A 57,671-nucleotide genomic window follows, 5' to 3' on the forward strand; every position below is an offset into this window, starting at 1 on the left:
GTAAGGCTTTAGCATATTATCATCAAGCCACACTGCTCCACTTTCAGTTTTGCCCATTTTTTTTCCTTGTGCATTTAATAAAAGAGGCATGGTAAGGCCAAATAGCTCAGGTAAATTCAACTTTTTTCCAAGTTCAATTCCGTTTACTATATTTCCCCACTGGTCTGACCCTCCAATCTGCAGACGACAATCATATTTTTTGTTTAATTCAATAAAGTCGTAAGCTTGCAATAGCATGTAATTAAATTCCAGAAAGCTTAAGGTTTGCTCTCTATCCAGCCTGGTTTTCACACTATCAAAACTTAGCATACGATTTACAGAAAAATAAGCTCCTATATCACGCAAAAAATCTATGTATTTTATGTTATCCAACCAATCTGCGTTATTTACTATCATTGCACCAGTCTTGCTGTCATTAAAAGACACCATTTTCTCTAATATTCTCCTTATACTGGATGTATTTTGATTGATGTTCTCTACAGGCAAGATGCTTCTTGCTTTATCTTTGAAGGATGGGTCACCAATTTTTGTTGTGCCACCTCCAAGTAAGACTATCGGCTTATAACCAAATTTTTGTAGGTGACAGAGCATCATAATCTGAATTAGGTGACCAGCATGAAGACTTGGTGCTGTGCAATCAAACCCAATGTATGCAACTATATAATTGCTCTGCAATAATAATTGATCTAGTCCTTCAATGTTTGTGCATTGGTATAGGTACCCTCTTTCTTGGATGAAATTTAAAAATTCAGATGCGTGTTTCATTTTATAAACCCCAGTCTATCCTGTCATTAATGCTGAAGGTAACCCTAATAGAGAAGCCAGTGCCCAGACACTGGAACTTAATTATAAACAAGCACACTATACAACGTTTTCGATGAAATTGCATGAAAAACTGGATTCCAGTGTCAGCTACTTTCATGACACCACTACCTGTGCAGGAGTTGCCTTCAAAATTACAACGTTTGTGCAATTGTGTACCAGCTATCTGGATAATCAATTCCATAACTCTTCTATTTTATAATACTCCCTTACTTCCGGCCTGAATATGTGAACCATTATGCCTTGAAAATTCAAAACCACCCAATTGCCTTCATCCATACCTTCTACATCTATTTTATCATGTGGCTTGAGGCTTTTTATTACGTGCTCAGCTAAAGCTTTAACGTGACGGCTTGAATCACCAGATGCAATAATCATATATTTTGCAATAACGGTTTTATTCTGCACATCAAAAGTTACTATATCATGACCTTTATTTTGATCTATTATCTCTTCAATTGTACTTCTTATCGATTTCATATCGCTAAGCATTGTTTACAGGTTATATGATTCATTTATAATTATATACTCAAAATTTCTAAATATGAACTATTTTCAACCGTTAAAAAGGTGTTACCTGCATCTATTTTATCATCATGTTTTTAGCATGTACAATGTATATACTTTTATGTATAATTGAGAATAGCTTTTTACTAGTATTCATTATGGGCAAGACTCTCATCTACTTAATCGGCTTTCCAGGTAGTGGTAAGTTTACTACTGCAAAGGAACTGTGTAAAATCATTGATGCGGTGATAGTAAGCAATAATCTATTCAGTAATATTATATTTGATATTGTTAAATTACAAAACGCTGAAGTTCCAGATGACCTATGGGAAAAAATTTTTGCAGTTAGGGAAAATGTATTAGCAATACTGGAAAAACACTACGTAAAATCAAAACATTATATATTTACAAATGAATTGATAGAGGGTGATCCCTATGACCAAAGATTATATAACTCAGTGGTAAATTTAAGTAAAAAAATGGACATGGAAATTTTTTCTGTAGTATTACATTGTAATAATGAAAAACTAGTAAGACGTGTCCAATCAGAAGAGAGATATCAGGAAAATAAAATTACTGATCCGGATTTTGCTATAAAGAAAATTGAAGGGAAAAGGCTATTTATACCTGAGGGTTCGCTTGAAATTGATAACTCGAACTTGAGTGCAAAGGAAGTTGCAAAGAAAATTGTTGAAGAGATGAAGAAAGAAAAAAATGGAAAATTAATTAAAACTTCTGTAACAAATCATTTAAAAACAGAGCGTACTCGTGGTTGAGCAGAAAGATAAGTACCGTCCTTGTGTTGGCATAATGCTATTTAACAGACAAGGACATGCCTTTATTGGAAAACGCTTTGATAGCGATTCTTACTGGCAGATGCCACAAGGAGGTGTTGATGATGGTGAGGAACTGGAACAAGCAGCGTTACGTGAGTTGCTAGAGGAGGTTGGTACTAATAAAGTAAAGGTTATAACTAAAAGCAAGGATTGGATATACTACAACTTGCCTGAAGAAGTTATACCAATATGCTGGAATGGAAAATATTCTGGTCAAAAGCAAAGGTGGTTCTTAATGAAGTTTTGCGGAGAGGATGAGGACATTGATATTAATTATACTGGTCATCCAGAGTTCAAAGAGTGGCGTTGGCAAGGTATAGATAGTTTAGTAGCCAGTGCTATATCATTTAAAAAAGAAGTTTATAAAACAGTGATAGAAGAGTTTTCTTCTATAATAAAAGCCTCAACAATAAGCTCATGATAGTAGATTCTCATTGCCACTTGATTTATTTTTCTGACGATGAAATACCAAAAGTAATTTCAAGGGCAGAGCAAAATGGTGTAAAGGTTTTGCATAACATATGCGTAAGCATTGACGATGTTCCTAAGTTATTAAAAATTTCTTCATCCTATGATCAGGTCTACTCCTCTGTTGGTATACATCCGCTTGATGCTGCTATAGAAAATGGTGAGTGTATACATGTTGATGAATTAGTTGAATTTACCAAGAACCAAAAGGTAATTAGTATCGGTGAAACCGGGTTAGATTTTTATAAATCTGACAACAAAGACAATCAGAAAAAAAGTTTTGCATTACATATAGAAGCGTCAAGAATAACTGGACTACCTTTAGTTATTCACACAAGAAGCGCTGATAATGAGATGATCGATATGTTAAGGTCAGAAATGAAAGCCGGTGCTTTTAGTGGAGTAATGCACTGCTTTGCTTCCTCTAAAGAACTTGCTTATCAATCTATAGATTTGGGGTTATGTATTTCATTTTCTGGAATTATTACTTTTAAAAATGCGAGCTTACTCAGAGAAATTGCACAAAATGTACCACGCGAGCGTGTTTTAGTCGAAACTGATGCACCATATCTATCACCTGAGCCTTATAGGGGAAAAAAGAATGAACCAGCAATGGTGAAATACGTTGTTGATTGTTTGGCAGAGTTGTGGAATGAGTCACCAGAACAAGTAGCGAAGGTAACCACAAGCAACTTTTTTAGGCTGTTTGAGCTATAAAGAAGTTCTATAAAACCATTAATTTGCTTATGAACCTAAAGATTTCACCAGCTCTCTCACCGAGTTTACAGACTTATTAAACATTTCTTGTTCACTATCATTCATTTTAACTTCTAGGATCTTTTCAATTCCGTTTTTTCCAATAATTACAGGAACACCAATAAACAACTCTTCTACACCATATTCACCATTAAGGTAAGCAGCACATGGTAATATGCGCCTCTTATCTTTTAAATATGATTCTAACATGCATATAGCTGAAGATGCAGGAGCGTAGTATGCAGATCCAGACTTAAGCAGATCAACTATTTCTTTACCGCCATTGCGAGTGCGTTCAACTATTTCATCGACTTTTTTCTGTGTGATAAGACCCATATCGATAATTTGAGTAAGTGGAACTCCAGCAACTGAAGCACAATTGATTAGTGGTACCATAGTGTCGCCATGTCCTCCAAGCACAAAAGCAGATATATCTTCAACTGAGATATTTAACTCACTTGCAAGAAAGTAACGAAAACGGGAAGAATCAAGCACTCCTGCCATGCCAACAATCATATTAGTTGGAAGGTTTGAAAATTTATGCACCACTGAAACCATGGCATCCAAAGGGTTGGTAACCACTATTACAAACGCGTTTGGAGAATATTTTTTAATATTTTCGCCAACCTCCTTCATTACTTTAGCATTGGTTTGCAGGAGGTCATCCCTGCTCATTCCAGGTTTTCTAGCGATGCCAGCGGTTATTATAATTGCATCGGAGTTTTTTATATCTTCATACCTATTTGTGCAAGTAATATTGACATTAAATCCATCAATAGGGGATGATTCTGCTATGTCGAGTGCTTTACCTTGTGGTATTCCATCACTAATATCAAGTAAAACAACATCACCGAGTTCCCTTAGTGCAATCATATGGGTGAGAGTTCCACCGATATTTCCTGCACCGATTAAAGATATTTTTTTTCTTTGTACTGTCATTTTCTACTCCTTTGTATTTACTTTTATGGTTTTACCTTCCCAAGGCGATAAGCTATCAAACATACGAAAATCTTGCGGTAAATCTATAGGATTATACACAACCTTTTTTGTCTCTATATCATATCTTACTTCCTCATAACCAGTGAGAGGGAAATCTTTTAACATTGGATGACCTTTGAATCCATAGTCTGTTAGAATCCTACGCAAATCAGGGTGATCAGAAAACTCTATTCCATACATATCAAACACTTCACGCTCAAACCACAAAGCCGTACTAAATATCTTCGCTACACTTGGAGGCATGTCGCTTTCACATAACTGAAGCTTTATGTGTACTCTAATATTATGCACAATGCTGAGCAGATTGTATATTAGCTCGAAACGCTTCTCTCTATTTGGATAGTCAACCCCAAAAATATCAACTAATAGTTCAAACCTACACTTTTCATCATCACGTAGAAAGAATAGGTGCTTTTCAATTTCATCTAAAGTTGAATATATTACAATAATGCCATCATCTTTTTGAATGCACTCGCATTTGGTCTTTTTTTGTATATACTTTGCAGTTTTATCCATTCCGAGTCCGTTTTATTTTGTTTTGTAGGCATAGCATTCCATATAGCAACGCCTCAGCGGTTGGTGGGCATCCAGGGACATACACGTCAACTGGCACAATTCTATCACAGCCTTGGACCACTGAATAAGAGTAATGGTAATAACCACCACCATTTGCACAACTTCCCATGGAAATAACATACTTCGGGTCTGCCATTTGATCATAAACCTTGCGCAATGCTGCTGCCATTTTATTAGTTAGTGTGCCAGCAACAATCATCACATCTGATTGACGTGGGCTTGCACGAAACATTATACCATATCTATCAAGATCATAACGGCTGGATGCAGTATGCATCATCTCAACTGCGCAACATGCAAGACCAAATGTCATTGGCCACAATGAACCAGACCTTGCCCAATTCATTACATAATCTGTTAAATCACCAAATTTAGTGACAAGAAACCCTTCTTTTTTATAACGACCCCAGTCATCATTAGATAGAATTTGATTTGTCATAAACTACTCCCACTCTAATGCACCTTTACACCATTCATAGATAAAACCTATAGTGAGTATTGCAAGAAATACCATCATAGACCAAAATCCACCATAGCTTATCTTAGATAAAGAAACAGCCCAAGGAAAAAGAAAAGCAATTTCTAAGTCAAATATTATAAATAATATTGAAACTAGATAAAATTTAATGTCAAAATTTTTTCTTGCACTGGATAGTGGATTGAAGCCACACTCATATGTGGAAAGCTTTTCACCATCTGGCTTACTCACTGCAAGAAACATAGGCAATATACCTAAAGCAAAAGATACTACAATTGATACGCAGATAAAGATTACTATGGTTAAATATTCGCTCATTTAACAAAACATATAACACTATGAGTTTACATGCTTTCCTAACTTTTTACCACCTAAAATATGCACGTGAAAGTGTGGTACAACCTGCTCTCCATTTTCACCGTAGTTAGTGACTAATCTATATCCTGTTTTTTCTAGATTATATTTGTGTGCTATCTCTCTTACAGTTTTGAAGAAATCCGCTATTTCCTCTTCAGGAGCTTTTAGAATGAAATCATCATATGAAATATATTGATTTTTTGGTATAACTAAAATATGAACTGGTGCGTCAGGGTACTTATCATGAAAAGCTAGTACATTTTCATTTTCATGTACCTTCTCACAAGGTAACTCACCTCTTAATATTTGAGCAAAGATGTTATCGCTATCATAAACTTCATTGCTCATATTTTAAGAGCGACCTTTCCCTCTTTCTTCGTTTTTCTCTACATTAGGTGTAGATAGTGGTTTTATCGCTTCACCAGAAGCATCTTCAAGATTTAAAGAGCTTACAAGTTCCCTTACTTTTACCATGTCCTGCTGTTCTTTCAAAAAGGGTTCTATTCCACTTACCCTTTTTCCAGTAATAACTCCTGGTTGTAAGTGATACATATCCCCAGGAACAGTTAGACTATGATGTCTTTCCTCTATTTTTTTAGCTTCACTCATAATACTCCCCTATAACTTATTTTTGCATTCCACAACTTTGCGACTTACCTGGCTTTATAGCTTCTTGCGCCCATTTTTTCTCACCTGAAGCTATAGTTTCTGAAGGCTGACCAACATCAGACTTCACAACTTTGTCTGATGACTGCTTTTGATTATCATATTCCTTATACAATTTTTCTGCAATACCATTCAGCAATTTTAAGTCTGTATGAATTTTAAATTCTCCACCAGTAATTCCTGCCAGCTTCTTAAGGTCGCCATTAATGCTATCAGCAATTCCTTGAAGAGCAAGCTTTTTTATCTCCTCTGGACTCTTTCCTTTATTTTTAGAGTCAGTTTTAATGTCTTCAATTATTTTTTTAACATCAACTTCAATTACAATTTTATTTTCTTCTCTAAAAATAGTTACATTCGGTAAATCTTTTTTTATTTTATCTAATTGCTCTGGGCTCAAATAAGGTATATCTCCCGTAAGAGTCCTTGATGCTAAAAAACTTACCTTTCCTGTCCCTTTCTTTTGCTCTGTTATTTGTACGCCAAGATCCTTACTAGCTTGTGTGGTTTTTATGGGTGGATCATATTCTTCATGTGGGTTGCCAATAATAGAACGCCCGCCATTTTTTATGTCGTGCCGCATTTCATCCCAGGACTTAAACCAATTCTTTGGCCATATAGGGTATATTGCACCCTTGACTAGGACTTTTACACCTCTACCCAGAAAACTCCCTACTCCCGAAGCTGCATTACCAACTTTAGCTAGTATAGAAGTAGATTTTTCATTTTCTCTTGTTAACATACATACCTCCAAGGTACTTTCTATAACTAAATACATTTTAATTATAGACGAAAAAATTTAAACTTCTATATCCATTATAAGATAGAATTATAGGGATTGCAACCATTATTTGCACATTGTCTAAAACATGTAGTATTCTCGCTACTTTTATTGTTCAATTTATTATAAAGAATACTCTAAATTATGTTTAAATGGAACACAAATAATATCATTGATGCAACTGGCGGAAGAGACGTAAATGGTTGTAATTGGATACATAGCTCAAATATTTCAACGGACACAAGAAGCATAAAAAAAGGTGATTTATTTATTGCACTCAAGGGAAGGAATTTTGATGGCCATAATTTTTTGCATGAAGCGTTTTTAAAAGGGGCTGTCGCTGCAATAGTAAGTGAGGGTAAATATAAAAATTTCCCTCTCATTATTGTACAAGATACCCTGAAAGCTTTGCACGATATGGCATCATACTACATTAGAAATGTTCTTATTGACGCTAAAGTTATTGCAGTTACAGGCAGTGTCGGAAAAACCACTACAAAGGATATGCTACACACTGTTTTATCGCAATATGGAGTGTCCCATGCAAACGAAGGTAACTTAAATAATAATATAGGGTTGCCTTTGACAATTCTAAAAGCTCCAAAAAACTGCCAGTACTTAATCCTTGAAATGGGAATGAATAAAGCTGGTGAAATAAAAGAATTATCAAAGATTAGTAATCCAAATATTGCAGTTATTACCAACATCGAACCTGCACATACTGAAAATTTTTCATCACTATTTGACGTTGCACAAGCGAAGTTAGAAATTCTGTATGGTATGAAAAATAACGGTACTTTGGTTTTAAGCAGAGATAATAAATATTATGATTATCTCTCATCACACGCCAATAGAAATGTAATAAGCTTCGGTAAAGATAAAAATGCTGAAGTTTGTTTACTAAACTTAATAAGAAACGATGAATCTTCTGTCATTTCAGCACTATCTTCTGTCATCCCAGTGCTTGACTACTTGGATCCAGGAAGTTCAATTGCAAATGAGCATATCAGACGGTTGTATAATAAAGACTGGATTCCAGCGTCACGCGCTGGAATGACATCAAACCGAGTTGCTAATAGATTAAGTTTAAAAATCAGGCTGAGTGATAATCAAATTATAAACTGTAATTTACGTGTACAAGGTGAGCATTTTGCTTATTCGCTACTTGCTGTTGCAGCAGTTGTGCAAAGCCTCGGACTTGATTTATCAAAATTACCACTTGCACTTAAGAATTTTAGTGTAGCGAAAGGTAGAGGCAATATTCATAAGATCAAATACAATAGAAAATATATACATTTAATTGATGACTCCTATAACGCCAGCCCTGCTTCGATGAAAACTGCAATAAAAACTTTGAGTACATATTCTAATCAGAGAAAAGTAGCTTTGCTTGGTGATATGTTGGAACTTGGTGATGAAAGCATAGAGTTTCATACAGATTTGGTTAAGATTATCACAGAAAATAATATAGATAAAGTTTATACGGTTGGTAAATTTATGTTAGAATTGCATGAGCTTTTGCCAGATAATATAAGAGGCACGCATTTTAATGATTCTAATCAATTGAAAAGTGATTTAGCTAACATTATTCAGAATAATGACGCAATTCTAGTTAAAGGCTCACGAGGAATGAAAATGGATCTTATTGTACGGGAATTCGTAATAAAATATTAAGCGAAATCATTGTATTAATTTACAGTAACAAATTATTAGGAACTTTAATTGTGACAAAACGTGTAATTATTTTTGGTGGAACGGGGTTTATAGGGAAACACATCGTAAGACGCTTGGCAGCAGAAGGATATTTAATAAAGATATTCACTCGTAATCAGGAAAAAGCTGCTTGTTTAAAATTGTGTGGCAATTTAGGACAAATATCAATATTTAAAGGCGATTTTTTTGATGAAAAATCAGTTCTGGATGGTATGGAAGAATGTGATGTAGCTATAAACTTAGTGGGAATATTATATGAAGCAAAAAAGCACGATTTTTACGCTGTTCACGTTAAAATAGCTGAAAGGATAGCAAAAGCTGCAAAAATGAAAAATGTACCTATGATGATACATTTTTCTGCTATGGGAATAGAAAATAGCAAGTTGTCAAAATATGCCAAAAGTAAATTGGAAGGTGAAAAAGCTGTAACTTCAGCATTTCAAGAAGCAATAATAATTAGGCCAAGCCTTGTATTTGGTAAAGAAGACAACTTCTTTAATAAATTTGCAAGATTAGCAACTATTCTTCCTTTCTTACCACTAATTGGCAATGGAACAACTAAATTTCAGCCAATATGTGTAACAGACTTAGCTGAAGTGGTATATCGTATTATCAGTTTTAATAAGCAAGACAAGAAAATTTATAACATGGGTGGACCAAAGGTTTACTCTTTCAAAAGCTTATTGAAGTTTGTTCTGAATGTTACTAACAGAAAGTGTTTGTTGGTCAATGTATCTTTTCCAATGGCAAAGTTAATAGCTTTCTTTTTAGAAAATAAAATTATTTCTATGCTGCTAAAACCAATAACCGGAGATACGAACCCTATGCTTACTCAAGATCAGGTGAAAGTTATGATGAATAGTTCAATCGAAAAGTCAGTTGACCTTGAAACAATGAAGGTTCGACCATTAGCAATTGAAAATGTGGTGCCAGAGTACTTGAAGATTTATAGAAAGTATTGATAAAAGAGTGTGCCCGGTGGGATTCGAACCTACGACCCACAGCTTAGAAGGCTGTTGCTCTATCCAGCTGAGCTACGGGCACACAACATATATAAAATGCTTCTTAGTACAAGTGAAGTCAAGTACTTCGTGTGAATATGATGTTTATCTTGCGACACCTTGTCATTGCAGTTGTGTGTCGCGCGCTGCCAAAATTGGATGCGAGAAGTCTATTTATTTTAGAAAATATTATATAGAAACTTCCTTGACACCCTTCGCCAGCCCCCTTATCATAACAGTGAAGCTATTGTATTTGCTTTCGCCAATCTGCAGATTAAAAGGTAAGGATTACTTAATGTATCGGCGTCTTATGTTCAATTTTTTGCAGTATATAGATACTGTATGTCTTTACAAAACTTCATCTACATCTAGATTTTTATCTAAATAAGCTGAACGCGCTTATAAAGCGTTACAAGACATCAAAAAATGCCAATACTCGACAGAGATAGTAAAAGACTAGCTAACTCGGGGATTCTTTGTCTTTTTTTCTGCTTAGTAAATTTCTTAAACATTTGCAGCGTAAGTTAGTTGCAATTAAAAGCGGCTGAATCTCGCTTGTCAAGCGTTTAAAACATAAAAAACGCCAATATTTTAAAGCAGATAATAACCCCAGGGCTTCTTTTGCCTTTTTTTTCATTTAGTAAATTTCTTAATATTTATGGCTAAACGACAACCGTCATCCCGCTACTTGTTAGCGGGATCTATGTTGAGAGATACCGCGGCGGTATGACGGTGTAGATAGTAATTCGTCATCCCGCTGCTTGTTAGCGGGATCTCTTGTTAGCGCCGCGGCGGTATGACGTAGGATTGTTGTCATTCCACTACTTGTTAGCGGCTGAGATACCGCGGCGGTATGACGGTTCGCGGCGGCATAGTAATTCGTCATCCCGCTGCTTGTTAGCGGGATCTAGAGATACCGCGACGTCTCACCTATAGCCTTCAGTGCTCCTTTTTTTGTCATCCCAGCGTCACGCGTTGGTTTCAACATTATATCATGAACTTTCTAAAATTCATTGAACTGTGCTTTCAAACGGTGGTGCCGGGGTGTGAGTATAATGATTATCAGTATATAAAAGTCATAGCAGACAGACTTGAAGCGGCAAATGTTGGCAAAATGAGGCGAATAATATTCAATATGCCTCCGCGTTCAATGAAGTCCCTGTGCGCTAGTGTTGCGTGGCCCGCATGGATACTGGGAAACCAACCAACTGCGAGAATAATAGTTGCAAGTTATTCTCAGCGGCTCAGCGAAAAGCACTCGCTCGATACAAGATGCATAATGCAGTCTAGTTGGTATAGAGCGCTATTTCCAGAGATAGAACTATCCAAAGACCAGAATACAAAATATAAATTTCAAACAGTGCAGAGAGGATACAGAATCGCAACATCAGTTGGTGGAACACTAACTGGTGAAGGTGGTGATTTTATCATTGTGGACGATCCGCTCAGTTCTGCTCAAGCTTTGAGTGAAACGCTTAGAAAGCGTGCCATAAACTGGTTTGATCAGACTTTAGTAACCAGGCTGAACGATAGAAAAAAAGGAGTCATCGTTCTTGTAATGCACAGGCTACACCAGGAGGACTTAACTGGACACCTTCTCTCCAAGCCAAAAAACATATGGCATCATATTTGTTTGCCAATGATTTCTGAAAATAAGCAGGTTATTTATTCAATCAAAAAGCCAATGCCTCCCGTTCCTGTCATCCGAGTAGCTCAGCACTGTGCGACCAGGCGATTATATAATAAACCAGCGTCACCTGTAAGGATATTATATTCAAGAGAAGAAAGTCAGTTGCTATATCCCCTAGATGGAGGAAAAGAAGAAATTGAGATGATAAAGGTTGAACTTGGGAGTTACGCTTTTGCTGCTCAATATCAACAAAACCCTCTGCCGCTTTCAAGTGGTATAATTAAACCAGAGTGGTTGAAACGCTATAAAAAATTTCCTGATAATCTCTCGCATATAACACAAAGTTGGGATACTGCGGTTTCAACAAGCAGCATGAGCAACTTTAGCGTCTGCACCACCTGGACAAAAGTGGGCAATAAATTCTATTTACTCGATGTATATCGCGCAAAGCTTGAGTATCCAAAGCTTAAAGAGCAAGTTCTGTCACTAGCTGCAAGATGGACACCGCACGCAATTTTAATCGAAGCAAAAACAAGTGGTCAGCAATTGGTGCAAGAGCTAAAGACAAACAGTGATTTACCAATTATCGAAATAGTACCACATGATGACAAACTCACTCGATTTTATCAAATTGTTCCGATTATAGAGTCTGGCAAGGTTTTTCTGCCGCACCAAGCAGTATGGCTGAACGATTTTGAGTATGAGATTTTAATGTTTCCTGAAACTCGACACGATGATCAAGTGGATAGTACCGTGCAATATTTGCAGTGGGTGAGAAACAGTACCTCCAGGGTTGCAGCTATACGAGCATTGTGATTTGAGTCTACCAGTACTGGGATGACAGCTAGGAGACAACCGTCATCCCGCTGCTTGTTAGCGGGATCTAGAGATACCGCGAATGAATCGCGGTATGACGGTTCGTGGTGGTATGACAGTTCGTGGCGGTATGACGGTTCGCGGCAGCATGACGATAAGCTCGTCATCCCGCTACGTGTTAGCGGGATCTATGCTAAAAGATACCACGGCGGTATGACGTAGAACTGCTGCTTGTTAGCGGCTGAGATACCGCGAATGAATCGCGGTATGACGGTTCGCGGCGGCATGACGGTAAGCTCGTCATCCCACTACTTGTTAGCGGGATCTCTTGTTAGCGGATGAGATACCGCGAATGAATCGCGGTATGACGTAGGACTGCTGTCATTCCAGTGTCAGCTACTTTCATGACACCGTCTACTTTGTAAAATTCACAAGAACCATTAAAATATTTTTTTACTTTTCATTGTATATTTCTCAACATATTATCTTTAAGTACTAAAATAATTAACAATATGGCATTATTAATAGTTGAATCACCTGCGAAAGCAAAGACAATAGGTAAATATTTGAGTAAAGAGTTCAAAGTAGCTGCATCCTTTGGACATGTGAGGGATCTTCCAGCAAAAAACGGTTCTGTCGATCCGGATAATGATTTTGCTATAAAGTATGAAACCATTGAAAAAGCAGAAAAGTATATAAAAGAGCTAGTAAAAGCCGCAAGCAAAACATCAGATATATATCTTGCAACAGACCCAGACAGAGAAGGGGAAGCAATGGCTTGGCATGTGATAGAGACATTAAAAGAAAAGAAAGCAATCAGTAATGAAAACAACATTTATAGAGTAGTCTTTAATGAGATAACAAAAAGAGCAGTACAAGAAGCAATAAAAAATCCACGTGAAATTAATATGGATTTAGTGCGTGCACAACAAGCACGTAGAGCTTTGGATTATCTAGTTGGATTTAGTTTGTCACCACTGCTGTGGACAAAATTGTCGGGAAGCAAGTCTGCAGGGCGAGTGCAGTCTGTTGCATTAAAGATTATATGCGAACGAGAAGATGAAATTAGTAAATTTATAACACAGGAGTATTGGAGCATAAAAGCAGAAATGCAAAATAGCAAAGATGAGGCTTTTTTTGCTATGCTAAGCCACTATGACAATAAAAAGCTAGAAAAATTTGATATTAAGAATGAAGAAGAAGCAAAGAACTTAGTCAGGGAGATTGAATCAAGGCAATATGCTGTAAGCACAGTAGAACGCAAGCAAGTTAAGAGAAACCCGCTTCCTCCGTTTATTACTTCAAGTCTTCAGCAAGATGCAGTGAATAAACTGTATTTTAATGTGAAAAGTGTTATGCGCATAGCGCAAAATTTATATGAAGGTATCGATATTGGTGGTGAAACTGTAGGGTTGATAACTTACATGCGTACAGATGGGTTTCATATTGCAGATGAGGCTATAAACTCAATTAGAGGGTCAATTAAGTCATTATATGGTGATAAATATTTACCGCAGTCTCCTCGTAAATATGTAAAAAAGGTCAAAAATGCTCAAGAAGCACATGAAGCAATTCGTCCAACTGATATCAATAGAACGCCGGGTAGTATTAAGGATTACTTAACGCCAGAGCAATTTAAATTGTATGATTTAATCTGGAAAAGGACCATTGCAAGTCAAATGGAGTCGGCGATTCTTGATCAAGTGGTAGTCGAAATTAGTTCTACTGACCAGAAAGTAATTCTGCGAGCAAGTGGATCAAGTATATTCTTTGATGGTTTTTATAGAGTCTACCAAGATAACATAGAAGCCGAAAATGAAGGCCTGCTACCTGCCATGAAGGAAGGGGAAGCGTGTAAGCTGATTTCAGTTGAGCCAAAACAACATTTCACTCAACCGCCACCTCGTTATAGTGAAGCAAGTATCGTAAAAAAAATGGAAGAAATCGGTATAGGTCGACCATCAACTTATGCAACAATTATTTCGGTATTACAAGATCGTGAGTACGTTTCATTGGATAGCAAAAGGTTTATTCCAAGCAGCCGCGGTAAAATCGTTACTATATTTTTAGAAACTTTTTTTCAGCGTTGTGTAGAGTATGATTTCACAGCACAAATGGAAGAGAAGCTTGATTTAATTTCAAATGGACATGCAGATTGGAAAAAAGAATTAGGCCACTTTTGGGTGCCATTTTTTGGTCATGTAAACTCTGTCAAGCAAATGACGCATGATGAAGTTTTCAGCGGCATTCACGATTTGGTAATCGATTGGTTTTGTTCAGAAGAAGGAAAAAAAGAGGTGAATACAAAATGCCCTGCTTGCTCTGATGGCATATTGAAATTGAACTTTGGAAAAGCCGGGGTGTTCCTTGGATGTTCTAATTATCCTGAATGCAACCATACAAAAGAAATTACGGGCAGTAACGACAATTCAGAATATCCAAAAAGTTTAGGTATAGATGATATAACAAACCAAGAAGTGATGATCAAAAAGGGTCCTTTTGGACTTTATCTGGAGTTTAATAACGAGTTAAAAAAGAAAAAAACGGTTTCCATACCAAAAGATATAAATGTTAATGAGATTGATCTGAGCACCGCTACTCAGTTACTTTCCTTGCCAAAAGTAATCGGAGAACACCCTGAAACCGGAAAGGAAGTAAAAATAGGCCTTGGGCGATTTGGGTACTATATTTTCTATGATGGTAGATACTTTTCTCTTAAGAAAAGCTCCAAAGAGGTGCTGAATAGAGAATTGAGCGAAGTTGTACAAATTATTGCAAACAGTCCATGCAAAGAGTTAAAATCTCTCGGGGTTAATGAAAAGGGAAAAGAAGTTTTTATCTGCAACGGTAGGTACGGATTCTATATAAAATGCGGTAAAACAAACGTTGCTTTGGGCAAGAGTGCAGATATTGAAAGTATAGATCTGGAGAAGGCTTTAGAGTTGATTAAGAATAAGAAGTAGACTTTTATTGAAATATTAGGTAAAGTTAAAATATACTCTAATAATGCGGTGGGATAAATGATATTTTACACACAGGGCGACACTCCAGCTTTATGTAGGTTAGATTACACGGATGTAAGTAAGTTAGTAGGCATACCAAATATCACAAGACTTGATTTAACTGAGTGCAAGATTAGTGTTAAAGATGCAAAAGAATTAGCCAAACTTACAAATCTTACTTCACTTCATTTAGGTAAGTGCAAGATTAGTGTTGGAGTTGCAAAAGAATTAACCAAACTTACAAATCTTACTTCACTCAATTTAATTGGTTGCAAGATTAGCAATGAAGTTGCAAAAGAATTAGATAAACTCAAAAAAAATCTTCCTTCACTTAATATAATTGGTTACAAGATTAGCGGTAAAGGTGCAAACGTAAAATTGCAGGATGAGGTATCAAACTCGCAAGAAAAACTTAAAAGCAGTAGCAAATACTATATTTGTGGAGCAACAGTTGGTTTAGTTATTGGTCTAGTTGCAGCATATTGTTTAGGGGCTGCTGCTTTAACTCCTGTTGGTGTTTCTGTTGCAGCGTTTATTGCATCTGCTGTGGTTGGCGCGTTACTCGGAGCTGGGGTGGGTTATGCTGTGAGTACATATCTTGAAAGCACTGAATTAAACAATATGCAACCACGAAGGAGTTGTTGAAGATCCGTGTTAAATTCTAGTACAGGAGCTTTTTTCTAATGCTAAAGTTTACAGTTGAAACAAACCACCTGGCCACGTGGAACTGATTTCAGTTTATCAGTTGAAACTTGATTTGAGCAGAGTATGCATTTTATTGTGTTGCTTGGAGTAAGTGAGTTATCAACAGCAATTCTATCATCAAAAACAAAACACTCACCTTCCCAATTATCATTTTTATTATGAGTTTTTTCGAGGTAAGAAAGAATGCCGCCTTTCAGGTGGTACACATCGTTAAATCCAAGATTTTTCATGTACGCTGTTGATTTTTCGCATCTAATTCCACCAGTGCAGTACATAGCTACTTTCAGGTCTTTACTCTCAGAAAATGACTCTGTCCACTGAGGAAACTCACGGAAACATTGTGTGTGTGGATTAATTGCATTCTTAAACTTGCCTAATTTCACTTCATACTCGTTTCGTGTATCTATTACCAAAACGTCAGGTTGAGAAGTAAAATCATCCCAATGCTCTGGATCAACATATTTACCCTTCAGGGAAATATCAAGATTGCTTACACCAAGATTCACAATCTCTCTTTTTAATTTTACCTTCATCTTGCTAAATGGTTGATATTCTGCTGCACTCTCTTTCCATGTAAGGTCCCTTAGCCTATAATCAGAACGTAGAAAATCGAATATTTTATCAATTGCGTTTCTTTCACCAGATATTGTTGCATTAACACCCTCTTCTGCAAGGAGTATAGTGCCCTTTAACTCAACGTTGTTGCATGTAGCTTTTATTTCGTCTTTCATGTCATAATAATTAGAAAGTTCTACAAAATGATAGAAAGTTGCAATGACGAAGCTCATGATTATTCACTTATCAACTAAAAACATGATATACAAAATTATAAAGATATTCAATAGTACGGCTGTTAATTACTGGATATCTTCAGTTTTTACATATAACATTTTAATATAAAATATAGATTCAAATTAATGTTTTTAAGAGTATTTAAAAATATATTCTTATTTCTAGTAAGTATATTATTCGTCTGTCCAATATTATCATTAATATCAATTCTATTTACAGATACAGCAAATTCCGGATGGGTAATCAGCACACTTTTCCCTGAATATATACTGAGTACGTTAATTTTGATGATAGGAGTGGGGGGAATATCTTTCATATTTGGAGTAATTCCAGCGTGGCTCACCACATTTTTTTCATTTCCTGGAAGTAAAATTTTTGAGATTGCTTTGTTCTTTCCGATATCGATTCCTGGATATATAGTAGCGTTCGTCTATGTAAATACACTAGAATTTTCAGGTCCAGTGCAGAGCTCATTAAGAGACATTTTAGAGTGGAGCAAAGGTGACTATTGGTTTCCTGAAATAAAATCCCTAGGTGGTGGAATATTAGTAATGGGATTTAGTTTATATCCATACGTTTATATGTTAGTCCGCTCAAGTCTAAAGAATGTTAGTAACTCAGTCACTATTGCATCAACACTTGGGTTCTCCTCATTGAAGAGCCTGTTTTCTGTCATCATACCCTCCATACGCCCATCGATTATAGCTGGGTTGTCTTTGGTACTAATGGAAGTAATTACAGATTTCGGCACACCACAGTTTCTTGCTATCGATACTTTTACGACGGGAATATATCGCACCTGGTTTTTACTGCATGACAAATATTCAACTACTGTTTTAGCAGTTGCAGAATTAATTTTCGTTGTGATACTAATAGCTATCGAAAAAAAACTACAAAAAAAAGGAATATCTTACTCTTCAATCAATACCAATTCAGATTATCACAATAAACGGAGTATAAGTGGCGCTATACCGTTGATCTTTGCTTATCTTATGTGTGTATTGCCGATATTAATAGGTTTTATTTTGCCAATGATTCCGCTCATATATTGGAGCATAGAGAAGGGGTTTTTCATATACGAAGCAAGATTCTATAACATAATAGCAAATAGCATTAGTTTATCATTTATCACCGCATTAATCTCAATTAGCATTGCAATAATGATTGGATATACGGCGCGTAAAAATAAGGTAATCAACAATATAGCGCGTCTCATTTCTTTAGGCTACGCAATTCCAAATGCAATTATCGCAATTAGTATAATAATATTTTTAAGCAGAATATCCTCTTTCATTACTCAATATGTTGTGGAAATTAGCTTAGTAGGAACTATTGGCGCATTAGTTTACTCATATTTATTCCGTTTTTTTGCTATATCTTTCAAGGCGGTAGAGTCAGGGCTCAAAAAAACACCAAATGAAATTGAGTGGACTGCATATACCATGGGTCACGGACCTATTTCCACATGTTTGAATGTTCATATCCCTCTCATCAAGAAGAGTATATTATCGGGATTTTTGCTCGTATTTATGGATACTATCAAAGAGCTCACAGCAACACTCATTATAAGACCATTTAATTTTGAAACTATATCAACTAGAATATATGAACTTGTAAGCGATGAGCGCTATAGAGAAGCTGCCCCATTTTCGTTAATAATAGTTATAATAGGCTTAATCTCTACAATAACCTTATTTACACTTGATGATAAGGATAAAAAATAAACGTAACTGTTCACAGATTTCCACTTAATTCTTCAATCTCACTAATAGAAAGGCCAGTAAACTTAACAATAGTGTTGACATCAACATTATTAGCCAGCATTGCTTTTGCGACTTCAATTTTCCCTTCAATTTTCCCTTTCTCTATACCTTTTTGTATACCTTTCTCTTCAGCAAGATCAAGTCTGTATTCAAGAATAGCTTCTTCTTTGCGTAGATCCATTATCCTTTCTTCATAGGCTACTAAATCTTTTTCGTTCCAACGAAACTTGTCTAATTCATCATATGCTAGCTTTATTATTGGCGCTTTTTCTGCTATCTCTTTTAAGTCCTCTTCTGTTGTTTCTTCTGCGTATTTAAAAAAGAAACACCACCTTTCTACTATACTTTCTAACTGCTCTACTTTATTTTTTGCGAATTTAGGCAACTCAATAAAGACAAACTGAAAATCTTTTAAGTAATGGCCGTTAGTTTTTATATCACGTATATTGTGAGTAGAAATATAATCAACTTCTTCAGGAAGTAAGTTACAATTTGATATAGCAATAAAGAAGACTTTCTTTAAATCAATGTAGTTGCCAGATTTATCTAATTGTCTTGAGTAGGCTTTAGCAGCATAGAGTTGTGCGCGCTTTTCAAAGCCCTTGTCTCTAGCGAGCTGCATTTCTGCTATATATCTATTTCCGTGAGAATCCTTGCAGAGAACATCAACAATACTTTGTTTATCAGAGGCAACTTCGGGATCCATAATAGTGCTAAGAAACTCAACTTCTTGTATTGCATTTATCTCAGTAAACCCTAAAATATCGTTCAAAAAGTGGGTCAGGATATTCTTATTTTTTTCCGTTCCAAAGATTTTTTTGAAACACAAATCATTGCGAGGATCGAGAAATTTTGAAAGAGCCATAGCCAAAGTGCTTAAAAATATTAATAATTATACACTATTATTAACAATTATTCAACCATATTTTTGAAGATAGCTATAGCTAACACGTCATAACCGCCACGAACCGTCATACCGCGATTCATTCGCGGTATCTTAGCATAGATCCCGCTAACAAGTAGCGGGATGACGATTGTGTATCGTGCTTTGCTAAAAATCACAGAATGCAGTCTGGTTACAAATAAACTATTTTGATAGTTAATGGGGTCTAGTTTTGACGTATGGACTATCCAAAGAAAAGGGTGGTATCATAACCTCAAAAATTTTTATGCTTTCTTCATTCAGAAATTCATACTTACCCTGCATTATTCCTGACGGTGCATTTAAGTATGTTCCACTTGTGTATTTGAATACCTCTCCAGATTTTATCACAGGTTGTTCTCCGATAACACCAACTCCGGCAATTTCATTTACTTTTCCCTTATAATCTATTATTTGCCAATGACGACTTAACAATTGAATAGTTGATTGGCTTTTGTTTTTTATCTTAACGTTATACATCCATACATAGCAATTTTCATAAGGAATGGATTGCTCTTCAATATAAATTGGTAAAACTGTAACTTCAACAAAGTTGGTAGTTAGTGTGTATTCTAGAATCATTATAGAATATTCATGATAAAAAGATAGTATCCTAATTATATACTTTTTTCATAGATTTTTCAAGTATACTCTAATTAGGAAATATCAATTTATAGTATGAATGAACCAGATGCGCTTAGCAAAAAAGTAATAGGAATAATAGGTGGTGGACAATTAGGTAAAATGACTGCTATCGCTGCAACAAAACTTGGACAAAAAACACATGTTTTTGCCAGTGCTAAAGACGATCCGGCTTGCTCTGTTGCTGATGATTTCACAATAGCAGATTTCTCTGATAAGAAAGCGCTTGAATCTTTTGCACAGAGTGTGGATTTGGTCACTATTGAGTCTGAAAATATTCCATGTAGTGCAATTAATATCGATGTAAATTTTTATCCGGGTAAAAAAGCGTTACACATTGCGCAAAATAGGCTTAGAGAGAAAGATTTTATTAGAAGCTTGAGTATAAAAACTGCTGAATACAAAAGTATACAAAATTATAATGAGCTACTGGAAAGCAGTAGAGCTTTTGGCTATCCAACAAGGCTGAAAACAACAGAAATGGGTTATGATGGAAAAGGGCAATATGTGCTTGAGAATGATTCTGAAGTGAAGCAATTTGCTTCCTTTGATTGGAATACAGAGTACATTCTTGAAGCAAGTGTTGATTTACTGAAAGAGGTTTCAATAGTCGTTGCAAGAGATAAAAACGGTAAAGTAGCTTTTTTTCCTATAGCAGAAAATTACCACGTTGATGGAATACTTGATACTTCAACAGTGCCAGCTAAAATAGATAGCAAATTAACTCAAGAGGTACAACGAGCTGCAAAGAAAATAGCAAATGCGCTTGATGTAATAGGAATTCTGGCTATTGAATTTTTTGTTACTAAAGATAACGAATTGTTAGTTAATGAACTAGCTCCCAGACCTCACAATTCTTGCCACTGGAGCTTGGATGCATGTAACGTTAGTCAATTTGAACAGCTGGTTAGGATAATATGCGGGCTACCTATGCAGGAAGTAGTATTACGCTTTCCTTGTATGACGAAAAATATAATAGGTAATGATATATATGATTCTCATAAGTATTTGAGCAACGAAAAAGCTAGTTTAACCATATACGGGAAAAAAGAGGTTAGAGATAAGCGTAAAATGGGACATGTCAATATAGATTTAAGTTAACAGTTTTTCTACGTTATACCGCCACAACTGTACGAACATTGTGATATGATGAGATGTTACATAGTAAACGGTGTCATTCTAGCACCTCTTTTCCCGTCATTCCGCTGCTTGTTAGCGGGATCTCATTTTACTTTATGAGGGTGTCATCCGAGTAGCCTGACTACTTGGATCCAGGAATTTTATTAAGTTGGTAAGCATAAAAGTGGCTGATCTTATGTTAAAACACAACGTTCTTGATGAGATTACAGCAAGGCTGGATTCCAGCGTCAGCTACTTGAATGACAGCAGTCCTACGTCATGCCGCCGCGGTATCTCTAGATCCCGCTAACAAGCAGCGAGATGACGGTTGTCGTTTAGCTATAAATATTAAGAAATTTACCAAATAAAAAAAAGGCAAAAGAAGCCCCGTGGTTGGCTAATTACTTACATTATACTTTCAAGTATGGCGTTTTTTTTATTCTAAACGTTTAATAACCGCGATTCAGTTGCTTTTAAGCCGCAACTAATCTAAATTATAAACATTAAGAAATTTACTAAACAGAAAAAAAGGCAAAAGAAACCCTAGGGTAGCTAGTTATTCACTATCTATTTTTTAAGTTGGCGTTTTTTAATGTTTTAAATAGCGTATTTCAGCTTATATAGGTAGAAACCTAGAAGTTTTATAAAGACATGAGGTGCACATAGTGCAAAAATTCAGCATGATTTACGCCAAATACATTAAGTTTTTTATCATTAATCCACTGCAGAGATTGCGAAGATAAATAAATAGCTTCAGTTTCATGATAAGGGGGCTGGCGAAGTTTGTAAAGTAACTTTTGCATTTAACCCGTTTCTATGGGTAAAACAATCTGCATACCACTTAGCTAACATGAGTTTTGTTTTGACTTTTTGTGCTAATTTTGCAGAATATTAAGATTATCATTTAAATAAAATACATGACGAAAGAGGATTGGGAAGCGGTAATTGGGCTTGAGGTACACGCTCAAGTTTCTTCTAATACGAAGCTATTTTCTAGCTCATCAACGGAATTTGGTGCTGAGCATAACACTCAAGTTTCTCTAGTTGATGCGGCAATGCCAGGTACGCTGCCAATACTAAATTATTACTGCATAGAGCAAGCAATACGCACTGGTCTTGCACTTTCTGCAGAAATTAATAAGTATTCTTACTTTGATCGGAAAAATTATTTTTATCCTGATTTACCACAAGGTTACCAGATAACTCAGTTTTTTGAGCCAATAGTTAAAAACGGTAGAGTATTTATCAACGACAATGAAAAAGAAATAAGAATTGCGAGAATTCATTTAGAGCAAGATGCAGGAAAGAGCGTTCATGAGGAAAGCAGAACTTATGTAGATTTAAATCGTGCAGGGGTTGCTTTAATGGAAATTGTTTCAGAACCAGATCTCCGTTCATCTGCAGAAGCTGCAGAATGCATGAAAAGATTGAGGCAGATTTTGCGTTACATTGGTTCGTGTGATGGTGATATGGAAAAGGGATCACTTCGTTGTGATGCAAATGTTTCTGTTCGCCTAAAAGGCAGTAGTACATTTGGCACTCGTTGTGAAATAAAAAATCTGAACTCGATACGTTATATTGTGCAAGCTATAGACTATGAAATACAAAGACAAATTGAAATTTTAGAAAGTGGAGAAGAAATAAGTCAAGATACCTTATTGTTTGATGTCGCTTTGGGAAAAACAAAAGTGATGCGAAACAAAGAAGATGCAAGCGACTATAGATACTTCCCTGAGCCTGATTTATTACCTGTTGAGGTAAGCCAGGATAAAATCGATTCTATTAAATCATCTTTACCTGAGTTGCCAGAGCAGAAAAAGCAGCGATACATTGAAAAATTAGGTATCAACGAATACGATGCAAACGTCATTACTTCCGATAAGGCGATTGCTGATTACTTTGAGGAATTGATAAAAAAACATGATTCAAAGCTCGCGGTCACCTGGTTAACTGTAGAGCTTTTCGGTCGTTTAAATAAAGCAAATATTGATATTGTGAGCTCCCCAATCAAAGCAAATGCTTTGTCCGAACTCTTAGATTTTATCGTTGATGGAACAATCTCTGCTAAACTTGGTAAACAAGTTTTTGATATTATGTTTGAAACTGGCAAACCTGCATCTCTCATCATAGAAGAGCAGGACCTAAAGCAAATAACCGATAGAGGTCAAATATCAGAAGTTATCGACACAATCATCAATAGCAACCAAGATAAAGTTCAAGAATACAAAAACGGTAAAACAAAATTATATGGTTTCTTTGTTGGTGAAGTCATGAAATTCACCAAGGGAAAAGCCAGCCCTGATGTTGTGAATTCAATTTTGAGTGAGAGATTAGAGTGAGGTGCCTGTAAGATTATCCTGCTTGGCGGTTAAGCGCACCTTTCATGGTATTATGTATCAAGCGAGATGGCTAATGCTGTTTCCTAAACATGCAGTAGATAGAGAGTATTCTTTCCGCCTATTCACAGAGAAAAAATCAGCTAAGGATTTTGATGATATTGTTCTTCGGTATGAACAAGATGGGAAAATAGTACATAGATTCATACAAGTCAAGCACAGGCAGGGTAGGCACAAAAAGATCAGCATAGGTGACTTATTAACACCGGGAAAGGATGGTGCGTTTGGCTTAATAAAATATCTCATTGCTTATTTAAAGATCAAAAGTAGTGGAGAGTTTGAGGGTGAAATAGAGGATTTTGTCATTATTACAAATGATGATTTTGATTCCGCGGATTCGACATCGCATCCAGTAAGAAAGCTGAGAATGATGCCGAGTGGGAAGAATAAAGGAAAGGAAATTTCAGTCATAAGAATAGACACACAAGATGAGTTTCTGGATGTAGGTGATGGTGTAAGATATAAATTTGATAATAGTATTATCTCATATTTGCAGGAAAATAAGGATTTTGTAAAGCGTGAGGTAGGTAGAGAAGTCAGCAATAAAGAAATAGAAGACTTTTAAATAAATTAGTATTTGCAGTCAATTTGCCAAGCGGAACTGAACTTAGTGAAATTATTAAGAGTGAATTGGGCAAGGAATTCAGCAATACTGATGCAAAGCACTTTTACAGCCGTTACCAGGAAGAAGTGCTGATTTTGCTGGAGAAAGAAGAAGAGGAGTTTCTATCATATGAGAAAGCAAAAGCTCTTCTTGAAGAAATAAGAGAGGAAATTTTAGGAGCGGTTTGGTTTGATGTAAGAGGTCCAGTCAGACTATTTACAGGAAGAGATGAGGATTTGGGAATGCTACATGATTCGCTACAACGCAATCCCAAAGGTGCTGTAATTTCATACATAACGTCTATTAGTGGTCCTGGGGGGATGGGAAAAAACCAGTTAGCTAGAAAATATGCTTGTAAATATAGAAGATATTATGACGACAATGTTATATGGATAGACGCTGAAAACTTTGAAGCTATGAAAGATTCTTTCTTAAGGTTAGCTAGAAATAGATTAGGTATTTCTCCCAAAGATAAGTATGGAAACGACAAAACGATAGAAACTATTGTTAGAGAAGTATATGCTTTCTTCGCAAGAAGGAGGAGCCTGTTCATTTTCGATAACGTTCAAGAGTACAAAAAGATAAGTAAATTTTTGCCATTTTCTTTATCTCCCGATCTTAACAAGCCTCATATTTTGATTACCTCGCATGATCAGGAACTGGAAAAGGGAATAGACGTTATAAAGCTAGGAGAATTGGAACAAAGAGACGCTATAGAGTTTGTTAAAAAAGGATTTAATATACTAAAAAAAGATAAATCGCAAGATCGGGAGATAGAAAATTTGGTAAGAAGGTTGCAATGCTTTCCTTTAGCTATACAACAAGCAATATCATATATCGAAGATCAGAGAATAATAGAGAAGTTTAAAATTAGTGATTACCTAAAAGAGTATGAAAAGAAAGCTAAGAAGTTGCTTAAGTCTAAAATATTTCAAGGAATTGATAATAACTATACTAAAACAACTTTTACAGCTTGGGAAGTTACGATGGATAAAGTAAGAAGTGATGAACAATATGGACCATTAGCTTCAGAGATTTTAGATGTTTTGGCTTATTTTGCACCTGATAAAATCGCTAGAGAAATATTCTTAAATTCGGTAAGTGATTATAAGAAAAAGCAGTTAAAGCTAGCCATCCGTTTACTTGTGAGATATTCCATGGTGGGCAGTGAACAAAACCAAAGTGTATTAAATGTCCATAGGTTAGTACAGGAAGTAACAAGATTAAAATTACAAGAGAACCGACAAGAAGAGAAAACCCTCAGAAAGGCTCTAGAATTGATAAACAGTGGTGATTTAGCGAAAGATAGTAAAATTCATGTTGCATCTATTTGGGGATATGCAAGTAAACACGGTAGGTTGATTGATGACTTTTACAAAGATACTAATTTACATTTGCTTGTTGAAAATGATGATTATAAAGCGATTAAAAACTTATTAGCATATATAAAGAAAAAACATCAAGATAAGCTTAGTGAGATTGTTAATGCTAAAGATGGGTGTGATATTGCTCCATTGCATTTAGCTGCTGGAAATGGGAAATTGGACATAGTAAAATACCTGATCAATAAAGGTGCTAGTATTGATGTTAGGGACTGTTTTTACCAAACGCCATTATACTGGGCTGCTAAGAGTGGAGAGTTAGACATGGCAAAATATCTTGTAAATAAAGGCGCTAGTGTTGATATTGAAGATAGTTATGGCTGGACTGCGTTATACTGGGCTGTTGAGAATGAAAATTTTTATATAGCAGAATACCTTATAAAAGAAAAAGGTATTGATGTTAGTGCTAGGTACAGCAATGGCAAAACTATGTTACATGAGGCTATTAGGTTTGCGAAACTGGATGCGGTGAGGTACCTAATTGGTAAAGGAATTGATATTGATATCAAAGACGGATATGGCGGTACTCCATTGCATTGGGCTGCTATCAGAGGAAAGATTGATATGGTAAGATATTTTATAGAGCAAGGTGCTGACGTTAATGCTAAAGATAATGATGATCTAACGTCGTTACACTGGGCAGTTTTATACGCGAACTTGAAGGTAGTAAGATGTCTTGTTGAAGATGGTAGTGATGTTGATGCTAAAGACAAACGTGGCTGGACACCATTGCACTTGATTGCCAAGAATAACCGTCTATTATGGGGGGATGATTTGAATGAAATGTTGGGAACAACAGAATACTTCATTCAAAAAGGTGCTGATGTTAACGCTAAGGATAAAGACGGCAACACACCACTACACCTCGCTGCTATGAATGGAAAGATTGATGTAGCAAAAGTACTACTAAAACACAACGCCGATGTTAACGCTAAAAATAATGAAGGAAGAACAGCATTACATTATGCCACTGATTTCAATCATAGGGACCTTGTGGAGTTACTTTTAGCTCATGGTGCATCCATCCTATGACTTGGGCTTTAATGGCTGTAGTACTATAGCTGTTATACGCCAAAAGTAAGTATTAGATATAACAAATAGAGGAAATTAGATAGAATGATTAAAGGGGCAAGGATATAAAGGTTTAACTTAAAATAACCTGATAAAATTTGAATCACACTTCCAAGTGCCGGCACCCATGAAAGTAATGTAACTGCACAAATCAGTAGATTTTTTACGATTTTTGGTGTTTTATGCTCGTTCTCTAGTTTGCGGTATGATTTTCGTATAGAGATTGTTATTCTACCTAAATACCAGTTAACTATTCCACCAAGGCTTGATCCTAGTACTCCAAAAAATAACATAAGTAGTGGAGTGTAATACGACCTGAAATAAAGCATGGTATTGAACACAAAACCTTGATGTATGGGTAAAACTAACGACGATACTAGACTATCTGTGAATAACAGGAAGTAGTTTTCCATATGAGTTTACCAGGTTGTTGTACCATCTTCATTGTCAGAAATTGTAATCCCCATTTGTTTCAACTGGTCCCTTATTTTGTCTGCAGTATTATAATCTTTATTTTGTTTTGCTGCTCTTCTTAAATCTATCAATCTTTCTATTTCTTGATGACTCACACCAGCAGTAAACCACTCTTGATAACTTGACTCAAGAAGACCAATAAATCTGGCGCTCTTAACAAAACTCTCAGTTAATTTAAGCTTTTCACTTTCATTACTCATTTTGTTAATTTTTGCAGCCATTTCATGTAATATAGCTAGAGCTTCAGGAATGTTTAAGTCGTTTTTTAAAGCGTCTATAAAATCTTTAGAAATCTCTGCGTTACTTTCATCAATACTTATTGTATCTAAACCACGTAATAACCGATAAAATTTATTTAAGGTTTCCTGTGCATCAGAAATAACGTTTTCTGTCCAATCAAGTGGTTTTCTGTAGTGAGTTTTGAGCAGTGCATAGCGTATTACTTCACCCTTTATTCCACTATCTAGCAAATCTCTTACTTTGACTATATTAAATAAGGACTTGCTCATTTTCTCTTCATTTACTGTAAGAAAGCCGTTATGTATCCAGTATTTTGCAAACATTGATCCAGCAAATGCAGACTTACTCTGTGCAATTTCATTTTCATGGTGAGGAAATTGTAAATCTATGCCGCCACCATGAATATCAAAATCTTTGCCAAGGTAAGCATATGACATTGCTGAGCATTCTATATGCCATCCAGGTCTGCCCTCTCCCCATGGGCTATTCCAATAACTTGAAAGTTTGTAGTCAATATCATTTGCAGGCTTCCACAGCACAAAATCTCCAGGGTGCTTTTTATTTTCATTAACTTCAACTCTGCTACCTGGAACCAATTCATCAGTTTTTTTTCCTGATAAAGCACCATATTCATGGTAAGATTCTATATTAAAATACACGTGTTTGTCAGATTCATAAGCGTGGCCTGATTGCAGCAAATGTTCAATTAATTTTATAATGTAATCTACGTTTTCCGTTGCTTTTGGTTCGTATGTTGGTTTTTTACAATTTATGCTTTCCATATCATCATGAAAAGCTTTAATGTAATATGTGGTTATACTTTCTATGTTGCTATTTTTTTCACTTGCTGCATTAATTATCTTATCATCAATGTCGGTTATGTTACGCACATAGGTAACTTTGCCATAACAAAACTTAAGTAGCTGAAATAACACATCATACACAACAACAGACCGTGCATTGCCTATATGTGCTGTGTCATATACTGTTGGTCCGCAAACATACATTTTCACATGATCTTTATCGATAGGTGTAAAAAGCTCCTTTTTTTTTGTTAAGGTGTTGTAAAGCCTAACCATATACGAAGCTTTTGAGAAAAGAAAATGCCCCAATGATAAGTTGTGGCCCTTTGACTACTACAACAAGAGTAAGCAATAACCCACACAATGATATTAGAACTCCCAATATGGATAGAAACCCATCTTTACTCATGATACCAAGCGAAATAAGAGTCGTACCAATTGCAGGAATGAAGTTAGTAAGAGGTAGTGGAAGAGCTATTGATAACGCACAAAGCAGCATTATAAAAGCTAAAATTTTTTCACCGGGCCCATAGAAAATAAAAGACATTCTTGGTCTCATGAACTTTTCTATTTTTTTTAATGCTGGAGAAGTTTTCTCTACCACAAGAGCTAGTGTTGAACGCTGAAAAGACCTTCTTTCCAACCAATGCGGCATCCAAGGAGAATCAAATCCAAATAGAAGCTGCAGTGAGAATAAGATTAAAGGTATAGAAAGAATAGTTGTATAACCAGGTGGAACCGGTATAGGCACCGATAGCGGCAAGGAGAAGATGATTATTAAAATACCAAAACCACGCTCATGCAAAGCTGTTTTAATGTCAAACAAAGTTACTTTATCGCTATCATTGTTATTGGTATCTGCAACTTCTTTTAGAATATCAGAAGCTAGTTTTTTATCTTTAGTTAGTTTCTCACTTTTTTGCACAATTATCTTTTAATAAAATATTCCTCCTAAGCTAACATAGTTGTTGCTGTATTTCAATATTTGTTATTTATTTCATACCAATACTTCATCTCTTTCATTCTTTAACCTGACTAAGTTTTTAAACAGATGACATGCACTAAGGTGCATGTCACGAAGTATGAGGACGCTAACGATCTGGTTCGTTAGACGATAATTTTTCTGAGTCCTTAAGCTCCTGTTTAAGGTTTTTGATGCCTTTTCCTAAATCACCCATAACTTGCGGTAATCTGCCTGCACCAAACAGAACTAAAATTATTATTAAGACTAGAAACAATTGCCATGGTCCTAAACTCATTTTCACCTCCATTTAAAATATTGACCTTTAAATATTAAAACTTGACTGAAGTCAAGTAACACATAGATTATATCACCTTTATTTAATTATAAATCAAGGTTTTTTAATTATTTTATAACAATTCCAGACTAGATTATTTTCTTGCAGCGAATAAGTGGAAACTTTTCGCTTAACTGTAGAGTAGAAGAGAGCTCACTAAAAAACTTTGCTAGCGTATCATCTTGAGGCCTATGGTATATATCGCTAGAAACTCCTGATTGAATAATTTTACCATTTTTCATTACGTAGATAAAATCTGCAACTTTCAATGCTTCTTGCGGGTCATGAGTTACCATTAGCACAGGGATATTTTTACTTCTAAAAAGGGACAATATATGTTGTCTTATTCGGCACTTGAGCAGTATATCTAAATTAGAAAATGGTTCATCTAACAACACAACATCAGGGTTTTGTGCCATCACTCTTGCTATTGCAACTAATTGTTGCTGTCCTCCAGATAAGGCGTTAGGGTACATATTTTCGTATTTTTCTATATTGAGTAACTTCAAAATTTCCAATGCAATTAGGTGCTTTTCTCTCTTGGAAGAGCTGCGGATAGCAAAGGTTATATTTTCTACTACTGTTTTGTGAGGAAATAATGCAGAATGCTGAAAAATCAATCCGATATTTCTATGCTCTATAGCGACTGATGCCTTATTACTTGCAACTAACCTATCATTTATAAAAATAGTTCCAGATTTTGGATTTTCTATCCCCGCAATTAATTTCAAAATTGTTGACTTGCCACAGCCAGAATGCCCCAATAAACATGCAACATTTCCTTTCTTTACTTTAATGTTTATATTGCTTAAAGCAAAGTCGTTTTGATTGTTATAGAAATAACCAATATTGTTAACTAGCATTAATCTTACTTAAACCATGTTATTAAATATAATAGCATTATACTCAAGAAGTACAGAAATGTTTTTTGTCGTCATAAATTGGTTATGCAAGAAATCTAGAAAAGAAAGGATTTTTTGCTATAACTTTACATGAATGGTAGGAAACACGGGACTATAGCTCAGCAGGATAGAGCGTTGGACTCCTAATCTGAAGGTCGTGCGTTCGAATCGCACTAGTCCCACCACATTAAATTTCATGGAGATTTTTTTTCACAAATACGCACACCTTTTTTTGCGGTTTTAAGATATAAATTCCCTAATAATAAAACGGGTTTTGTGTCATTCCAGTACTCCTCTCTTATAATTTACGTGTTTAAGAATGACTTCTGCTAAACCTTTACTAATTCCAGGTACGTTTTGAATTTCAGCCAGAGAAGCTTTGCTTATATTTTTCACTGAACCAAAATAAGACATCAACGCTTTTTTTCTTTTGTTGCCAATGCCGGGTATTTTGCTTAATTGTGAAACTATAAACTGTTTATCGCGTTTTTTTCTATGTGAAGTTATCGCAAAACGGTGGGCTTCATTACGCAGCGATTGTAAGTAAAGCATGACTTTGCTGTCATTTGCCAGACTGAATTCTTCCCTGCCCAGCATATAAAATCTTTCATTTCCTGCGTTACGATCAGGACCTTTTGCCATACAAGCAAAAGGAACGTTTATATTCAATACTTCCAGTACATTCTGTACTATGGAAACATGTCCTGGTCCACCATCAATCAGTAAAAAATCAGGTATTATGCCTTTTATATTGCCGGAGAAACGTCTGGTTAGCACTTCCCTCATCATTTTATAGTCATCGCCTGAAAATTTTTCCTTTATAGTAAATTTTCTGTACTCACTTTTTAAAAAACCCTCCTGCCCTGCAACAACCATTACACCAATTTGTTGGTTTCCAAATATATGGCTATTGTCATAAACCTCAATACGCTTTGGAATATTTGGTAACAAGAAGATTTTGCTAAGCTCCTCAAGCTTTTCTAGGTTATTTCTATAATCGATAAGCTTCTGCTCTAAGCTATGCTGAGAGTTATCATAAACAAATTTCAATAAATCACGCTCTTTTTTATTCTTTGCATGCAGAACTTTTACTGGCTTTTGAGCAACCTTATATAGTGCTTGTTCTATAATTTCCTTATCCACAATAGAATCTGGAACGTAAATTTGTATTGGAGGTATGTTAGCTGAATTATAAAAATTGACCAAAAAGGTGGATAAAATTTCATCATTTGAGTGATCACCACAGTTCTCGGCAAAGTAAGGAGTGCTGCCGTAGTTGTCTTTATTTCTGAACGATAACACACTAATACATGCTAGATCCTCTTCACGTACAATACTGAAGAAATCTGCATCTTTTTCAAAAGAAAAATCCGTGTGCTGTATTTGAATTTGCTCAAGAAACTTTACCCGATCTCTATATATAGCAGCAAGCTCATAGTTTTCTTCACTGCTGCACTTTCTCATTGTGAAAAGTAACTGTTCTTTCACTTCCTTATTTCTTCCAAGCAATGTATTTCGTGCCTGTTTTACTGATTGGCAGTAGTCGTCTTTTGTGATTTTGTTTATGCATGGTGCTGAGCAGCGCTTAATTTGATATTCAATACATGGTCTTTTTGTTGAGGAAAAGTATTGATCTGAACATACTCTTAGGAGAAAAGCTTTTTGCAATGACAATATAGTTTGCTTAACAGCAGCGGCAGATGTAAAGGGACCATAATAATGAAACTCATTTTTCTTAAATTTGCCTCTATATTTTGCTATTCTTGGATAATCGTGCTTGGAAATTGTTATATAAGGATAAAATTTTCCATCCTTGAGCACAATATTATAAAGTGGTTTCAATGATTTTATTAGCTGTGCTTCAAGAAGCAGTGCTTCGATTTCATTCTCAGTGATGAATATTTCAACCTTAATAACCTGTAAGAGCATAACTCTAATTCGTTCAGAAAGGTTTTCGAATTGAAGGTAGTCGGATAATCTCGACTTTAAGTTTTTTGCTTTTCCAACATATAAAACTTTATTCTTATCTCCAACCATCTTATACACGCCACAGGACTGTGGAGATGATTTGATTTGTTCTTTATATTGCCTGAGCATTTATCCATTGCTTAACCTGTATGAGGTTAAAATCTGCTACTAAATGAAAGATGGAAACTACATTTTCAAGCAAAGATAATCTGTTTCTCCTCAGTTTATCAGAATCACAGTTAATCTTTACACTGTCCATAAACTGATTGATAAACGGAGCAAAACCAGCAAGTTCATCAAGTGCTACATTAAAGTGGTTATTTTTTATCGCTTGTTTTATGTTTTTACAAGCAGTTATAGCACAATTTGATAGCGCAATTTCTTCACTTTCAATCAAAAACCTCTTACCGTAAGATGCACTATAAGTAGTGCCATCACTTTTTCTTACTTTGCTCATCATGTTACTGACTCTTTTGTAAGTGCTTAGAATCTGTTCACCTTCTGGCGTACTAAGATAACGATCCAATATAACAGTTTGCTTTTCTGCTGTCAGCAGATCATTAATATCGATTTTATATAGTATTGAATCTACGACATCTTGTCTTATATCTCTATTTTTTAAAATAACCTTGAATCTTTCTAAGCAGAATTTAAATACTAATTCTGAAATTTGTTTTCTATTTGGCTTATCAGCTGACGTTGTATTTTTATTAAATAGAAGTTTTGAATATAAAGATACTGACTTGTCTATCAATAGCCTAATTGGAACATGCAAATTATTTTCAAGTATTGTCCTAATCATACCAATTGTCATTCTCCGCAAACTAAATTGATCATACGAACCAGAGATTTTTTCACCTGCTGCAATTAAACCAACTAAGCTATCCACTTTGTCTGCAATTGACACAGCAATTGCTGAAGGGGATTTAGGGCATTCTTGCTCCGATCTGATTGGCTTATAGTGTTCAGTTATAGCTTCCACTATTTCTTTATCTTCTTGAAAATAAGAAGCATAATATCCACCCATTACTCCTTGTAATTCTGGAAACTCTCTTACTATCGATGTTGCCAAATCAGCTTTTGCCAAATATGCAGCGCGTTCAACTTTTATCAGCGAAGCATGTGGAATAAATATAGCTATATACTTTGACAGAGCCGTAATACGCTTTACCTTTTCTCCAACGCTGCCAAGAGAAGCATGAAATAATATCGAACCTAATTTTTTGACATAATAATCTAGATTTTCCTTTTTATCTTGAGATATTAAAAATTGGGCATCAGCAAGACGTGCTTCTAATATTCTTTCGTGCCCTTTAACAACTTCACCATTGTTGACGTTGACAACAGTGACAAAGTGTGAAATTCTCTTTCCATTACTTAAAGCAAGGTATTTTTGTTGTGTATTAACTATACTAAGTATTACTTCCTTCGGTAATCCAAATGACTTTTCTTGATTTACTTCACCAAACAGCACGATTGGCCACTCTATAAGCCCTGTCAATTCATTTAGTAAATAATCATTTTTCTCAAGTTGTAAATTCTGCTCTTTTGTGAATTTATTAATCTGATCTAGTATAAATTGCTTTCTTTTGTCCATTTGGAGAATTACACTGTTTTTTTCTAGCAATTCAAAATAGTCTTTAGGTGCTTTAACAGTTAACGCTGTACCACTTGAGAGAAATCGATGGCCATATGTTGTGTTAGATGCTGTGATCCCTGCAAAAGACACAGGTATTATTTCGTCATTTAAAATGCATAAAATGTTTTTAATTGGCCTAACCCACCTTTCTTTTCCTTTGCCCCATCTCATACTTTTTGGCCAAGAGAAATTTTTTAATATTTCTCCTAGTTGATTTTTAAGAAACTCTTGAATGTTAAATGAGCAGCTTTCTCTTTTAATGAAGTAAAAATCCTCATTATTTACTTTTCGAACGAGCAAATCTTCTTCATTTTTCTGATATTTTCTTAAAAAACCTTCGATAGCACTTTTTGGTGCGTTAATGTTTGGTCCCTTAACTTCGTTATTGGAATCCTTTAGCTCCAAAGCATTTATGTTGTCGACAAATAGGGTAATGCGACGTGCTGTTACAAAAACCTCCATTGATGTAAATTTTACATTATTTTTGTTAAAAACATTGGCAATACAGCTCTTAACTTGAGTTACAGCTACATTCTGCATTCTCGGTGGTATTTCTTCTGAAAGGCACTCAAATAACAACTGCAACGACATACGCTATTTACTCATGTACAATTCACAACATTTTTTTGTCAGCTCTCTAACTCTACCAATATAAGCTGTACGTTCATTCACACCAAGCACACCTCTTGCATCAAGCAGATTAAGTAGGTGACTAGTTTTAATACATTGGTCATAAGCTGCCATTGGTAGCTCCTTTTCAATAAGGAACTTGCACAATTTTTCCGTATCTTCGAATTGCTGCTGTACCACTTTAGTATCATAATAATCTAATGCTAGATAAGAAAATTCATATTCTCTTTGTTTAAAAATATTTCCGTAAGTTACACCGTTATCGTTCCAAATTATATCGTAAACATTATCTACACCTTGTATGCACATTGCTAAACGTTCCAACCCATATGCCACCTCACCAGGAATCATCTTGCAGTCAATCCCTCCAACTTGCTGTATATAAGTAAGCTGTGTTACTTCCATTCCATTGCATGTAACTTCCCATCCAAGTCCTGATGCACCAACACTTGGGTTTTCCCAATCATCTTCAACAAACTTAATATCATATTTTTCTGTAGATATGCCAAGAACTTTTAAGCTATCTAAATAGACGTCTTGTAAATTATTACCAGATGGCTTTATTATAACTTGATATTGGTAATGTTGATACAAACGATTAGGATTATCACTATAGCGCCCATCTGCTGGCCTAATTACTGGTTGTAGATATGCAATTTTTGCCGGTTTTGTATCAATTGCAGACATAATTGTTGCAGGATGTAATGTGCCAGCACCAACTTCAGATGTGTATGAGTGAAGTATAACACATCCTTCACTAGCCCAAAAATCTTGTAACTCTTTTATTATACTTTGTAAGTTCACACAAATTTCACACTTTTTATACTAAATATATAAATAAATAAGTACTATTCAATACCTATTTTTTTAACAGTATCATGTAAAATAATCACCTAAAACTGCTGAACTTTCCCTCACATACTGAATTATGCTTTTATTTAGGACAATTGCATCATGCATAGTTAAATCGCAGAATATAAATGCTGTTAAATACAGTAAAATCACCGCATAAAATGTGTGAAAAATCCCCTCAAATGTAATTGACATTGCATTATTATAGCTGAGCTGTATTGAACTTATTGGCCATGGTTTTATCACTTCTACGACATTAAAAAATACGTAAGGTATCATAAGAAAAAAGAAAAAGTGCATAAAATCATTAAACCAAAATGGGCATTGAAACATCTGCTTACATATATTCCCATAGAGTTTACTTACAGCATAATAAATCGACATCATTGCCGGCATTGAAAGTGCTACAGTCAGTACTTGCCCTGACGCTATTTGTATTACTATTTCTTCACCACTGTTTGCTGAAGGGTCTTGAGCATGAAAAATAAATATTCCAATTAATTGCATTACTAACATAACTATTGCCAATTTTGTAAAAACAGCAGCTACGACTATTCCTGAGTCTGGCATTTTATATAGTAAGTATTCGCCTCCATATGTAAGAATTAATATAACATCGACAATAAATAATATTAAAAGAGAAGACCAATAGTTCTGCCAACTTGGTAAATATCCTATTCCTAAAAGAGAGCTTACTGTTTTAGCAGGAAAAACCTTGCCTAGCATCTTCCCCAAAAATTTAAAAAAAATCCCCATGTTCTAAGTAACACTTGGTTTATATTATTTATAATACTGTATTGTAATAGACTTATCAATAGCTTAAAACATGTATTGGAAGATTTTAGGTAATATGCAGCAACAGTAGAAGAACGTGCGCCAAAAATTTAATAATTTTATAGGGCTTATGCACTTAAATTTTTTGCAATATCAAGTGCAGCGTAAGTGAATATTGCACTTGCACCCGCACGTTTGAAACCAATCAAAGATTCATAAATCACCTTGTCATAATCTAGCCAGCCATTATTTGCAGCAGCTTTTATCATTGCGTACTCACCGCTTACTTGGTAAGCAAAAATCGGAAAATTAAACTTATCACTTGCTGTTTTGATAATATCCAAATATGGCATACCTGGTTTAATCATAATAAAATCTGCACCTTCATTTATATCCATTTCAATTTCGCACATTGCTTCGCGCGCATTTTTATAATCCATTTGATAACCACTTTTGTCTATAGAATGTGATAGCCCACATGAACCAACGACTTGCCTGAATGGAGCATAGAAGCTAGAGCAGTATTTTACTGCATAAGATAATATTAATACGTCTTGAAAATTGTTATCATCTAATGATTTTCTGATTCTTCCTATTCTACCATCCATCATATCAGAAGGAGCAACTACATCACATCCTGATGCTGCTAAAGCAAGTGCTTGCTTACATAATATCGACACGGTTTCATCGTTTTCTACATCCATCTGATTATCTTTTAAAATGCCGTCATGGCCGTGAATAGTGTATGAATCCAATGCAATGTCTGCAATAATACCAATTTCAGGTACCTTTAATTTTACAGCACAAATTGCTCTGCAGATTAAGTTGTCAGAATTATATGCTTCCTCAGCGTTTTCAGATTTTAGTTTACTATCAACTACAGGAAAAATTGCAACAGCATTAATTCCTAAATCTTTAGCTTCCTTAACTATAGACACTAATCCATCTATTGAATAACACTTTACATCTGGTAAGCCAGAAATTGGTTCAGTTGTTTCTTCTCTGTCATGAACAAACAGAGGAAGAACCAGATCGTTTACTGATAAACTATTTTCACTTGTTAAATTGCGAACCCATTTGCTCGAGCGCCTGCGTCTTAATCTTGTATTTGGGAAATTAAACATTGGATCCAGGCAAATTCCCAGTAAAGAGCAACACCCCTGAAATGAGTATTACCCAAAGCACCGATATTGGTAGAAATACTTTCCAACCAAGGCGCATTAGCTGATCATATCGATAACGAGGTATTGTTGCTCTAATCCAAATAAATACGAATAAAAGTATAATTATCTTCAAAACGAACCAAATTAAACCTGGAATTTTATAAAGCAAACCAAGTTCTAACGGAGGATACCATCCTCCTAGAAAGAATATCGTCATCATAGCACTTGCTAGAATCATATTTGCATATTCTCCAAGAAAAAAGAGGGCAAAAGGCATGGATGAATATTCAACGTTATATCCAGAGACTAGCTCTGCTTCAGCTTCTGGTAAATCAAATGGGTGACGATTAGTTTCTGCAAGCAAAGAAATAAAAAATATTATTCCTATAGGCATTAGTAGTAAATCAACCCAAAATGGCATATTGTGTTTCGCTACCACCATCTCTCCAAGATTTAATGTTCCAGTGGTAATAACGACTGCAGCAACTATTAAGCCTATTGAAACTTCATATGAAATCATCTGAGCAGCCGACCGTATAGCACCAAGAAATGCATAATTAGAATTGCTTGACCAGCCTGCAATAATTACGCCGTATACTCCCAGCGACGATATAGCTAGCACGTAAAGCACTCCAACATTAATATTTGCTATAACCTTAGGAATAACTACTTGCTGGCCATTTTCTACAATTACTTCAGCACCAAACGGTATAACTGCCCAGGCAATTAATGCCAAGATAAAGGTAAGCATTGGAGCCATAATGAACAGTATGGTGCTCGCTCTAAATGGTATTATCGGCTCTTTAATCAGTAGCTTAATAGCATCTGCAAATGGCTGCAATAGCCCAAAAGGTCCAACTACACTCGGGCCGTGCCTCAGTTGAATTGCAGCAAGGACCTTACGCTCAAAGTATGTCAAATATGCAACTGAAAGTAGTAGCGGTACTAAAATAAATAAAATATTAACTAGCGTGTTCATAAAAAGCTTTAGTACAATCTGCCATTATTTTTGAAGCGCGACTTATTGAATCCGTCATATAAAAATTACACTCCTTTAAAGTAAAAGGTGTATTACTTAAATTTATTTTACCATTGCTGATTGGTACCCATGTGTTTTTTATCACTTGATCAGCATTTCTAAACTGTGGACCGATAGTATCTAATTTTTTTCTCACGTCAAATAAACTATCATATGGTAAGGAGAGATCCAAATATTGCGAGAGATTTTTAATAATTAACCAGTCCTCCTTTGCTTCACCTGGAGGAAATACAGCTAAATTTGTTCTTTGCACTCGACCTTCAGTGTTTACATAAGTTGCATATTTTTCTGTATATGCAGCACCAGGCAAGATAACATCTGCCACATGTGCACCCTTATCACCGTGATGACCTTGATAAATTACAAATGTGTTTTCTAACTTTGATGTGTCAATTTCATCTGCACCAAGAAGATAAACAACTTCTATTTCACCACTTTCTGCATGTTCCAATATTTGATTAATATCCCTTTCGCCTTTTTTAGGAACAAACCCAATATCTAGCCCACCAACTCTTGCTGCAGCTTTATGCAGCATATTAAAGCCATTCCAGTCATCTCTGACCATGTTAAATTTTTCTGCAATTTTGCCAGCTAGAACTAGAACTGATTCAGAATCGTCTCTTACTAATGCATCTTGACCGATAATCAGCATAGGGCTCTGAGCAGCACTCAGCAGCTTACAGAACTTATGATTTCCATTTGCTATTTCACTCAAAATATCAGGATTATCGCCCAATTTCTCAACATGATACAAATATTCAATGTTAGGACCAACACTTGCAACAGGAAAGTTGCCCTGTAAATATCTCTTTCTCAATCTTACGTTAATGATCGGTGCTTCTATCCTTGGGTTTGTATTTATAAGCAGACACAAATCCGCATTCTCTATACCTTCAATAGTGGTATTGAACACATACGATCCACGATTATTTGGTATAAGTTTTGCACCATCCTGCCTGCAATCTATATTTCCCGAGCCGAGCTTCTGCATCATTTCTTTAAGTAGAAGCATAGACTCACAATCTGCTAAATCACCTGCAATTGCAGCTATTTTATTTGATTTTGTATTCTTTAATTTCTTTGCAGCAACAGTTAATGCCTCATTCCAATCAACTGGGGCTAATTTACCATCTTTTTTTATATAAGGTCGATCAAGACGCTGAACTTTTAGTCCATCATAGGCAAAGCGGGTTTTATCTGATATCCATTCTTCATTTACCTCTTCGCTCAGCCTTGGTAATATCCTCATAACCTCCGGGCCACGATAACCAACTCTAATTGCGCTACCCACAGCATCTAGCACATCTATAGTCTCACAATGTGATAGCTCCCATGGACGCGCTGTAAAGGAGTAAGGCTTTGAAGTTAAAGCTCCTACCGGGCAGAGATCTATGATATTTCCAGATAATTCAGAACTAATATGCCTTTTTATGTAAGTGCTAATCTCTACATTTTCTCCCCTTCCGATTCCTCCAAGTTCATTTGTACCTGCAACATCAGACAAAAATCTAACACACCGAGTGCAATGAATGCATCGATTCATCGCAGTCTCAATCAGTGGTCCGAAGTGTTTTTTTGGCACAGCCCTCTTATGCTCATCAAGTCTGCTGGTTCCTTTCCCATAAGCCATCGTGATATCTTGCAAATCGCATTCACCACCCTGATCGCAAATTGGGCAATCAAGCGGGTGGTTAATTAGCAAAAACTCAAGCACACCTTCACGTGCTTTTTTAACCTTAGGGGTATCAGTGTGAATAACCATCCCTTCTGCAACTGGCATTGCACAAGAGGCTACTGGTTTTGGAGGTCCACCCTCCACTTCAACCAAACACATTCTGCAGTTACCAGCAATTGCTAAACGCTCATGATAACAAAAACGTGGAATTTCAACGCCCACGACTTCACAAGCTTGAATTATAGTGAGCCCATGCTCTACTTCACATTCCTTAGAATTAATAGTAACTTTAACCACAACTATTATACAGCTTCCCACTTTATAGGATTGCCGCTTACCTCATCTTCAACCAGATTGCCGTTGTCATATTGAGCAGACATATAATTCATGCGCGAATCACGATCTATATATCTAACAGGTTTTACCGGTTTATCTTTATACATTTTTTGCTCAGCTTTCTTACGCTGAGTAGGGTTATTTTTACTAGCTGTCTTTGCTTTCCCACCTGCTGCCATATAAACTCCTAAAAACTTTTCATTCTATTTTAACACTTAAGTATATAGCGTCAATATTTAATAACTTTAAAATTTCAATAGATCTCTTATTATAATCATTTTACAATCATTGTTTAAATAAAAAGTTACCCCTTGATGCCATTCCAGCGCATGACGCACAGCTGTACGAACATTGCAATTTGCAGGCAATTTGCGTGGCAGATTCAAGTAGCTGACACTGGTTCCCATCCAAGACAGCAGTAGCCCTTTCGGTGTTATTTCAGTGCTTGACACTGAAATCCAGGTTTTGATTGGATACTGAGTTGGTAAGCATAAAAGTGTAGCTAACGCGAGCTCTACGTCATACCGCGATTCATTCGCGGTATCTCAAAGCATAGATCCCGCTAACAAGTAGCGGGATGACGGTTGTCGTTTAGCCATAAATATTAAGAAATTTACTAAATGAAAAAAAAGGCAAAAGAAGCCCTGGGGTTATTATCTGCTTTAAAATATTGGCGTTTTTTATGTTTTAAACGCTTGACAAGCGAGATTCAGCCGCTTTTAATTGCAACTAACTTACGCTGCAAATGTTTAAGAAATTTACTAAGCAGAAAAAAAGACAAAGAATCCCCGAGTTAGCTAGTCTTTTACTATCTCTGTCGAGTATTGGCATTTTTTGATGTCTTGTAACGCTTTATAAGCGCGTTCAGCTTATTTAGATAAAAATCTAGATGTAGATGAAGTTTTGTAAAGACATACAGTATCTATATACTGCAAAAAATTGAACATAAGACGCCGATACATTAAGTAATCCTTACCTTTTAATCTGCAGATTGGCGAAAGCAAATACAATAGCTTCACTGTTATGATAAGGGGGCTGGCGAAGGGTGTCAAGGAAGTTTTTTCGTTTCTAACGATTGTTAACATGCTGCAAAAACTATGCAAGAGGTCTACCACTTTATTAGGTATTTGTGCAGTTATTGGTGTTATCAAGATACTCCCTAATCTTCTTCAAGTCCTCCCAGGCTAAACGTTTTTGTGCCGGTTGGCGAAGTAGGTAAGCTGGATGAAATATAGCGGCTGTGGTGATTGAATTGGACAAATATTGGTTAGTGTACGTATGAAATCTGCCACGCAAATTCGATATAGTTTTTGTGCTGTCAAGAAGGCTATAACATGCGATTCCCCCGACCAAAATTAAAATTTGTGGTGAAACTAGTGCAACGTGTTTTTCGACAAATGGTCTGCACATATCAAGCTCTAGGTCGGTTGGCTTTCTATTGCCAGGTGGGCGCCAAAATACGGTATTGCTTATATAAACTTTGGTGCGATCAAGATTGATTGCATTTAACATTTTATCGAGCAACATTCCACTTGCACCACAAAATGGTATGCCTTGAAGGTCTTCATTTGCTCCTGGAGCTTCACCAACGAGCATAATTTTTGCATTTGGATTACCATCGGAAAAGACAGTATTAGTTGCAGTTTTTTTTATCTCACAACCTTCAAATGACTTTACTGCACTTCTTAATTCATCCACACTACCACATTTACCTGCAAGTTTCCTTGCTTCAATTATCCAATCACTTGGAAACATGTCTTTTCCATCTTTAGTGTCACCCCAGTGCGTATCTGCATCTTTCTTCTGGGTCCCAGTTTGGATAACAGAGGGTTGCACACTCTCTTTGCTCTCCAATTTTTTTTCCTCTTCACCCTCCATTAGTGTGCAATCAACGCCCACTTCATGGTAAAATTTTAATAATTCTAGGTCTTTATTGCTCATATTGCTTTTTAATCTTTTGTGCTTTTGTCATCGCCATATCATACTTTAATTTAGATAAATGTCTAATATATAATATGCCGTTTAAGTGATCTAATTCATGCTGAATACACCTTGCAAGCCAACCACTAGCTTTTAGTGTTTGTTCTTCATTATCTAAGTCTTTATATTTCACAGTTAGATACTTTGGACGCTTAATTTCATGACTTTGCTCTGGAATTGAAAGGCATCCTTCCTTGAGAATTACTTGTTCATCGGATAATTCTGTAATCTCAGGATTAATCATGTAAAATTTGCCAGTTGAGCCATATCCTGCTGGCTCATTTTCAATTGTTTCTAGCTGAATATCCATAACAAAAATTCTCTTTAACACTCCAACTTGCACTGCAGCAAGGCCAAGACCTTCTGCATCATACATAGTTTCGAACATGTCGTTTACTAATTCTTTAATTTTATCGTTTATATCTGTTACTTCACTGGCACGTGTGATTAGTCTTTCATCAGGGGCAATTACAATTGGTAATATGGACATAAAAATTATCATTCTATGTTTTACTTTTCCTTTTGTCCAGAATTTAGTGTATATTAAAATGTTGCTATATCTATAATAGAAATATAAATTATTAAAGAAAGCTACAATTTAAATGAAATTGCGTAATAAGGTTAACTAATGTACTCTGCAGTAATAGCAAAACCAAAGAGAAATGTTTTTGCTGTTTTAGACATAGGTACAACAAAAATTATCTGTCTAATCGTTAAGATAAATGGCAACTTCAGCTATAAAGTAACAGGAACGGGTTATAAGATTGCAGAAGGTGTAAACGGTGGATCAATAACTAATGTAAAACACGCAAATTACTCCATCTCATCAACTATAGGTTTAGCTGAACAAGTATCAGAAGAAACCATAGATCAGATATATGTGAACATTGCTGGATGTGGCATCTCATCTTTCAATGTACATAATGAAATTATTGCAGCTAACCATGAGATTTCTGAGCGTGATATAAGACGTTTAGTTTTTCAAACATTTGAGAAATATATTGAAGACAATGTTATCATTCACAATATACCACTAAAATATCACTTAGATGACATGACTGACATAAAAGAAGTTGTTGGATTGTACGGAAAAAGACTATCTGCTGATGTTAATGTTGTCACTGCTTCGCGTCCAGCGCTTACCAATATTGAAAACTGTATTACCAATAATGGTGGATTAAATATGGCAGGTTGTATTGCTTCTGCATATTCTGCAGGTCTTGCGTGCCTCAGTGAAGATGAAAAAGAGCTCGGGACTGCTATTGTTGATATAGGCGGTGGGTGCACTGCAATTGGAATTTTCAAAAGAGGGAAACTTGTGTATGCAAGCAGCGTTCCAATTGGTGGCGTTCATATCACTCGAGATATTGCTTACGGGCTATGCACAAGCATAGAACGTGCAGAGTATATAAAAATACTGTATGGTAGCACTATCGTAACTTCAATAGATGAGAACGAATATATTACAGTCCAAAATAGTGAAAATGATGAACCTACTCAAGTATTCAAATCTGAGCTTATTAACATCATAAGACCAAGAGTTGAAGAAATACTTGAAATGGTAAGAGAGCAATTTCAAGAGCAGAAAGATCCAATTAATAAAGTAGTGATCACAGGTGGAACTAGTCAACTTACAAGCATGAAGGAAATTGCAGGCTATATATTCAATAAACAAGTTCGAATTGGGTCCCCTGAATCTCTCAGTGGCCTTGATGGCGAATATGATAAAAATCCTGTATTTTCTGCTGCTATAGGTTCTATAAAGCTAATAGTTGACACTTTTTATAAAAATAACTCTGGTATGTTAGGACAAGATGGTAAAATGAGTAAATTGTATAATTGGGTTAAATCAAAAGTTACAGTTTAATTTTACTGAATGAAATTCTTATATCTATCAAAGGAAACATTATGAATAAAAAACATTGTTTCAAAATTAATAAATTGGTTCGTGATCATACAACTGAAATTATACGTTCCCATGGAATTATTGTTTATGAGAGGGTGATGGAAAAAGATGAATACATTGAACGTCTCAAAGATAAACTTTTAGAAGAAGCAAAGGAAGTTATTGCCTCTAAAACTCCAGATGAAAATCTTGAAGAGTTAGCCGATTTACTTGAGGTCATACATGCATTAGGCAAAGAAAGTGGACTATCAATAGAACAAATTGAAGAAAAGCGTATCTCTAAAAAACAAGAGAGAGGTGGTTTTGAGAATCGTATCTATAATACTTACATTGAGGTGAATTCTAAGAGCATCGATTACTATCACAAAAAACCTTCAGATTATCCTGAGATAATAGTTGTATAGTTCAGATTATTAAATAGACTTCTTGCTTGACCACCTTTCATACAAATGACTTGACGCTAGGATCCATAGGGCTTATTTTCATAATACGCAAAGTTATTACATTTATGTACTGCAAGTAAGCGTACCAATTATAATAAGACATGGAAAATATGAACATAACTATACACTCACAAGAAGATTTTGAATTTATGCGCAAGGCTGGCAGGCTTGCTGCTGAAACTCTTGATTTCATTGCACCGTACGTAAAGGTAGGGGTGACAACTAATGAATTAAATGATCTATGCCATGACTTTATAATTAATGCAGGTGCAATTCCAGCACCACTAAACTATAGGGGGTATCCAAAATCAATTTGCACTTCAAAAAATGCAGTTGTGTGCCATGGTGTTCCCGATGATAAACCGCTTAAAGATGGAGATATTTTAAATATTGATGTCACGGTGATTTTAAATGGTTGGCATGGTGATACAAGTCGCATGTTTTGGGTTGGCAAACCATCAATCAAAGCAAAACGTTTATGTGATGCTACTTATAATGCGTTGATGGAAGCAATCAAACAAGTTAAGCCCGGCAATAAGTTAAATGAAATAGGGCTTGCTATAGAGAAATATATTAGAGATTTTGGATATTCTATCGTACGCAGCTACTGCGGACATGGTATAGGAAAAGTCTTTCATGCTCCACCAAATGTAGTGCATTTCTATGATCAAGATGAAGATCTTGTCTTAAAGGAAGGTATGTTTTTTACAATAGAGCCAATGATTAATGCTGGAAAACATGAGACTCTGCTCAGTAAACTCGATGACTGGACAGTAACAACACGCGATCTTTCACTTTCTGCTCAATTTGAGCATACACTTGGAGTGACAAAAGATGGTGCTGAAATATTCACATTATCACCTAAGAATTGGCATTTCCCACCTATAATTAGATTTTTTTAAATTCTGCTATACTGCAACTATACTTGGTTTACTTTGGGTGATTTTGAAGAAAGCTCACCCTTAATTTGCGATATAGCAACTAGCCCAATTAATGCACAGAAAATCATGTAAAAACTAGCTGAAGTCTCTTGTCCTGTAACCTTGATAATTGTTGTGCATATAAATGGTGCAAGGCCGCCAAAAAATCCAGCAGCTATATTTCTTGATAAACCAAATCCACTGTACCGAACCTTTGTTGGAAATAATTCGCACATAAGTGCACTGACAGGACCAAGCGATGCAGCTATTGGAATTATAAAAAGAATGTGTGCCAGCAAGTAATTGCTACTACATAACATTGAAAAAACTGGATAACTCACTATTACAAAAGCTATAAATGCAAACTTCATAACTTTTTCTCTTCCTACCTTATCAGAAAGTATTGCAAACAATACTGTCAATCCTCCGAGCGCAATTTGACTCAGTATTTCCACTATATGATTAAAATGAGTATTTACTGTTAATATTTTATTCGTAAGCACATTGAAAAATACCAGATATATGTAAAGAGATGAGTTTTCAACTATATCAACCCCAACTGATATCAGAAAAGGTTTTTTATAGCTATTTAATAACTCTTTTAATGGCAATTTAGATGGATTTTTCTGTCTTTTATACTCTGGGCTTTCATCAAGTATATATCTCATATATATGCTAATTAATCCCATTGCTAAACTGAAAATGAAAGGTAATCTCCACCCCCAAGATTCAAAATCAGATACTTTTTTGCATATGAGTACCGCTATCAAGCTTAATACTGAACCAAAAATTGCGCTTAATACTTCAATGCTGCCAAAAAATCCTTTTTTGTTTTTAGGAGCATGTTCTATTAAAAATGGTGCATTTCCTGCTTCTCCTCCAAGAGATATACCCTGCAATAACCTTAAACAAACTACCAGCATTGATGCTAGTATTCCAATGCTTTGATAACCTGGAACAAAAGCAATTAATACGGTTGATAGAGTCATTAATATAATCGAGAGCAATAAGGCAACTCTTCTGCCATGCTTATCACCAATGTGACCAAATATAGCAGCACCGACTGGTCTCATTAAGAAACCCACTGCAAACACTCCAAAAGCTTTCAATACGCTGGTTAGTTGATCATCCGATGGAAAAAACACACTACCTATTATGTTTATTAAGTGGCCAAAAAGCATGTGGTCATACCACAATAAAGTGTTACAAATCAAACTTGAAAATATTACTTTTGTTATTTGCTGCATAATTTTCTATAGTTTGTTTAGTATTTAGTAATATACATTACTTTTTTTTATATAATAGAAAAATTTGAACATCATATTAATAATAGCATCTTATTAAATCTTAATATTTTTATATCATTGACTATATTCAAGTGTTTTTATATTATTGCCTATATACTTCCATATGTTTTAGTGGGAAGTTATTTTTATTTGTATGCACAGAGTCTCTTGATGGAGCACTATGACACACACTCCAGTTTTGTTAAAAGAGATGCTATCACTACTATCACCGCAGGATGATGGTATATATGTGGACGCCACATTTGGAGCTGGAGGGTATAGCAAAGCAATATTGGAGTCAGCTGATTGCAAAGTATATGCAATTGATAGAGATGAAACGGTAACTAAGTTTTATGATGATTTAAGCATTAGATATCCCGATAGAATAAAACTATTTATTGAGAAGTTTAGTAATGTTAAAAATTTATTAGATAGCAACAATATTAAAGGTATCGATGGAATAGTTTTTGACATCGGAGTTTCATCTATGCAGCTTGATAACGGAGATAGAGGGTTCTCATTTTTACATGATGGTCCACTCGATATGAGTATGGATAACTCTTCTTATATAAACGCTTCAACGTTTGTTAACGCTTTACGCGAAGAAGAAATCGCAAATACTATATATAACTACGGAGGCGAACGTCATTCTCGCAAAATCGCAAGAGCAATAGTAAATGCACGGAAGAAGAAAACTATCAAAACTACATTTGAGCTTGCGGATATTGTACGTTCTGTGGTGTTTCGTGGAAAAAGCAAAATTGATCCTGCAACCAGAACATTTCAGGCAATCAGAATATGGGTAAACGATGAGCTGGGAGAACTTGAAAAGGGCATTAAAGCTGCATCTGAGATTTTAAGTGAGAATGGCAAATTAATTGTCGTCACCTTTCATTCCTTAGAAGATCGTATAGTCAAAACTTTTTTTAAAGATTTATGTGCTACTGATTGCAAGACATTCTCTCTTCTAAATAAAAAAGTGATCGAAGCAAGTATAGAAGAAGTAAGTGCAAATCCGCGTTCACGCTCAGCAAAACTAAGAGCTATACAGAGGTTGTCATGAGAACTTTCTGCATCATCTCAATAGTTATGTTTTTTCTTAGCATTGTAGGACTATTTAAGGTAAAATTACATGTTCAGTCATTAAATAGAGAGCTAATAAAAATAAAAAGTGAAATTAATTTAGTGCAAAGTGATATGAAAGTTTTACAAGCAGAATGGAGCTATTTGAATAATCCAAAAAGGCTTGCAAGTCTTGTAAAGAAATACCTGAAAAATAACTCTTTAATACTGGCTAGCCAGGTTAAAAATCTTGACTCTTTAAATGGCCGCAGTGTGCTAGCACAACTTAAAATCCATGATCAACAGTGAGATTAAGTCTTATTTTTTACAGATGAGCACATCACAATAAAACTTACTTTGTATCCGTTCAGGATAGCGGCAAGGTAGTATAACCATAGAGTAAAAGTGAGTTTACAACAAATGGTGTCATCCCAGTGCTTGACACTGGGATCCAGCCTTTCCATAATCATCAAAAACATTGTATTTTAACGTAAAACAGCTATTTTTATGCTTACCAACTTAATAAAATTCCTGGATCCCAGTGGGCTTTGTTGCATCGCTAGCTATGATGGATTAAAGATAAAAAAAGGTGGAGAATATCAGTAGCTTATTATTCTGGTATTTATAACAAGAACGGTCAGTGAATACCTAAATTTGAGTAAAAGAAATTTCACTACCATTTACCAATCCGGCTAAAATTCAAGAATTTCAATGCTTTAGCTATTTTCAATAGAATTAAATTTATTAATATAAATAACAAATTACTATTCTTAAATTTGATCAGATTGATTGCAAAAAAAAACAAGATTTTCAATAAGTTGCTTATAATCCTAACTATAGTTAGCCTTTCATAAGTAGCGATGCAACAAAGCCATCCCAGTGTCAGCTACTTTCATGACACCATTTGCTGTGCAGTTTACCTTCAAAAATGAATGTTCGTACAGCTATGGAATGAATCGCGGTATGACGTAGCTTCGCTATAGGCAATGAAGGAAATATTAACTATACTTCTTTTTACCATTGTTTATATTTCCTATTCACATATATTAATATTTTACTCACTTAAAGTAAGCTAACTACCGTTATTAATATTTTTGTAATAAAAATTGTATATGGTGCATGTAATCAAATTAAGAGGAAGATTGTGGAAATTACGCCATCAATAAAAAAAGAATTGAAGCAAAGTACTCTATATGTTTGCCTAGAAAAATGCAAAAGTGCATTTTGGTTTATCTTTTGGTTTAGTGCGGGAATCAATTTATTAATGTTATTCCTACCACTTTATACCTCTCAAGTGCTTGATCGGGTGATATCGAGCGAAAGTGTATCAACACTAACTATGCTGACAATTATCACTTTATCTGCATTTGCATGTTCTGCAATGCTTGAAACTTGTCGATATTTAGCCATGGCAAAAATAGGTGATTGGATCGATAAAACTGCAACACCAGATCTGATAGTAAGGTCAATCAGGCTAACGTCAGTGCAGAGCTCAACTTCAAGTGGTGAAGCAATACGAGATCTCGGAGTGATAAAAAATTTCATTACAGGAAATGGTATATTCTCACTGTTTGATACTCCATGGTCGTTAATTTACCTTGTTGTGATTTTCATGATACATACCTCCACGGGTTTTATAGCTATTACTGGAATTATTATATTAGTCTCTATGGCAATATGGAATGAACTTGCCACTAAACGAATATTACAAGAAACCAACGAAGAAACTATACGGAATATCAATGCTATAGATGTTGCAACAAGAAATGCAGAAGTGGTTGAAGCTATGGGCATGTCAGAATTCATAGTCTCTGATTGGTGTAAACGAAATGATCAGAACCGAGCAATGCAAATTAAAGCACAAAATCGCTCTAATGTAATTACTGGAATCACTAAATTTTTGCGCTCAACTCTGCAAATATCAGTGATTGGAACAGGTGCATTACTTGCAATCACAGCTCATAAGACTGCCGGTAGCATCATCGCTGCTTCAATTTTAATGGGTAGAGTATTAGCACCATTTGATGCTGCGGTTCATACTTGGAAGTTTTTAAATCAGGCTAGAATGTCATATGGAAGGCTACAAAGACTTATATTAACATCGCCAAAAAGAGAGCAAACGATGGCTCTACCAGAACCTGAAGGAAAATTGGAATTTGATAGAGTATTTTTTACTCCTTATGGAAGCAATAAGCCGACAGTAAAAGGAATATCATTCATTATAGATCCTGGAGATGTAGTTGGTGTTATTGGTGCAAGTGCTTCTGGTAAATCCACTATCGCAAAATTAACTGTTGGTGTATGGAAGCCAATATCTGGTGTAGTCAGACTAGATGGCGCTGATGTATATACTTGGAATCGAGAAAATTTTGGTAATTATGTTGGCTACTTACCTCAGGATATTGAGTTATTTAACACTAGTGTCAAAGCTAATATTGCTCGCATGAGGCCAGATCCAAATCCTGAAGAAATAATCAAAGCAGCAAAAATTGCAGGAATACATGAACTAATACTAAGCTTACCAAATGGATATGATACAACAATAGGAGGTCCTGGAGGAGTAACGCTCTCTGGCGGCCAAAAACAGCTTCTTGGACTTGCCAGAGCTTTTTATGGTCACACAAAACTTTTAGTACTTGATGAACCAAACGCTAACTTAGATAGCAATGGAGAGGCATGCTTAATTAATGCAATTGGCATTGCAAGAAAACAAAATACTACTACTGTTATCATCACTCACAAGCTACCGTTATTGTCCGTAGTTGATAAGGTGATCCTCATGTCAGATGGTGTCATTTACGCTATGGGACCAAAAGATGAGATTTTGAGCAAATTAGTTGCTCCATCATCAAGTACCACAGAAGATGAGCGCTCTTCAGCAAATGGTTAGTTTATAGCCTTTCTTATAATAGTCCGAATGCGATAAGATATGTGTTTATGGCTATAGCAGGCCAGTAGCATATTACGGTCTGTTCGGATTATTGTAAAAAGAGCTATACTTACAATAAATTCTGTATCTGAAATAACAACTGTTCCAGAAAAATATATATTTCTTTACCATTAGAAATAATATTACAAGAATAGTAAATAGATTAATAACTCTTATTAATTAAAGTCAATCGGCAGATATAGCCAAAGTGGCTTAAGTTTACCTACAATTTGAAAAACAACAAATTCGTCTTAATGAATTTTCTTAATTTGTTATCTAAATAACTTAATATTAGTGGTAATTTTATAAAAAAATTATAATATAAATAATGTTGCTGCGAAAATTTATAACAATATTTCCCTCTAACGTTTAATGAATTTCAATAAATTGCCTTTTTAATTCTAGATAAGTATATGCTTTGTTAATATGTTTAGTTCAAAATCCAAAAGTAAGTTTATGCTTTCTATTGGAGAAGAAGGCATAATGTTACTATATTTTAAAAATAATACTTTAAATAAAAGGTATTTTGTTAAGGGCAAAAACGATAAAGCAGTTTCCGATTTAATTTCATGTCTTTCGTCAGATAAAAAAGCACCTTTATACCTGGTGCTTAATCATGCAGATCAAAATTACTCGCTACAGTTTATTACAAGGACAAACAAGATTAGTGCCTATCTATCAGCAAAAACAAAGATGGAGCATTTTTCTCGTAATAATGACATAAGTTCAGTTTTTTTGGTTGAGAAGCCAAACAAATTCAATCAAAACTGGTGCTATCTTCTTGTTTCATCAAAAGCAAAGCATTTAGTAGAATATTGGTTGAATGTGTTTATTGAGATAGGCTCCAACTTTAAGGGAATATTAATGTTTCCTATAGAAATAAGTAATATAACAAAAAAGATTCTACATAAAGATCCTAATAATTGGAAAATTATAGTTGCTGCAACTAAAACGGGAGGCTATAGACAAGTGGTTCTTAAAGAGAATAAAATGGTATTTACGCGCTTAACATCATTTACTAATGATAATTTACCAGGAATTATCGCTGGTGGAATATATCAGGAAGTGCAAGATACTATTCGATCCTTAACTAAGTTTGGGTTTGAAAAAAATAACCCTATCGACCTTTGTATCATAGTGTCAGAAGATATCAAAGCTAGTTTATCAGTCATAAATTTTTCAGAGAACAGTGTGAACATATTAACTCCATATGAGTTAGGCAAACTATTAGGAGCAGAACTAGCTATAAGTGAAAAAGATAACTTTTGCGATACCATAATTTTGTTTCATAGCTTTAAGAATAAATTAGCAGCTATTTTTAATACAAAGGAAACTAAAGAATTTTATCTATTCAATTACCTTTATTTAAACTCTCCTCGAATTTTTCTATACTTCGCCCTGGTTTTAGTTATAACAAACACCCTTTGTTTGCTAAATTTGTATTCAAATTTCAATGTCGCTGATAATTTATCAGCAAAGCAGAACACCTTAAATAACCAATTAACAAAACTTAGCCAAAGCTATAATGTAAAAAAAATAGATGAAATTTATGATTTTATTAATATCAATAATATTTTATCAAAAATAGAATACTCTCCTCTTACACAAGTTAAGTATGTAGAAAAGTTAAAAATACCAGGTATAGAGCTTCGATCATTTGAATGGAATTATAATGAGGCAAAAAGTTATATTACCACAACTTTAAAGTTTAATTTTCAATCCGGTAAAAATATTTCTCATCAATACGAGAAACTACGAAAAAATTTAAACGATAATTTTCGTACCTATGACATTAATATTTCTAGCTTACCTGCTGCTAAAGAGCAAAATCTATCTATTGATGTTGAAATAGGAGAGGCAATGTAGATTAATGACTATCTCTCAATTAAAAAGAAAAGCTACAATTCAGTTTATATCGTATTTGTTATTATCTGTTGGATTAATAGGGTTATTAACATATGTTGTTATCTATAACGAAAAGATTTATAATAAAAACCAAATTGCGATTGATAAAATACGTTCTATTAATTTACAGATTACTGGAATTCAAAAAAAGGAAGTTGTTCTAAATAAAAACCTAGATTTATGGAAAAAAATTTCTTCTTCAAATTTACATAGTAGCAGATACATTGCAAATTTAAATTTCGAGCTTAGCAAGTTATATAAAAAGCACTATATATTAGAACCTGAAATATCAATTTCTATACCCGAAGAAGTTGAGCTCCACAACAAAAGTGAACGCACAAAAGTAATAAAAAGTGAAGTGGTCCTAAATTTAAGCTCAATCAGCGATAAGCATATTTTTTTATTTCTACAGTCTATTCCAAATCTGCCCGGTTATGTTATGATCAAATCTCTTATTTTAAATAAGCAGAGAAATATTGATGCTGCAACTATGAATCAGATTTTGAATGGTAATATGATAGAGATAGTGAGAGCTAATATAGTCTTTGATTGGTATACTATATTAAGTAGATAAGGTGATGAACATAAAGCTGTTTTTTATTTTTACGCTACTCATTTCCAATGTTAATGCATATTGCAGTTGTGAAGATATCATAGAAAGCATAGAAATTTGTAAGGAGTATTCTTGCCGACAATATATTGGCAATGAAGATTTTATTGAGCATAAAATATTAGGATTAAATAGTGGAAATTTATGCGTATATATAGAAAAACAAGGTAATGATGAAATGGTTTGTCATCATTCTCAGTATGGAATGATGATAGAAAAAAGATATTTTGAAAGTATTCTTAAAGTTGGCAATCAAGAAATCGACGATTTTATTGATATAGCAAATTTGCGTGCAAAAGAGTGTTTCTTTATCAACAATCAAAAACTAAGCTATACAGATCGGGACGATATAATAAGAGAAGCAGTGGAAAGTGACTTTGACGTTTTGTCACAATATAGTAACGTAAAAAGCATTTTTTTTGATGAAGAGCCAGTTAATAGAATGGTCAATGAAATGGAAAAGTTCAATTTACGATCTTCAAGAGCTGTAAAAGAGGAGGTATCAGATAATTTCAACTGTAAGGTAGTGAGTTTAGACTCAATTTTATATCTTTCTCCCGATACATGGAAAATATGGGTAAATGGAAAACTGTTTATAAATACTAAGGATTTAAAAGTGCACTCAGTCACTGAAAATTATGTAACTTTTGTATGGACCGTAGATCAAAAAGCAATAAAAAAGCATGCGAATGATTCTCAAAATGTATATTTTGGATATGGGAGTATTATGTTTACGCTTTATCCAAAACAAAAATTTGACTTGGATGGCTTATCTATTAAATAACTTAAATATATATGCGCTTGTAGCTCAGTTGGATAGAGCGTTGCCCTCCGGAGGCAAAGGCCGTGGGTTCGAATCCCTCCAAGCGCACTTTTAATTAAATTTGACAATAGTATTTTCACATAAGATAATAAAAGGATTTATTTAGAGCATAATTATGTCTGGTGGTACCATAAACAAAGTCATACTAGTTGGTAATTTAGGAAAAGATCCTGAAATTAGGACTACACAAAATGGAAAAGAAATGGCAAGTTTTTCAATAGCCACGTCTGAAAGTTGGACTGACAAACTTTCCGGTATGCGCTCTGAAAAGACAGAGTGGCATAATATCGTAATTTTTAGTGAAGGATTAGTAAAAATCGTCAAAGATTTTGCACGCAAAGGCAGTAAAGTTTATGTTGAAGGTTCTTTGAGAACTAGAAAATGGACTGACCAAAACGGTGGTGAAAGATACACAACAGAGGTGGTTCTATATAATTTTAATAGCGCTCTTACTCTCTTGGATTCACGAAATAGTGCGCCAAATTCTGATTACAAGCCAAGTGAATACAAACAAGGTGAAACAGAACAAAAAGATAAACACGAAAGTTTTGACAACGATATAAAAGATGAACTACTCGACGATGAAATACCATTTTAACAATTTAAATTGAAATCTACATTTTTATGGACTGCTTGTGTTACTCCTTTTAATTGCAATGGAGATAGTATAGATTATAGCAGTTTGCAGCGTTTACTGACAATGCAAGTTAAAGCTGAAAATGGCGTAGTGTTGCTGGGTAGCACAGGTGAGAGCCTATCGCTTACTGATTCTGAAAAGCGTACATTAGTTGAATTCGTATGTAAGCTAAAATTAAATACGAAAATTATAATTGGCGTACCAGGAGTGAATCTATATCAGACTCTTGAATGGCTTGATTTTTGCAAGGGTATGCCTATTCATGGCTATCTAATGACAACTCCCATTTATGCAAAGCCCGGAATTATGGGGCAGACTTTATGGTTTGAAAAGCTGCTTGAGAAAGCACATGTGCCGGTTATGTTTTACAATATTCCATCAAGAGCAGGAATAAATCTTCACGCTGAAACTGTACGCAACTTATCTAGTCACGAAAAATTTTGGGCTATCAAAGATTCAAGTAGCACTGTTGATACTTTAGCTCAGTATAAGAAAGTTGCACCAAATATTGAGGTCTTTTGTGGAGATGATAATATGATATCCGATATGGCCGCTTATGGTGCGGCTGGCCTGGTTTCCGTTGCTTCCAATGTTTGGCCATATGTAGCACATGAATATGTTAAGAAGTGCCTCAATGGCAGGAACCCTCAGGCAGATATCTGGCAACAGGCTTGCGAAGCGTTATTTACTGCCAGCAACCCAATACCTACTAAAGCACTTTTGCATGATATTGGTCTTATAGAACATCAAACTGTCCGCCTACCGCTCAGCACAGAAGACTTGCCTTCTGTTGAAAAATTGAGGCAAGTCAATAAAATGATTCTTGGATGGAAAGAATTGGCTACTCTCTAAATAGTCTTGCAACTTTGATTTAATATACAATCCAAGTTTCATTTGAACACTCCCAAACTTATCACTTTATGCCACTGGTCTTCATCTAAAATTTCTACACCTAATTCCACTGCCTTTTTATATTTGGATCCTGGTTTTTCTCCTGCAATTAGGTAGTCAGTTTTAGCAGAAAGATGTGAGCTGACCTTTGCTCCCAGAGTTTTGGCTCTTACTTTTGCCTCTCCTCTACTCATAGCAAGTAGCTTACCAGTAAACACTATAATTTTATTATTTAAAACAGAGTTACTAGAGTTGGAGCTCACAGGAAGAATTTGAAGACAAGCAGTAAGATCATTTAACATTTTGATGTTATGTTCCTTAGAAAAAAATGATTCCAAAGATTCAGCCACTTTTTTTCCTATGCCGTCTATACTGACTAGCTCAGTATTATCTGATGACAGTTCAATCATCGAATTATACCAGTTATTATAAGAAACATAATAATCTGCAAGCAATTCTGCTGCAACTTGACCAATAAATCTAATACCTAAAGAAAATATAAACCTATCTAGAGTTATTACCCTTCTGCTTTGTATAGAATTTAACAAATTAGCTATAGATTTCTCGCCCCAGCCAGACTGTCCTTCCAGATTAAATTCATCCAATTTTTCTTCTAAAGTAAAAATATCATGGATTTGTTTTATCAGACCAAGGTCGTAAAAAAACTCTATCTGCTTATCACCAAGGCCAACAATGTCAAATGCATCTTTCGATACAAAATGCTTTAGTTTTTCTATTATTTGAGCTTTACAGGCAAATTCCTCAGGACATCTTACTGCCGCCTCTCCCTCAACCTGACGTACTTTACTACCACATTCAGGGCATACTTCAGGAAACACAAATTCAGGTGTATTTGGAAGACGAGAATCTCTGCTTACTTCAACGATCTGGGGAATTACATCACCTGCTCTTTTGATTGTTACAATATCTCCCTCTCTTATGTCTTTACGTTTTATCTCATCTTGGTTATGCAGACTTGCTCTACTAACTAGCACCCCACCAATATTGACTGGCACTAAATCTGCAACTGGAGTTAAAACCCCTGTTCTGCCCACCTGTATAAATATCTTATTTAACTTTGTTTTTGCATAAACCGCAGAAAACTTGTATGCAAGTGCTGAGCGCGGTGCTTTGTGAGTATTCCCTAGACGATTTTGTAGTACCAAATCATTTACTTTATAGACTATTCCATCAATATCATAATCCAAGTTATAGCGACAGTTATAGACCTCGTTATAGAACTTCAGCATTCCATCTAAACTACTCGTTAAGGACTGATGCTCATTTACGCAAAAACCAAGTGCCTCAAGCTTATTTAGTACCTCACTTTGACTTTTCTCTGCTCCACCAATTAAAGAATAAGCAAAATATCTAAGTGGTCTACTTGCTGTAATGTTTGCATCCAATTGCTTCAGAGAACCAGCGGCTGCATTTCGAGGATTGGCAAATTCATCGTTTTCATTTAACTTTAAAAAGTCGCTGTTACCGATGTATATTTCACCTCTTACTTCTAGTCTTCCTTGCACACCTTGCAAAAACTTAGGAAAGCCTTTTATTGTTGCAACATTGTGAGTGACATCTTCCCCTACAAAACCATCACCTCGAGTTGCAGCTTTAACAAATCTTCCATCCTCATAAATTGCAGAAAACGACAACCCATCAATTTTTGGCTCACATAATATCTC

The 57,671-nt window shown here is 35.2% G+C and carries 53 protein-coding genes, 3 tRNA genes and 1 pseudogene (2 of these 57 running past the window's edge); 26 read left to right on the plus strand and 31 right to left on the minus strand.

Annotated elements, in window-relative coordinates; genetic code table 11:
* The 3 genes in view from tyrS to rsfS are tightly spaced (at most 1 nt apart) and all read right to left on the minus strand, a layout consistent with a single transcriptional unit that may run on beyond the window.
* Positions 1-765, minus strand: partial view of a tyrosine--tRNA ligase gene (tyrS, locus tag OPR39_RS00645; RefSeq protein ID WP_007548582.1) — the 5' portion only. It extends 486 nt beyond the left edge of the window; 765 of the gene's 1,251 nt are visible here — the first part of the coding sequence; its start codon is at positions 763-765; its stop codon lies off the left edge, out of view.
* 1 nt (position 766) lies between these two features.
* The gene (locus tag OPR39_RS00650; protein ID WP_041573543.1) at positions 767-1,006 is read right to left on the minus strand and encodes a hypothetical protein; all 240 of its coding nucleotides are present in this window, start codon (positions 1,004-1,006) and stop codon (positions 767-769) included.
* On the minus strand, positions 997-1,314 hold the full coding sequence (gene rsfS / locus OPR39_RS00655; protein WP_015589391.1) for a ribosome silencing factor: 318 nt from the start codon (positions 1,312-1,314) through the stop codon (positions 997-999). The genes OPR39_RS00650 and rsfS overlap by 10 nt, the downstream gene beginning before the upstream one ends.
* 173 nt (positions 1,315-1,487) lie before the next feature.
* Between rsfS and OPR39_RS00660 the strand changes: the two genes are divergently transcribed.
* From OPR39_RS00660 to OPR39_RS00670, 3 genes are read left to right on the plus strand one after another with little or no spacing between them, the layout of a single operon-like run.
* Positions 1,488-2,105: an AAA family ATPase gene (locus OPR39_RS00660; RefSeq protein WP_265038804.1), complete on the plus strand. Its 618-nt coding sequence runs from the start codon at positions 1,488-1,490 to the stop codon at positions 2,103-2,105.
* Positions 2,098-2,586, plus strand: a complete 489-nt coding sequence (locus OPR39_RS00665; protein WP_006279569.1) for an RNA pyrophosphohydrolase — start codon at positions 2,098-2,100, stop codon at positions 2,584-2,586. The genes OPR39_RS00660 and OPR39_RS00665 overlap by 8 nt, the downstream gene beginning before the upstream one ends.
* On the plus strand, positions 2,583-3,350 hold the full coding sequence (locus OPR39_RS00670; protein ID WP_006280340.1) for a TatD family hydrolase: 768 nt from the start codon (positions 2,583-2,585) through the stop codon (positions 3,348-3,350). The genes OPR39_RS00665 and OPR39_RS00670 overlap by 4 nt, the downstream gene beginning before the upstream one ends.
* A gap of 27 nt (positions 3,351-3,377) precedes the next feature.
* Here OPR39_RS00670 and mdh read toward each other — a convergent pair whose 3' ends face one another.
* Genes mdh through OPR39_RS00705 form a run of 7 tightly spaced genes read right to left on the minus strand, consistent with a single transcriptional unit; the run spans position 3,378 to position 7,204 of the window.
* Positions 3,378-4,328, minus strand: a complete 951-nt coding sequence (gene mdh, locus OPR39_RS00675; protein ID WP_265038806.1) for a malate dehydrogenase — start codon at positions 4,326-4,328, stop codon at positions 3,378-3,380.
* Positions 4,329-4,331: 3 nt separating this feature from the next.
* Complete coding sequence (locus tag OPR39_RS00680; RefSeq protein WP_007548576.1) at positions 4,332-4,904, minus strand: NADH-quinone oxidoreductase subunit C; 573 nt, start codon at positions 4,902-4,904, stop codon at positions 4,332-4,334.
* A complete protein-coding gene (locus OPR39_RS00685) occupies positions 4,897-5,403 on the minus strand; it encodes a NuoB/complex I 20 kDa subunit family protein (RefSeq protein ID WP_174516933.1) in 507 nt (168 codons plus the stop codon). The genes OPR39_RS00680 and OPR39_RS00685 overlap by 8 nt, the downstream gene beginning before the upstream one ends.
* A 3-nt stretch (positions 5,404-5,406) precedes the next feature.
* Entirely contained in the window at positions 5,407-5,760 is a 354-nt protein-coding gene (locus OPR39_RS00690) for an NADH-quinone oxidoreductase subunit A (protein WP_006279576.1), read from the minus strand.
* An 18-nt stretch (positions 5,761-5,778) separates the two neighbouring features.
* Entirely contained in the window at positions 5,779-6,147 is a 369-nt protein-coding gene (locus OPR39_RS00695) for an HIT domain-containing protein (RefSeq protein ID WP_015589394.1), read from the minus strand.
* Between the two features lie 3 nt (positions 6,148-6,150).
* Positions 6,151-6,408, minus strand: coding sequence for a hypothetical protein (locus tag OPR39_RS00700; protein ID WP_006279579.1), 258 nt, complete (start codon positions 6,406-6,408; stop codon positions 6,151-6,153).
* A 16-nt stretch (positions 6,409-6,424) separates the two neighbouring features.
* Entirely contained in the window at positions 6,425-7,204 is a 780-nt protein-coding gene (locus OPR39_RS00705) for a hypothetical protein (protein WP_015589395.1), read from the minus strand.
* A gap of 183 nt (positions 7,205-7,387) precedes the next feature.
* Here OPR39_RS00705 and OPR39_RS00710 point away from each other — a divergent pair, with 183 nt between their 5' ends.
* Together OPR39_RS00710 and OPR39_RS00715 are read left to right on the plus strand one after the other, a co-directional pair.
* The gene (locus OPR39_RS00710; protein ID WP_015589396.1) at positions 7,388-8,917 is read left to right on the plus strand and encodes a UDP-N-acetylmuramoyl-tripeptide--D-alanyl-D-alanine ligase; all 1,530 of its coding nucleotides are present in this window, start codon (positions 7,388-7,390) and stop codon (positions 8,915-8,917) included.
* A gap of 50 nt (positions 8,918-8,967) precedes the next feature.
* Entirely contained in the window at positions 8,968-9,918 is a 951-nt protein-coding gene (locus tag OPR39_RS00715) for a complex I NDUFA9 subunit family protein (protein ID WP_265038810.1), read from the plus strand.
* 8 nt (positions 9,919-9,926) lie between these two features.
* On the opposite strand, the gene OPR39_RS00720 is transcribed toward OPR39_RS00715, so the two are convergent.
* Positions 9,927-10,000: transfer RNA gene (locus tag OPR39_RS00720), tRNA-Arg, on the minus strand.
* Positions 10,001-10,951: 951 nt separating this feature from the next.
* Between OPR39_RS00720 and terL the strand changes: the two genes are divergently transcribed.
* The 3 genes from terL (at position 10,952) to OPR39_RS00735 (ending at position 16,050) form a co-directional block, all read left to right on the plus strand.
* Positions 10,952-12,403 (plus strand): phage terminase large subunit, encoded by a 1,452-nt coding sequence (gene terL / locus OPR39_RS00725; RefSeq protein WP_265038812.1) that lies wholly within the window; start codon positions 10,952-10,954, stop codon positions 12,401-12,403.
* A 512-nt stretch (positions 12,404-12,915) separates the two neighbouring features.
* Entirely contained in the window at positions 12,916-15,366 is a 2,451-nt protein-coding gene (gene topA / locus OPR39_RS00730) for a type I DNA topoisomerase (protein ID WP_141456668.1), read from the plus strand.
* Positions 15,367-15,423: 57 nt separating this feature from the next.
* The gene (locus tag OPR39_RS00735; protein WP_174516853.1) at positions 15,424-16,050 is read left to right on the plus strand and encodes a leucine-rich repeat domain-containing protein; all 627 of its coding nucleotides are present in this window, start codon (positions 15,424-15,426) and stop codon (positions 16,048-16,050) included.
* 41 nt (positions 16,051-16,091) lie between these two features.
* Here the strand turns inward: OPR39_RS00735 and trhO are convergent, their stop codons facing one another.
* On the minus strand, positions 16,092-16,898 hold the full coding sequence (gene trhO, locus OPR39_RS00740; RefSeq protein WP_015589401.1) for an oxygen-dependent tRNA uridine(34) hydroxylase TrhO: 807 nt from the start codon (positions 16,896-16,898) through the stop codon (positions 16,092-16,094).
* Positions 16,899-17,027: 129 nt separating this feature from the next.
* On the opposite strand from trhO, the gene OPR39_RS00745 reads away from it, so the two are divergent.
* Positions 17,028-18,626 (plus strand): ABC transporter permease, encoded by a 1,599-nt coding sequence (locus tag OPR39_RS00745; protein ID WP_015589402.1) that lies wholly within the window; start codon positions 17,028-17,030, stop codon positions 18,624-18,626.
* A gap of 10 nt (positions 18,627-18,636) precedes the next feature.
* Here OPR39_RS00745 and OPR39_RS00750 read toward each other — a convergent pair whose 3' ends face one another.
* Together OPR39_RS00750 and apaG are read right to left on the minus strand one after the other, a co-directional pair.
* The gene (locus OPR39_RS00750; protein WP_015589403.1) at positions 18,637-19,530 is read right to left on the minus strand and encodes an Rpn family recombination-promoting nuclease/putative transposase; all 894 of its coding nucleotides are present in this window, start codon (positions 19,528-19,530) and stop codon (positions 18,637-18,639) included.
* Positions 19,531-19,764: 234 nt separating this feature from the next.
* Positions 19,765-20,166: a Co2+/Mg2+ efflux protein ApaG gene (apaG, locus tag OPR39_RS00755; RefSeq protein ID WP_174516854.1), complete on the minus strand. Its 402-nt coding sequence runs from the start codon at positions 20,164-20,166 to the stop codon at positions 19,765-19,767.
* Positions 20,167-20,265: 99 nt separating this feature from the next.
* Here apaG and OPR39_RS00760 point away from each other — a divergent pair, with 99 nt between their 5' ends.
* From OPR39_RS00760 to OPR39_RS00775, 4 genes are all read left to right on the plus strand, one after another.
* On the plus strand, positions 20,266-21,330 hold the full coding sequence (locus OPR39_RS00760) for a 5-(carboxyamino)imidazole ribonucleotide synthase (RefSeq protein WP_141456665.1): 1,065 nt from the start codon (positions 20,266-20,268) through the stop codon (positions 21,328-21,330).
* A 935-nt stretch (positions 21,331-22,265) separates the two neighbouring features.
* Positions 22,266-23,687: an Asp-tRNA(Asn)/Glu-tRNA(Gln) amidotransferase subunit GatB gene (gene gatB / locus OPR39_RS00765; RefSeq protein WP_265038818.1), complete on the plus strand. Its 1,422-nt coding sequence runs from the start codon at positions 22,266-22,268 to the stop codon at positions 23,685-23,687.
* 52 nt (positions 23,688-23,739) lie between these two features.
* The gene (locus tag OPR39_RS00770; protein ID WP_265038821.1) at positions 23,740-24,309 is read left to right on the plus strand and encodes a hypothetical protein; all 570 of its coding nucleotides are present in this window, start codon (positions 23,740-23,742) and stop codon (positions 24,307-24,309) included.
* A 23-nt stretch (positions 24,310-24,332) separates the two neighbouring features.
* Complete coding sequence (locus OPR39_RS00775; RefSeq protein ID WP_265038823.1) at positions 24,333-26,762, plus strand: ankyrin repeat domain-containing protein; 2,430 nt, start codon at positions 24,333-24,335, stop codon at positions 26,760-26,762.
* A 32-nt stretch (positions 26,763-26,794) separates the two neighbouring features.
* Here the strand turns inward: OPR39_RS00775 and OPR39_RS07090 are convergent, their stop codons facing one another.
* The 5 genes from OPR39_RS07090 to OPR39_RS00795 form a co-directional block, all read right to left on the minus strand.
* Positions 26,795-27,214 carry a YqaA family protein gene (locus tag OPR39_RS07090; protein WP_015588794.1) on the minus strand — a complete coding sequence of 140 codons (420 nt, stop codon included), beginning with the start codon at positions 27,212-27,214 and terminating at the stop codon, positions 26,795-26,797.
* Positions 27,215-27,220: 6 nt separating this feature from the next.
* Positions 27,221-28,594 carry a cysteine--tRNA ligase gene (gene cysS / locus OPR39_RS00780; protein WP_174516857.1) on the minus strand — a complete coding sequence of 458 codons (1,374 nt, stop codon included), beginning with the start codon at positions 28,592-28,594 and terminating at the stop codon, positions 27,221-27,223.
* Positions 28,587-29,243 carry an exopolysaccharide biosynthesis protein gene (locus OPR39_RS00785; RefSeq protein ID WP_265038825.1) on the minus strand — a complete coding sequence of 219 codons (657 nt, stop codon included), beginning with the start codon at positions 29,241-29,243 and terminating at the stop codon, positions 28,587-28,589. Before OPR39_RS00785 ends, cysS begins: the two co-directional genes overlap by 8 nt.
* 166 nt (positions 29,244-29,409) lie before the next feature.
* Entirely contained in the window at positions 29,410-29,577 is a 168-nt protein-coding gene (gene tatA / locus OPR39_RS00790) for a twin-arginine translocase TatA (RefSeq protein WP_006013840.1), read from the minus strand.
* Positions 29,578-29,705: 128 nt separating this feature from the next.
* Positions 29,706-30,479, minus strand: coding sequence for an ABC transporter ATP-binding protein (locus OPR39_RS00795; RefSeq protein ID WP_141456795.1), 774 nt, complete (start codon positions 30,477-30,479; stop codon positions 29,706-29,708).
* 147 nt (positions 30,480-30,626) lie between these two features.
* Here OPR39_RS00795 and OPR39_RS00800 point away from each other — a divergent pair.
* Positions 30,627-30,703, plus strand: a tRNA-Arg gene (locus OPR39_RS00800).
* Positions 30,704-30,797: 94 nt separating this feature from the next.
* Here the strand turns inward: OPR39_RS00800 and uvrC are convergent.
* From uvrC to def, 10 genes and pseudogenes are all read right to left on the minus strand, one after another.
* A complete protein-coding gene (gene uvrC / locus OPR39_RS00805) occupies positions 30,798-32,615 on the minus strand; it encodes an excinuclease ABC subunit UvrC (RefSeq protein ID WP_174516859.1) in 1,818 nt (605 codons plus the stop codon).
* Positions 32,599-34,716, minus strand: coding sequence for a glycine--tRNA ligase subunit beta (gene glyS / locus OPR39_RS00810; RefSeq protein WP_265038827.1), 2,118 nt, complete (start codon positions 34,714-34,716; stop codon positions 32,599-32,601). The genes uvrC and glyS overlap by 17 nt, the downstream gene beginning before the upstream one ends.
* Before the next feature lie 3 nt (positions 34,717-34,719).
* On the minus strand, positions 34,720-35,559 hold the full coding sequence (locus OPR39_RS00815; protein WP_015588800.1) for a glycine--tRNA ligase subunit alpha: 840 nt from the start codon (positions 35,557-35,559) through the stop codon (positions 34,720-34,722).
* 44 nt (positions 35,560-35,603) lie between these two features.
* A pseudogene (locus tag OPR39_RS00820) lies at positions 35,604-36,363 on the minus strand (phosphatidylglycerophosphatase).
* A gap of 146 nt (positions 36,364-36,509) precedes the next feature.
* Entirely contained in the window at positions 36,510-37,505 is a 996-nt protein-coding gene (gene hemB / locus OPR39_RS00825) for a porphobilinogen synthase (protein ID WP_265038833.1), read from the minus strand.
* Positions 37,498-38,523: an NADH-quinone oxidoreductase subunit NuoH gene (nuoH, locus tag OPR39_RS00830; protein WP_015588803.1), complete on the minus strand. Its 1,026-nt coding sequence runs from the start codon at positions 38,521-38,523 to the stop codon at positions 37,498-37,500. Before nuoH ends, hemB begins: the two co-directional genes overlap by 8 nt.
* Positions 38,507-40,555, minus strand: coding sequence for an NADH-quinone oxidoreductase subunit NuoG (nuoG, locus tag OPR39_RS00835; RefSeq protein WP_141456792.1), 2,049 nt, complete (start codon positions 40,553-40,555; stop codon positions 38,507-38,509). Before nuoG ends, nuoH begins: the two co-directional genes overlap by 17 nt.
* Before the next feature lie 5 nt (positions 40,556-40,560).
* Entirely contained in the window at positions 40,561-40,773 is a 213-nt protein-coding gene (locus OPR39_RS00840) for a hypothetical protein (RefSeq protein WP_006279675.1), read from the minus strand.
* A gap of 940 nt (positions 40,774-41,713) precedes the next feature.
* Entirely contained in the window at positions 41,714-42,535 is an 822-nt protein-coding gene (locus OPR39_RS00845) for a uracil-DNA glycosylase (protein ID WP_265038836.1), read from the minus strand.
* The gene (gene def, locus OPR39_RS00850; protein WP_015588806.1) at positions 42,525-43,064 is read right to left on the minus strand and encodes a peptide deformylase; all 540 of its coding nucleotides are present in this window, start codon (positions 43,062-43,064) and stop codon (positions 42,525-42,527) included. The genes OPR39_RS00845 and def overlap by 11 nt, the downstream gene beginning before the upstream one ends.
* Before the next feature lie 138 nt (positions 43,065-43,202).
* Between def and ftsA the strand changes: the two genes are divergently transcribed.
* From ftsA to map, 3 genes are all read left to right on the plus strand, one after another.
* Entirely contained in the window at positions 43,203-44,441 is a 1,239-nt protein-coding gene (gene ftsA / locus OPR39_RS00855) for a cell division protein FtsA (protein ID WP_265038838.1), read from the plus strand.
* Between the two features lie 41 nt (positions 44,442-44,482).
* Entirely contained in the window at positions 44,483-44,884 is a 402-nt protein-coding gene (locus OPR39_RS00860; protein ID WP_015588808.1) for a nucleoside triphosphate pyrophosphohydrolase, read from the plus strand.
* 149 nt (positions 44,885-45,033) lie between these two features.
* The gene (gene map / locus OPR39_RS00865) at positions 45,034-45,825 is read left to right on the plus strand and encodes a type I methionyl aminopeptidase (protein ID WP_265038840.1); all 792 of its coding nucleotides are present in this window, start codon (positions 45,034-45,036) and stop codon (positions 45,823-45,825) included.
* A gap of 17 nt (positions 45,826-45,842) precedes the next feature.
* Here the strand turns inward: map and OPR39_RS00870 are convergent, their stop codons facing one another.
* On the minus strand, positions 45,843-47,090 hold the full coding sequence (locus OPR39_RS00870) for an MFS transporter (RefSeq protein ID WP_015588810.1): 1,248 nt from the start codon (positions 47,088-47,090) through the stop codon (positions 45,843-45,845).
* A gap of 220 nt (positions 47,091-47,310) precedes the next feature.
* Between OPR39_RS00870 and rsmH the strand changes: the two genes are divergently transcribed.
* The 9 genes from rsmH (at position 47,311) to dapA (ending at position 55,947) form a co-directional block, all read left to right on the plus strand.
* Entirely contained in the window at positions 47,311-48,192 is an 882-nt protein-coding gene (gene rsmH / locus OPR39_RS00875; RefSeq protein ID WP_265038842.1) for a 16S rRNA (cytosine(1402)-N(4))-methyltransferase RsmH, read from the plus strand.
* On the plus strand, positions 48,189-48,500 hold the full coding sequence (gene ftsL / locus OPR39_RS00880; protein ID WP_010962410.1) for a cell division protein FtsL: 312 nt from the start codon (positions 48,189-48,191) through the stop codon (positions 48,498-48,500). The genes rsmH and ftsL overlap by 4 nt, the downstream gene beginning before the upstream one ends.
* An 835-nt stretch (positions 48,501-49,335) precedes the next feature.
* Positions 49,336-51,081, plus strand: coding sequence for a type I secretion system permease/ATPase (locus OPR39_RS00885; protein ID WP_015589192.1), 1,746 nt, complete (start codon positions 49,336-49,338; stop codon positions 51,079-51,081).
* Between the two features lie 465 nt (positions 51,082-51,546).
* Positions 51,547-52,986 (plus strand): hypothetical protein, encoded by a 1,440-nt coding sequence (locus OPR39_RS00890; RefSeq protein WP_265038844.1) that lies wholly within the window; start codon positions 51,547-51,549, stop codon positions 52,984-52,986.
* A gap of 4 nt (positions 52,987-52,990) precedes the next feature.
* The gene (locus OPR39_RS00895; RefSeq protein ID WP_015589194.1) at positions 52,991-53,599 is read left to right on the plus strand and encodes a hypothetical protein; all 609 of its coding nucleotides are present in this window, start codon (positions 52,991-52,993) and stop codon (positions 53,597-53,599) included.
* A gap of 4 nt (positions 53,600-53,603) precedes the next feature.
* On the plus strand, positions 53,604-54,419 hold the full coding sequence (locus tag OPR39_RS00900) for a hypothetical protein (protein WP_065094808.1): 816 nt from the start codon (positions 53,604-53,606) through the stop codon (positions 54,417-54,419).
* 13 nt (positions 54,420-54,432) lie between these two features.
* Positions 54,433-54,506: transfer RNA gene (locus tag OPR39_RS00905), tRNA-Arg, on the plus strand.
* Positions 54,507-54,573: 67 nt separating this feature from the next.
* A complete protein-coding gene (gene ssb, locus OPR39_RS00910) occupies positions 54,574-55,056 on the plus strand; it encodes a single-stranded DNA-binding protein (RefSeq protein ID WP_010082448.1) in 483 nt (160 codons plus the stop codon).
* A 9-nt stretch (positions 55,057-55,065) separates the two neighbouring features.
* Positions 55,066-55,947 carry a 4-hydroxy-tetrahydrodipicolinate synthase gene (gene dapA / locus OPR39_RS00915; RefSeq protein WP_015589196.1) on the plus strand — a complete coding sequence of 294 codons (882 nt, stop codon included), beginning with the start codon at positions 55,066-55,068 and terminating at the stop codon, positions 55,945-55,947.
* Between the two features lie 38 nt (positions 55,948-55,985).
* On the opposite strand, the gene ligA is transcribed toward dapA, so the two are convergent.
* Positions 55,986-57,671, minus strand: partial view of an NAD-dependent DNA ligase LigA gene (ligA, locus tag OPR39_RS00920; RefSeq protein WP_015589197.1) — the 3' portion only. 303 nt of this gene lie beyond the right edge of the window; only the last 1,686 of its 1,989 coding nucleotides appear in the window; its start codon lies off the right edge, out of view — the gene reads right to left on this strand; it ends in the stop codon at positions 55,986-55,988.

Source organism: Wolbachia endosymbiont (group A) of Yponomeuta plumbellus, assembly GCF_947251575.1.
In the GTDB taxonomy this organism is placed as follows: Bacteria; Pseudomonadota; Alphaproteobacteria; order Rickettsiales; family Anaplasmataceae; genus Wolbachia; species Wolbachia pipientis.

Coding starts and splice junctions, on each gene's coding strand:
- OPR39_RS00650 (WP_041573543.1), bottom strand. CDS start 1,006: ATGGAATTGATTATCCAGATAGCTGGTACACAATTGCACAAACGTTGT.
- rsfS (WP_015589391.1), bottom strand. CDS start 1,314: ATGCTTAGCGATATGAAATCGATAAGAAGTACAATTGAAGAGATAATA.
- OPR39_RS00660 (WP_265038804.1), top strand. CDS start 1,488: ATGGGCAAGACTCTCATCTACTTAATCGGCTTTCCAGGTAGTGGTAAG.
- OPR39_RS00670 (WP_006280340.1), top strand. CDS start 2,583: ATGATAGTAGATTCTCATTGCCACTTGATTTATTTTTCTGACGATGAA.
- mdh (WP_265038806.1), bottom strand. CDS start 4,328: ATGACAGTACAAAGAAAAAAAATATCTTTAATCGGTGCAGGAAATATC.
- OPR39_RS00680 (WP_007548576.1), bottom strand. CDS start 4,904: ATGGATAAAACTGCAAAGTATATACAAAAAAAGACCAAATGCGAGTGC.
- OPR39_RS00685 (WP_174516933.1), bottom strand. CDS start 5,403: ATGACAAATCAAATTCTATCTAATGATGACTGGGGTCGTTATAAAAAA.
- OPR39_RS00690 (WP_006279576.1), bottom strand. CDS start 5,760: ATGAGCGAATATTTAACCATAGTAATCTTTATCTGCGTATCAATTGTA.
- OPR39_RS00695 (WP_015589394.1), bottom strand. CDS start 6,147: ATGAGCAATGAAGTTTATGATAGCGATAACATCTTTGCTCAAATATTA.
- OPR39_RS00700 (WP_006279579.1), bottom strand. CDS start 6,408: ATGAGTGAAGCTAAAAAAATAGAGGAAAGACATCATAGTCTAACTGTT.
- OPR39_RS00705 (WP_015589395.1), bottom strand. CDS start 7,204: ATGTTAACAAGAGAAAATGAAAAATCTACTTCTATACTAGCTAAAGTT.
- OPR39_RS00710 (WP_015589396.1), top strand. CDS start 7,388: ATGTTTAAATGGAACACAAATAATATCATTGATGCAACTGGCGGAAGA.
- terL (WP_265038812.1), top strand. CDS start 10,952: ATGAACTTTCTAAAATTCATTGAACTGTGCTTTCAAACGGTGGTGCCG.
- topA (WP_141456668.1), top strand. CDS start 12,916: ATGGCATTATTAATAGTTGAATCACCTGCGAAAGCAAAGACAATAGGT.
- OPR39_RS00735 (WP_174516853.1), top strand. CDS start 15,424: ATGATATTTTACACACAGGGCGACACTCCAGCTTTATGTAGGTTAGAT.
- trhO (WP_015589401.1), bottom strand. CDS start 16,898: ATGAGCTTCGTCATTGCAACTTTCTATCATTTTGTAGAACTTTCTAAT.
- OPR39_RS00745 (WP_015589402.1), top strand. CDS start 17,028: ATGTTTTTAAGAGTATTTAAAAATATATTCTTATTTCTAGTAAGTATA.
- OPR39_RS00750 (WP_015589403.1), bottom strand. CDS start 19,530: ATGGCTCTTTCAAAATTTCTCGATCCTCGCAATGATTTGTGTTTCAAA.
- OPR39_RS00760 (WP_141456665.1), top strand. CDS start 20,266: ATGAATGAACCAGATGCGCTTAGCAAAAAAGTAATAGGAATAATAGGT.
- gatB (WP_265038818.1), top strand. CDS start 22,266: ATGACGAAAGAGGATTGGGAAGCGGTAATTGGGCTTGAGGTACACGCT.
- OPR39_RS00770 (WP_265038821.1), top strand. CDS start 23,740: ATGTATCAAGCGAGATGGCTAATGCTGTTTCCTAAACATGCAGTAGAT.
- OPR39_RS07090 (WP_015588794.1), bottom strand. CDS start 27,214: ATGGAAAACTACTTCCTGTTATTCACAGATAGTCTAGTATCGTCGTTA.
- cysS (WP_174516857.1), bottom strand. CDS start 28,594: ATGGTTAGGCTTTACAACACCTTAACAAAAAAAAAGGAGCTTTTTACA.
- tatA (WP_006013840.1), bottom strand. CDS start 29,577: ATGAGTTTAGGACCATGGCAATTGTTTCTAGTCTTAATAATAATTTTA.
- OPR39_RS00795 (WP_141456795.1), bottom strand. CDS start 30,479: ATGCTAGTTAACAATATTGGTTATTTCTATAACAATCAAAACGACTTT.
- uvrC (WP_174516859.1), bottom strand. CDS start 32,615: ATGCTCAGGCAATATAAAGAACAAATCAAATCATCTCCACAGTCCTGT.
- glyS (WP_265038827.1), bottom strand. CDS start 34,716: ATGTCGTTGCAGTTGTTATTTGAGTGCCTTTCAGAAGAAATACCACCG.
- hemB (WP_265038833.1), bottom strand. CDS start 37,505: ATGTTTAATTTCCCAAATACAAGATTAAGACGCAGGCGCTCGAGCAAA.
- nuoH (WP_015588803.1), bottom strand. CDS start 38,523: ATGAACACGCTAGTTAATATTTTATTTATTTTAGTACCGCTACTACTT.
- OPR39_RS00840 (WP_006279675.1), bottom strand. CDS start 40,773: ATGGCAGCAGGTGGGAAAGCAAAGACAGCTAGTAAAAATAACCCTACT.
- OPR39_RS00845 (WP_265038836.1), bottom strand. CDS start 42,535: ATGAGCAATAAAGACCTAGAATTATTAAAATTTTACCATGAAGTGGGC.
- def (WP_015588806.1), bottom strand. CDS start 43,064: ATGTCCATATTACCAATTGTAATTGCCCCTGATGAAAGACTAATCACA.
- ftsA (WP_265038838.1), top strand. CDS start 43,203: ATGTACTCTGCAGTAATAGCAAAACCAAAGAGAAATGTTTTTGCTGTT.
- OPR39_RS00860 (WP_015588808.1), top strand. CDS start 44,483: ATGAATAAAAAACATTGTTTCAAAATTAATAAATTGGTTCGTGATCAT.
- map (WP_265038840.1), top strand. CDS start 45,034: ATGAACATAACTATACACTCACAAGAAGATTTTGAATTTATGCGCAAG.
- OPR39_RS00870 (WP_015588810.1), bottom strand. CDS start 47,090: ATGCAGCAAATAACAAAAGTAATATTTTCAAGTTTGATTTGTAACACT.
- rsmH (WP_265038842.1), top strand. CDS start 47,311: ATGACACACACTCCAGTTTTGTTAAAAGAGATGCTATCACTACTATCA.
- ftsL (WP_010962410.1), top strand. CDS start 48,189: ATGAGAACTTTCTGCATCATCTCAATAGTTATGTTTTTTCTTAGCATT.
- OPR39_RS00890 (WP_265038844.1), top strand. CDS start 51,547: ATGTTTAGTTCAAAATCCAAAAGTAAGTTTATGCTTTCTATTGGAGAA.
- OPR39_RS00895 (WP_015589194.1), top strand. CDS start 52,991: ATGACTATCTCTCAATTAAAAAGAAAAGCTACAATTCAGTTTATATCG.
- OPR39_RS00900 (WP_065094808.1), top strand. CDS start 53,604: ATGAACATAAAGCTGTTTTTTATTTTTACGCTACTCATTTCCAATGTT.
- ssb (WP_010082448.1), top strand. CDS start 54,574: ATGTCTGGTGGTACCATAAACAAAGTCATACTAGTTGGTAATTTAGGA.